Annotated in this window: 49 protein-coding genes and 1 pseudogene (2 of these 50 running past the window's edge); 17 read left to right on the forward strand and 33 right to left on the reverse strand. The window is 73.9% G+C overall.

What is annotated here, in order from left to right; translation table 11 throughout:
* Positions 1–283: the 3' portion of an Lrp/AsnC family transcriptional regulator gene (locus IF83_RS0112555; protein WP_030544210.1), read on the forward strand. Its footprint begins 218 nt before the window's first position; the window shows 283 of its 501 coding nt (coding positions 219–501); the start codon falls outside the window, past its left edge; the stop codon is at positions 281–283.
* A gap of 178 nt (positions 284–461) precedes the next feature.
* Here IF83_RS0112555 and IF83_RS0112560 read toward each other — a convergent pair whose 3' ends face one another.
* From IF83_RS0112560 to pgfA, 8 genes are all read right to left on the reverse strand, one after another.
* Positions 462–683: a Trm112 family protein gene (locus tag IF83_RS0112560; protein ID WP_030544211.1), complete on the reverse strand. Its 222-nt coding sequence runs from the start codon at positions 681–683 to the stop codon at positions 462–464.
* Complete coding sequence (locus IF83_RS30195) at positions 680–1,585, reverse strand: DMT family transporter (protein ID WP_051722703.1); 906 nt, start codon at positions 1,583–1,585, stop codon at positions 680–682. Before IF83_RS30195 ends, IF83_RS0112560 begins: the two co-directional genes overlap by 4 nt.
* Positions 1,586–1,588: 3 nt before the next feature.
* A complete protein-coding gene (locus IF83_RS0112570) occupies positions 1,589–2,380 on the reverse strand; it encodes a class I SAM-dependent methyltransferase (RefSeq protein ID WP_078843414.1) in 792 nt (263 codons plus the stop codon).
* The gene (locus IF83_RS0112575; protein ID WP_244177029.1) at positions 2,377–3,981 is read right to left on the reverse strand and encodes a condensation protein; all 1,605 of its coding nucleotides are present in this window, start codon (positions 3,979–3,981) and stop codon (positions 2,377–2,379) included. The genes IF83_RS0112570 and IF83_RS0112575 overlap by 4 nt, the downstream gene beginning before the upstream one ends.
* Complete coding sequence (locus IF83_RS0112580; RefSeq protein WP_030544214.1) at positions 3,978–8,249, reverse strand: alpha-(1->3)-arabinofuranosyltransferase domain-containing protein; 4,272 nt, start codon at positions 8,247–8,249, stop codon at positions 3,978–3,980. The genes IF83_RS0112575 and IF83_RS0112580 overlap by 4 nt, the downstream gene beginning before the upstream one ends.
* A gap of 22 nt (positions 8,250–8,271) precedes the next feature.
* The gene (locus tag IF83_RS0112585) at positions 8,272–9,021 is read right to left on the reverse strand and encodes a class I SAM-dependent methyltransferase (RefSeq protein ID WP_030544215.1); all 750 of its coding nucleotides are present in this window, start codon (positions 9,019–9,021) and stop codon (positions 8,272–8,274) included.
* A 6-nt stretch (positions 9,022–9,027) separates the two neighbouring features.
* Positions 9,028–10,239, reverse strand: coding sequence for a glycosyltransferase family 4 protein (locus tag IF83_RS0112590; protein WP_030544216.1), 1,212 nt, complete (start codon positions 10,237–10,239; stop codon positions 9,028–9,030).
* A gap of 233 nt (positions 10,240–10,472) precedes the next feature.
* Positions 10,473–11,504, reverse strand: coding sequence for a cell envelope lipid trafficking protein PgfA (gene pgfA / locus IF83_RS0112595; protein ID WP_051722704.1), 1,032 nt, complete (start codon positions 11,502–11,504; stop codon positions 10,473–10,475).
* Positions 11,505–11,748: 244 nt separating this feature from the next.
* On the opposite strand from pgfA, the gene IF83_RS0112600 reads away from it, so the two are divergent.
* Both IF83_RS0112600 and IF83_RS0112605 read left to right on the forward strand, forming a co-directional pair.
* On the forward strand, positions 11,749–11,928 hold the full coding sequence (locus IF83_RS0112600; RefSeq protein ID WP_030544218.1) for a hypothetical protein: 180 nt from the start codon (positions 11,749–11,751) through the stop codon (positions 11,926–11,928).
* A gap of 61 nt (positions 11,929–11,989) precedes the next feature.
* Positions 11,990–13,204: a helix-turn-helix domain-containing protein gene (locus IF83_RS0112605; protein WP_030544219.1), complete on the forward strand. Its 1,215-nt coding sequence runs from the start codon at positions 11,990–11,992 to the stop codon at positions 13,202–13,204.
* A 101-nt stretch (positions 13,205–13,305) separates the two neighbouring features.
* Here IF83_RS0112605 and IF83_RS0112610 read toward each other — a convergent pair whose 3' ends face one another.
* The 3 genes from IF83_RS0112610 to IF83_RS0112620 all read right to left on the reverse strand — a co-directional run bounded on the left by IF83_RS0112610 (position 13,306) and on the right by IF83_RS0112620 (position 16,716).
* The gene (locus IF83_RS0112610) at positions 13,306–13,728 is read right to left on the reverse strand and encodes a secondary thiamine-phosphate synthase enzyme YjbQ (protein WP_030544220.1); all 423 of its coding nucleotides are present in this window, start codon (positions 13,726–13,728) and stop codon (positions 13,306–13,308) included.
* 150 nt (positions 13,729–13,878) lie between these two features.
* Positions 13,879–15,846, reverse strand: coding sequence for an ABC transporter ATP-binding protein (locus IF83_RS0112615; RefSeq protein ID WP_078843417.1), 1,968 nt, complete (start codon positions 15,844–15,846; stop codon positions 13,879–13,881).
* A 147-nt stretch (positions 15,847–15,993) separates the two neighbouring features.
* On the reverse strand, positions 15,994–16,716 hold the full coding sequence (locus IF83_RS0112620; protein ID WP_030544222.1) for a L,D-transpeptidase family protein: 723 nt from the start codon (positions 16,714–16,716) through the stop codon (positions 15,994–15,996).
* 106 nt (positions 16,717–16,822) lie between these two features.
* Here IF83_RS0112620 and IF83_RS0112625 point away from each other — a divergent pair, with 106 nt between their 5' ends.
* Both IF83_RS0112625 and IF83_RS0112630 read left to right on the forward strand, forming a co-directional pair.
* Positions 16,823–18,694: an ABC transporter transmembrane domain-containing protein gene (locus IF83_RS0112625; RefSeq protein WP_030544223.1), complete on the forward strand. Its 1,872-nt coding sequence runs from the start codon at positions 16,823–16,825 to the stop codon at positions 18,692–18,694.
* Complete coding sequence (locus tag IF83_RS0112630) at positions 18,691–20,472, forward strand: ABC transporter ATP-binding protein (RefSeq protein ID WP_030544224.1); 1,782 nt, start codon at positions 18,691–18,693, stop codon at positions 20,470–20,472. The genes IF83_RS0112625 and IF83_RS0112630 overlap by 4 nt, the downstream gene beginning before the upstream one ends.
* 72 nt (positions 20,473–20,544) lie before the next feature.
* On the opposite strand, the gene IF83_RS0112635 is transcribed toward IF83_RS0112630, so the two are convergent.
* Positions 20,545–21,336: a metal-dependent hydrolase gene (locus IF83_RS0112635; protein ID WP_030544225.1), complete on the reverse strand. Its 792-nt coding sequence runs from the start codon at positions 21,334–21,336 to the stop codon at positions 20,545–20,547.
* Positions 21,337–21,468: 132 nt separating this feature from the next.
* Here IF83_RS0112635 and IF83_RS0112640 point away from each other — a divergent pair, with 132 nt between their 5' ends.
* Entirely contained in the window at positions 21,469–23,994 is a 2,526-nt protein-coding gene (locus tag IF83_RS0112640; RefSeq protein WP_030544226.1) for a DEAD/DEAH box helicase, read from the forward strand.
* A gap of 20 nt (positions 23,995–24,014) precedes the next feature.
* Here the strand turns inward: IF83_RS0112640 and IF83_RS0112645 are convergent, their stop codons facing one another.
* The 4 genes from IF83_RS0112645 to IF83_RS0112660 form a co-directional block, all read right to left on the reverse strand.
* Positions 24,015–25,070 (reverse strand): DUF6397 family protein, encoded by a 1,056-nt coding sequence (locus IF83_RS0112645; protein ID WP_158711039.1) that lies wholly within the window; start codon positions 25,068–25,070, stop codon positions 24,015–24,017.
* A gap of 155 nt (positions 25,071–25,225) precedes the next feature.
* Positions 25,226–25,630, reverse strand: a complete 405-nt coding sequence (locus tag IF83_RS0112650; RefSeq protein WP_030544228.1) for a roadblock/LC7 domain-containing protein — start codon at positions 25,628–25,630, stop codon at positions 25,226–25,228.
* 223 nt (positions 25,631–25,853) lie between these two features.
* On the reverse strand, positions 25,854–26,294 hold the full coding sequence (locus tag IF83_RS0112655) for a roadblock/LC7 domain-containing protein (protein WP_051722706.1): 441 nt from the start codon (positions 26,292–26,294) through the stop codon (positions 25,854–25,856).
* Between the two features lie 272 nt (positions 26,295–26,566).
* Positions 26,567–27,460: an oxygenase MpaB family protein gene (locus IF83_RS0112660; RefSeq protein ID WP_030544230.1), complete on the reverse strand. Its 894-nt coding sequence runs from the start codon at positions 27,458–27,460 to the stop codon at positions 26,567–26,569.
* 156 nt (positions 27,461–27,616) lie between these two features.
* Between IF83_RS0112660 and IF83_RS0112665 the strand changes: the two genes are divergently transcribed.
* Together IF83_RS0112665 and IF83_RS0112670 are read left to right on the forward strand one after the other, a co-directional pair.
* A complete protein-coding gene (locus tag IF83_RS0112665; RefSeq protein ID WP_030544231.1) occupies positions 27,617–27,901 on the forward strand; it encodes a hypothetical protein in 285 nt (94 codons plus the stop codon).
* Between the two features lie 101 nt (positions 27,902–28,002).
* Entirely contained in the window at positions 28,003–28,839 is an 837-nt protein-coding gene (locus IF83_RS0112670) for a hypothetical protein (RefSeq protein ID WP_030544232.1), read from the forward strand.
* A gap of 351 nt (positions 28,840–29,190) precedes the next feature.
* Here the strand turns inward: IF83_RS0112670 and IF83_RS0112675 are convergent, their stop codons facing one another.
* From IF83_RS0112675 to xylA, 3 genes are all read right to left on the reverse strand, one after another.
* Positions 29,191–29,736, reverse strand: coding sequence for an MOSC domain-containing protein (locus tag IF83_RS0112675; RefSeq protein WP_030544233.1), 546 nt, complete (start codon positions 29,734–29,736; stop codon positions 29,191–29,193).
* A gap of 87 nt (positions 29,737–29,823) precedes the next feature.
* Entirely contained in the window at positions 29,824–30,006 is a 183-nt protein-coding gene (locus tag IF83_RS0112680) for a hypothetical protein (RefSeq protein ID WP_030544234.1), read from the reverse strand.
* Positions 30,007–30,299: 293 nt separating this feature from the next.
* The gene (xylA, locus tag IF83_RS0112685; protein ID WP_030544235.1) at positions 30,300–31,472 is read right to left on the reverse strand and encodes a xylose isomerase; all 1,173 of its coding nucleotides are present in this window, start codon (positions 31,470–31,472) and stop codon (positions 30,300–30,302) included.
* Between the two features lie 180 nt (positions 31,473–31,652).
* On the opposite strand from xylA, the gene xylB reads away from it, so the two are divergent.
* Both xylB and IF83_RS0112695 read left to right on the forward strand, forming a co-directional pair.
* Entirely contained in the window at positions 31,653–33,116 is a 1,464-nt protein-coding gene (xylB, locus tag IF83_RS0112690) for a xylulokinase (RefSeq protein ID WP_030544236.1), read from the forward strand.
* Between the two features lie 32 nt (positions 33,117–33,148).
* Complete coding sequence (locus tag IF83_RS0112695; protein WP_394297320.1) at positions 33,149–34,429, forward strand: ROK family transcriptional regulator; 1,281 nt, start codon at positions 33,149–33,151, stop codon at positions 34,427–34,429.
* Positions 34,430–34,475: 46 nt separating this feature from the next.
* On the opposite strand, the gene IF83_RS0112700 is transcribed toward IF83_RS0112695, so the two are convergent.
* From IF83_RS0112700 to IF83_RS0112730, 7 genes are all read right to left on the reverse strand, one after another.
* On the reverse strand, positions 34,476–35,651 hold the full coding sequence (locus tag IF83_RS0112700) for a 4-hydroxybenzoate 3-monooxygenase (RefSeq protein WP_030544237.1): 1,176 nt from the start codon (positions 35,649–35,651) through the stop codon (positions 34,476–34,478).
* Positions 35,651–36,538 carry an alpha/beta fold hydrolase gene (locus IF83_RS0112705; protein WP_078843419.1) on the reverse strand — a complete coding sequence of 296 codons (888 nt, stop codon included), beginning with the start codon at positions 36,536–36,538 and terminating at the stop codon, positions 35,651–35,653. Before IF83_RS0112705 ends, IF83_RS0112700 begins: the two co-directional genes overlap by 1 nt.
* Positions 36,535–38,085, reverse strand: coding sequence for a 3-carboxy-cis,cis-muconate cycloisomerase (gene pcaB / locus IF83_RS0112710; RefSeq protein ID WP_078843420.1), 1,551 nt, complete (start codon positions 38,083–38,085; stop codon positions 36,535–36,537). The genes IF83_RS0112705 and pcaB overlap by 4 nt, the downstream gene beginning before the upstream one ends.
* Positions 38,072–38,650: a protocatechuate 3,4-dioxygenase subunit alpha gene (gene pcaG / locus IF83_RS0112715; RefSeq protein WP_030544240.1), complete on the reverse strand. Its 579-nt coding sequence runs from the start codon at positions 38,648–38,650 to the stop codon at positions 38,072–38,074. Before pcaG ends, pcaB begins: the two co-directional genes overlap by 14 nt.
* The gene (gene pcaH / locus IF83_RS0112720; protein ID WP_078843421.1) at positions 38,650–39,495 is read right to left on the reverse strand and encodes a protocatechuate 3,4-dioxygenase subunit beta; all 846 of its coding nucleotides are present in this window, start codon (positions 39,493–39,495) and stop codon (positions 38,650–38,652) included. Before pcaH ends, pcaG begins: the two co-directional genes overlap by 1 nt.
* Before the next feature lie 139 nt (positions 39,496–39,634).
* Positions 39,635–40,444, reverse strand: coding sequence for a CoA-transferase subunit beta (locus IF83_RS0112725; RefSeq protein ID WP_030544242.1), 810 nt, complete (start codon positions 40,442–40,444; stop codon positions 39,635–39,637).
* Positions 40,441–41,259, reverse strand: coding sequence for a CoA transferase subunit A (locus IF83_RS0112730; protein ID WP_030544243.1), 819 nt, complete (start codon positions 41,257–41,259; stop codon positions 40,441–40,443). The genes IF83_RS0112725 and IF83_RS0112730 overlap by 4 nt, the downstream gene beginning before the upstream one ends.
* A 141-nt stretch (positions 41,260–41,400) precedes the next feature.
* Here IF83_RS0112730 and IF83_RS0112735 point away from each other — a divergent pair, with 141 nt between their 5' ends.
* Complete coding sequence (locus IF83_RS0112735) at positions 41,401–42,930, forward strand: IclR family transcriptional regulator domain-containing protein (RefSeq protein WP_030544244.1); 1,530 nt, start codon at positions 41,401–41,403, stop codon at positions 42,928–42,930.
* Positions 42,931–43,019: 89 nt separating this feature from the next.
* The gene (locus tag IF83_RS0112740; RefSeq protein WP_037679841.1) at positions 43,020–43,919 is read left to right on the forward strand and encodes a DUF3626 domain-containing protein; all 900 of its coding nucleotides are present in this window, start codon (positions 43,020–43,022) and stop codon (positions 43,917–43,919) included.
* A 63-nt stretch (positions 43,920–43,982) separates the two neighbouring features.
* On the opposite strand, the gene IF83_RS0112745 is transcribed toward IF83_RS0112740, so the two are convergent.
* Positions 43,983–44,735: a PIG-L deacetylase family protein gene (locus tag IF83_RS0112745; protein WP_030544246.1), complete on the reverse strand. Its 753-nt coding sequence runs from the start codon at positions 44,733–44,735 to the stop codon at positions 43,983–43,985.
* An 86-nt stretch (positions 44,736–44,821) separates the two neighbouring features.
* Here IF83_RS0112745 and IF83_RS0112750 point away from each other — a divergent pair, with 86 nt between their 5' ends.
* On the forward strand, positions 44,822–46,153 hold the full coding sequence (locus IF83_RS0112750; RefSeq protein WP_030544247.1) for a helix-turn-helix domain-containing protein: 1,332 nt from the start codon (positions 44,822–44,824) through the stop codon (positions 46,151–46,153).
* Positions 46,154–46,190: 37 nt separating this feature from the next.
* Here IF83_RS0112750 and IF83_RS0112755 read toward each other — a convergent pair whose 3' ends face one another.
* The gene (locus tag IF83_RS0112755; RefSeq protein ID WP_107046751.1) at positions 46,191–47,201 is read right to left on the reverse strand and encodes a winged helix-turn-helix domain-containing protein; all 1,011 of its coding nucleotides are present in this window, start codon (positions 47,199–47,201) and stop codon (positions 46,191–46,193) included.
* Between the two features lie 361 nt (positions 47,202–47,562).
* Between IF83_RS0112755 and exaC the strand changes: the two genes are divergently transcribed.
* Positions 47,563–49,086 (forward strand): acetaldehyde dehydrogenase ExaC, encoded by a 1,524-nt coding sequence (gene exaC / locus IF83_RS0112760; RefSeq protein ID WP_030544249.1) that lies wholly within the window; start codon positions 47,563–47,565, stop codon positions 49,084–49,086.
* A 35-nt stretch (positions 49,087–49,121) separates the two neighbouring features.
* On the opposite strand, the pseudogene IF83_RS32015 reads toward exaC, so the two are convergent.
* Positions 49,122–49,561, reverse strand: a pseudogene (locus IF83_RS32015) (VOC family protein).
* A gap of 450 nt (positions 49,562–50,011) precedes the next feature.
* Here IF83_RS32015 and IF83_RS0112770 point away from each other — a divergent pair.
* On the forward strand, positions 50,012–50,950 hold the full coding sequence (locus IF83_RS0112770) for a helix-turn-helix transcriptional regulator (protein WP_030544250.1): 939 nt from the start codon (positions 50,012–50,014) through the stop codon (positions 50,948–50,950).
* 31 nt (positions 50,951–50,981) lie between these two features.
* Positions 50,982–51,836 carry a dioxygenase family protein gene (locus IF83_RS0112775; RefSeq protein WP_078843422.1) on the forward strand — a complete coding sequence of 285 codons (855 nt, stop codon included), beginning with the start codon at positions 50,982–50,984 and terminating at the stop codon, positions 51,834–51,836.
* Here IF83_RS0112775 and IF83_RS33115 read toward each other — a convergent pair.
* Positions 51,739–52,113 carry a winged helix-turn-helix transcriptional regulator gene (locus IF83_RS33115; protein WP_279617218.1) on the reverse strand — a complete coding sequence of 125 codons (375 nt, stop codon included), beginning with the start codon at positions 52,111–52,113 and terminating at the stop codon, positions 51,739–51,741. The genes IF83_RS0112775 and IF83_RS33115 overlap by 98 nt on opposite strands.
* Positions 52,114–52,821: 708 nt before the next feature.
* On the opposite strand from IF83_RS33115, the gene IF83_RS0112780 reads away from it, so the two are divergent.
* Positions 52,822–53,652 (forward strand): PaaX family transcriptional regulator, encoded by an 831-nt coding sequence (locus tag IF83_RS0112780; protein ID WP_030544252.1) that lies wholly within the window; start codon positions 52,822–52,824, stop codon positions 53,650–53,652.
* Here IF83_RS0112780 and IF83_RS0112785 read toward each other — a convergent pair.
* From IF83_RS0112785 to IF83_RS0112795, 3 genes are all read right to left on the reverse strand, one after another.
* On the reverse strand, positions 53,643–54,107 hold the full coding sequence (locus IF83_RS0112785) for a MaoC family dehydratase (RefSeq protein ID WP_030544253.1): 465 nt from the start codon (positions 54,105–54,107) through the stop codon (positions 53,643–53,645). The genes IF83_RS0112780 and IF83_RS0112785 overlap by 10 nt on opposite strands.
* Positions 54,104–55,633 (reverse strand): acyl-CoA synthetase, encoded by a 1,530-nt coding sequence (locus tag IF83_RS0112790; RefSeq protein ID WP_030544254.1) that lies wholly within the window; start codon positions 55,631–55,633, stop codon positions 54,104–54,106. The genes IF83_RS0112785 and IF83_RS0112790 overlap by 4 nt, the downstream gene beginning before the upstream one ends.
* An 87-nt stretch (positions 55,634–55,720) precedes the next feature.
* Positions 55,721–56,159, reverse strand: partial view of an amidohydrolase family protein gene (locus IF83_RS0112795; RefSeq protein WP_030544255.1) — the 3' portion only. It continues 437 nt past the right edge of the window; 439 of the gene's 876 nt are visible here — the last part of the coding sequence; the start codon falls outside the window, past its right edge — the gene reads right to left on this strand; its stop codon occupies positions 55,721–55,723.

Here is a 56,159-nt window from a genome sequence, read left to right on the forward strand (position 1 = left end):
CTTCGTGCACATCGAGGTCACGCAGGGGCACCTGGTGGACGTCGGCGACGCCCTGGCCGAGATTCCGGAGATCATCGAGGCGTTCTCCGTCACCGGCGGCGGGGACCTGCTGACCCGGGTGGTCGCCCGCGACAACGGCCATCTGGAGGACGTCATCCAGCGGCTGATCCGGCTCCCGGGCGTGGTGCGGACCCGCACGGACGTCGCGCTGCGCGAGCGGGTGCCGTACCGGGCGCGCCCGCTGGTGGAGTCGCTGCGCCCGTCCGCGGACGGCACCGGCTGAGCCCGGTCCCCCGCCCCGCGGCCCGGCCGCGGCCGGGCGTACGGCCACGGCGGCGGCGCACCGGGGTGCCCGGCCGCCTCCGCCCTCGACCGCCGCGACGGGCCGGCCCGCTCGTCGCACCACCACCCGGCACGCGTACGCCGGCACCGGAATCGTCGGGGCGTCGGGCTCTTACGGGTTACGAACCGCCGGAGTCGCGCAGTTCGGCGGCCACTGCCCCCGGTTCCTGCTCGACGAGGGGCTCGCCGGAGGAGGGGAGCAGGCGCGGGATGCCGTCGACGATCGGATAGCGGCGGCGCAGGCGCGGATTGCAGAGCGCGCCCCCGTCCTCGTCGAGGATCAGCGGCCCCTTGTCGAGCGGGCAGGCGAGGATCTTCAGCAGCGGGTTGTCGGGCTTCATGGCCGGGCTCCTCCGGAGGTGGTGGCGTCCGCGTCGTGTCGCGGCAGGGTGAGCAGGACCGTCAGGGCCAGCACGGTGCCGCCGAGACGCAGCAGCAGCCGCAACGGGTCGTCGGGCAGCGGCTCGTCGAAGGCGATCGTGCCGCTCACGATGGTGAACACGCAGGTCACCGTCGAGCACACCGGGACGATCAGTGACGCCCGGCAGCGCTGCAGGGCGGTCTGCGACAGCACCAGTCCGCTGAACCCCGTGAACAGCAGAAGGTACGGGTAGGGGGAGGCGAGCAGGGCGGGGACGGAGCCGAGGAGGTCCGAGGTGTCCAGGCGCCCGGAGACGCCCTTGATGGCGAGCGAGCTGACCCCGTAGAGCAGACCGACGGCCACCGCGTAGGCCACTCCCGTGGTCGGCTGCCGGTGGCGCCGGCGGGAGCGTCGTTCCGCGGCCCCGTACAGCAGCATCCCGGCCGCGAGTGTCGGCACGCACAGTGCCAGCAGGATGCCCGCGGGCGCGCTGCGGCTGATCTCCTCGCTGGTCCCGTACAGGGAGGCCACCACCATCACCAGCGCCAGACCGATGACTGTCACCGCACGCCGCTCACGGCCTGAGGGGCGCTCACCGAGCACCACCGACGAGAGCACCAGCAGGAGGACCAGTCCGGACAGGAACAGGCCCTGGGCGGCGGCGATCGGCAGGGTGCGGTAGACGGCCAACTGGGCGGCGAAACCCAGGGCCAGCGCCATGGCCCCGCAGATCCACAGGGGCCTGCCGGCCAGCAGGAGCAGGGCCCGGCCCGGCTGTGCGGCGCTCAGCGGCGGCATGCCGGCCAGCGCCCGCTTCTCCAGGACGAAGCCGGTGCTGTACAGGACGTTCGCCACCAGCGCGGCGGCCACACCCCACACCACGGGCTACACCTTTCTCGCATGCACGAGGAGGATGGAGGCGAGGGACGGCAGCCCGCAGGCCAGGCGGTCCAGCGGGCGGAGCAGGCGCGGCACGCCGTGGAACGGTGCACCGGCGACCTTCACCACCTCGAACCCCGACGCCGCCACGAACTCGCGCAGCGCGCGCGCCGTGTACAGCCGCAGATGGCCCACCACCTCGCTGCCCGGCCTGCCGTGGATGCGGCGCAGGCTCACCTCCGAGAACACCGGCTGGACTCCGGCGAGCAGCAGCCCGCGGTTGTACCAGGCGGCGAGGTTCGGGGTGGAGAGCATCAGATGGCCCCCGGGGCGCAGCACCCGGCGCAGTTCGTCGAGGGCGCTGTCGGGGTCGACGAGATGCTCGACGACCTCGCTGAACAGCACGGCGTCGGCGCTTCCGGAGGCGAAGGGCAGCCCGCTGCCGGTCAGCTCGCCGCGGACGACGTGGCTCAAGCGCGGCGCCGCCCGGCGCAGCGCGTCCTGCGACCAGTCGACCCCCACGATGCGGTGCCCGTCCAGTACGCGGGCGGCGATCGCGCCCGCCGAGCCGTCCCCGCAGCCCACGTCGAGCACGGTCGCGGCCGGGCGGCCGGGCCCCGCGGGCCCGAGCGCACCGGCCAGCATCCGGGCCTGGCGCAGTGTCCGGGCTTCCCCGGAGGCGACGGGAACGGCGGGGTTCTCGTAGAAGTCCCGCAGCCCCGGGGCGGGCGTCGGCGGTGAGGACACCGGCGTTCCGGGCGAGGTCGTGGCGGCGGAGCCGGTGGGTGAGGGAGTCATGACGGCCTCTTGTGGTTCTCCCGGGCGGAGCAGGCTCCGCCCGGTGTCGGATCCGGACGCGGTGCGCCGCGGCCGTACGGCTCGCCGCGCGCCCCGGCGTCCGGAGCGGTGGCACTCGAAGCGGTGGCACCCGGTTCCGGAGCGTCGGCTTCCGGCCCGGACTCCTCAGCGTCCGAACGGGACTGGGCGGCCTCTGACACCACCGAGAGAGACCGCACGAACAAGTCGGCCAGGTGCGCGCCCGCCGCGTCGTCGAGCAGCGCCCGCGACCAGCGCAGCGTCACGTGCAGCCGCCCGCCGGTGGAAGCCGCCGCAACACTCAGGCCGCGCGGCATGCGCGCCGGTGCGGAGAACCACACGGCTGTCGCCCGGCCCGCGTCGCCGAAGTCCAGGGCGTACGGCACGCGGCCGATGTTGGTGACCAGCACCGTCGACGTCCAGGGCGCCGCCGCGCGCCGCGCGCCGCGGGTGAGCACGCCCCGGATCCCGACCGGCAGCACCCGTGCGGTCAACAGGCTCGCCCCGGGCCCCAGTGGCGCACCGTGGGAGGACGTGAGCGCGCGGGTGCGCCCGGCGGTGGCACGCAGCAACCGGACCACGGCGGCGGGGTCCGGCCGCTCCCCGAGCAGCAGGTCCGTGTCGCGCGGGTCCTCGGGGGTCATGGCCACTTCGACGAGCCGGGTTCCATTCCCCATCGGCATCTCCCTGCCGCGCGGGCGGTCGTCGACGGGCATGCTGATCCGCACCGGACCGGCAGGCCGCCCCCGCGCGACGTTCCAGCGGCCCACCATCAGGGACGCGGCGACCAGCAGGTGGTCGTTGACGGTCCAGGGAGGGAGACCTCCGGCCGGCGCCGCACGCCGCGGAACGGGCAATTCCGCTTGCAGCATGCCGTTGCCGACGGCGCCGGCGCGCACCGGCTCCGGGCGGGAGTCCGGCGCTACCCGTACGGGCCGCGCGCATGCCGAGCGGCCCGTACCGCCGGCCGCGCCCGGTGCCGGACCGGAGCGGCCCGGCCGGAGCCGACCGGGGACCGGAGGAGCGGCCACGCCGCCGTACTGTTCGGCGATCGTGGCGAGCACCCTCAGCCCCGAGGGGCCGTCGAGAGCCGTGTGATGCAACGTCAGCAGCAACACGGTCCGGGTCCGCGCGGACCCGCCGCCCGCCGACGGCTCACCGGCGGCCGATTCCCCGTCCATCTCGACGACTTCCAGGCGCATGGGCGGCGACAGGGTGAGCGGCGGGCATTCCTTCAGGGCCCGGGCCCGGGCCTGCGCCAACGCGTCGGGTCCCCGTCCCGCGAAGCTCACTTGGTCGCGGTCCGGTTCGCCGGTCAGCTCCCACGCGAAGGTCCGCCGGTGCCGGCGCCCGGGCACTTCCCGCATCAGCACCCTCGGGTGCGTCAGCAGCGCCTGCCGGAACGCGGTCCGCAGCCGTTCCGGGTCCAGCCGCCCGGGCAGGTGGATCTCGATGTGCACGGTCTCCGGTTCGTCGTCGCTGAGGCAGTGCCGCGAGACCTCATCGGCGGTCGGAAAGGGGATCCGGACCCCGCCGGGAGGGGTCGTGGCCCCCCTCCCGGCGGTGGTCCATGGCGAGATCACGCGGGGCCACCGCCTCCCGGCTGCCAACGGGGCGGCTCCGGCCGGTCCCCGCCACCGGGGCCTCCCAGCCGGGCCGTGACCACCGGTCCGGCTTCCGGCGCGTCGCGGCCGTCGTCCTCCCTTTCACTTCCGGCAGCCGCGGACGCCGGGCTGCCCGCCGTCACCAGGGCGGCGGACAGCGCCACCAGCGCCAGCACCTGCGCGAGGCCGCTGAACGCGCCCTGCCCGGAGGCGATCGGCTCTCCGGCGCCGAGGGCCGCGACCAGGCCGGCTCCGGCCATCGCCGCCGCCGCGGTCGGCACCAGAACGGCCGGCCGGAACCGCGCCGCCACGGCGAGCACGGGCACCACCAGGGCCAGCGGACCCGCCGCCACCGCGACGACCGCGGTCAGCGCCAGCGTCCCGAGCACCATCCCGGGAGCCGCCGGCTCGGGCAGCCGCTCGTCGGTCCCGCCGGCGTTGCGCCTGCGGCCCACGAAGGCCAGGGCGACGAGCGCGAGGAGCGCGATCGCACCGCCGGCCAGGGCCGCCCGGTACGTGCCCGTGGGCTCGTACTCCAGGTTCACCGTGCCGGACGCCCCGGCCGGGACCACCCAGGCCTGCTGCCAGCCGTCGAGACGCACCGACTCCAGCTCCGTGCCGTCCAGGGTGGCCTTCCAGCCGTCGTTGGCGTTCTCGTAGGTCTGCAGGTACGCGGCCTCGCCGGAACCGGCCGACACGGAGACGGTCCGGCTGTCGTCAGTCCAGTCGGTGACGGTGGCCTCGCGGCCCGCCGCTCCCGTCATCTTCTGCGGAGTGCCCCGGGTCAGCGTGACGTCGGTGATCGCCAGCGGACCGGCGTCACCCGCCTCCACCGCGTGTTCGCCGGGCGGAAGCTCCAGGGTGCCGTCCTTCTCCTCCCCCGCGCAGAGTTCGACGGTGACGGGACGCCGCTCGGTGAGGTCCCGGACGGCTCCGGAGGCCTTCGTCTTGTGCAGGACACCGCCCACCGCGAGGTCCGGGCCCTCACCGCACGCCAGCGAGAAGCGCGCGGACGGCTTCGGACGCGGCACCCGCAGATCGGCCAGTGCGGGAACGTGCACCTCGCTCAGCCCGACCGGCAGCTGCAACTGCGCGTCCGCCACCGGATTGTGGACGGTGAGCGGGGCGACCCGGTTGATGGCGATGTCGAGCCGGTCCGTCTCGATCTCCGGGAAGCGGACCCGCCCGTTCTCGTCCACGTCGGCCGTCGCGGCGCCGTCCGGGGAGCTGATCATCACCTGCTCCGGCCGGGTGGACACCCCGCCCGCCGGTGCGAGGATGATCTCGTCGATCTTCTCCTTCCCGGGCCAGCTCAGGTGGACGACCGGCCGGTCACCCGCGATCCAGGCGGTCGTCAGATCACCGTCGACCAGGTTGCGGGCACCGAGTGACATGCCGTTGCGGCTGGTGGAGTCCACGGAGGCCGTCACCCGCTTCTTCGGTCCCGGAGCCGAGCGGTCGAGCAGTTCGTCCAACGGGCCCCCGGGTACGGCGACGGCTCGCGCAGACACCGCGTACTCGCCCGTTTCCTTGGTGCTGAACTGCCGGTGCAGTCCCACCTCGGCCGACGCCGGCGACAAGCCGCCCGCGTCCGTGCCGCGGTGCAGGGAGTACACGCTCGCCGCCGCGTCCGTGCGTTCCGCGTCGGCGGGCAGCACCAGCATGCGCGTCACCTGCACATCCGGGATCGACACCTCGGAGAAGCCGGCCCCGGACAGGCCCGGCCGCGCCTGTTGCGCGGCGACGATGCTGATCTTCATCCACGAGGCCTCGCCGGCGGGCGCCTTGACGGTCTGCGGTGCGCCGTTCGTCTGCAGCGGGCTCTCGGCCGCACCGCGGTCGGTCTCGATCCGCACCCGCGTGGGCGCCGCGCGCATGCCGTCGCCCGGCAGGGGCGTCAGCTGGATGGAGGCGGGGATGTCGGTCGGCCGGGAGAAGTCCACCTTGAGCCACTGTCCGGCCGGCTCACCCGGGCTGCCCTCGGCCCACGCGGTGTCCGGGTTGCCGTCGAAGGCGTTCACCGGGTCGTACTGCGGCAGGTGGAACAGCCAGTTGCCACTGCTGGACGCCGTCACGGACTCGGCGCCGCGCAGCTCCGCGGTCGTCTGGTGCCCGGTGCCCTCCGACGGCAGGATCTGCTTGGGCTTCTCGCCCGGGTTCTGCAGGCTGCCGGAGTGATTGCGCTCGTCCGCGGTGTACGTGTACGAGGTGTTGTTGTTGACCAGGCCGAACCGGGTGTCGGCCCGGCGCAGCCCGTCCGCTACCGCCTTCACCGGTGCGGTGACGTCCTGGGGAAGACCGTCCCCGGCCAGAACGGCCGGCCGGTCGGTCATCGAGGGATCGGCGGACAGCTGGAGCAGCGCCTCGGGTCCGCCGCTGACCACGGCCGTGTCGGCCACGGCCGACACACCGACCCTGCCGGGCCGCTGGTCGCGGTCCTGCGGCTGATAGATCTCCACGGCCCGGAGCCGCGGATAGAGCCCCTGCACCTGGAGCGGGGTGTCGGCGGCGATGCGCCCGCCGGTCACCAGCGGGCCGAACGCGGCGACCTTGCGGTAGCCGGACGACTCCAGGGTCCGCTTCACCGTCTGCGGCGGGACGTAACCGATCTGGTCGGGGTCGAGGTCGTTGCGGACGACCACCTCGTGCATGCCGGCCCGTGCCAGGTACGCCTGAAGGCCCGGAACCTCGGTGCCGGACAGCAGCGCCTGCTCGACGGCGTCCGTCATGCGACGCGCGCCGGGCGTACCGAAGGGGACGAAGTCCCGCTGCGCCCACGGGGTTTCGGCCAGTACGTCGAACGGCTGGTCGATGGGGGATCCCCAGGTGTAGATGCCGTGCGCCGTCGCCGGTACGACCAGCGCCCGGCTCCTCGAGGCGTTCTCCTCGAGCCAGCCGGCGGCCTTCTCCCAGTGGGTGGGCAGCTTGGTGAACGCCCCGGGCTGCAAGATCGAGCCATTGACGTACGGCAGGGCCAGACCGGGCAGGACCAGCACCGCCGCGACCGCGGGCGCCCAGCGGCGGCCGGGACGTGTGCGGGGGCTTCCGCTCGCGGACAGTACGGCCGTCAGGTGGGCCAGTCCGAGGGCGAGCGCGAGGGCCAGTCCCGGCTGGAACTTGTAGATGTTGCGGAACGGCTTCAGCGCCCCGTTCAACCAGTCCTGGACGACACCGTGGAACGGACCGCCGAAGGCGCCGCCGTAGCCGGCGAGCGTGATCAGGGCGACGGCCAGGACGGTCAGCAGCAGCCAGCGGCGCTCCGGCAGGTCCCGGCGGGCCAGGCCCGCCAGCCCCAGCGCCGCGGCGAACGCCGAACCGAGGATGGTGACGACGGAGGCCGCGACGGTCCAGCCGGCCGGCAGCCATGCCTCACCGAAGTGCAGATAGGCCACCCAGTTGCCGGCGCCGCGCAGCAGTTCGGTCGCGGACATGGTGGCGGTGGTGGTGTCCGCCTGCTCGACGTACGGCATGAAGTTCTCGCCGTGGACGGCGAACAGGAGCAGCGGCACCACCCACCACACGGTGGCCAGCACGACGCCCGGTATCCACCAGCCCAGCAGCGCGCGCCGGCGCCGGCCGGCCGGGCGGCTGAGCAGGTACAGGCCCACGGGCAGCAGCGCGGCCAGCGTCGAGGCGGCGTTCACCCCGCCCATGAAGGGGATCAGCAGGGCCGAACGTGCCGCGGCGATCCGGGGGCTCAGCGTCGCGGAGGTCAGCGGCAGCAGCACCCAGGGCAGCAGGGCACCGGGCAGCGCGGCGGCGGAGGTCGATCCGATGACGATCGTGAAGGTGGGCCACAGCGCGTACACCACCGCCCCGAGGAGCCGGGTCGCGGGGGTGCCCACGCGCAGCCGTTCGGCGAGCCTGAGGGCGCCCCAGAAGGCGGCGGTCACGATGACCGACAGCCAGAGCCGCTCGGCCAGCCACACCGGCACCTGCAGGAGGTCCATGAAGGCGTAGTAGGGGAGCGCCGGGAAGGCGTAGCCGATGTACTGGTTGGCTATTCCGCCGAGGCCCACATTGCCGTTCCACAGCGAACCGAGGTCGCCGATGAAGCGCTGGGGATCGAGGGCGACGCCGAGTTTGGTCTCGAACGTCATCTTCCCCGGGGACACCGCGAGGAAGCACACCAGCACAACGGCCCAGAAGCCGAACAGCAGGCGTCGTCCGCGCGGGGCCTCCGACGCCCCGGACGGCGTCGGGCCGGGCTGCGGCGCCCGGGTGGGCGCCTGGACCGTAGTGGTCATGACCATTCCTCGCTTCGCTTGCTCATGGGCTTCGCCGGAGAATCAGCAGCAGATTCCAGGTGGCAATCTCGCGGAGTCCCGGAACCCGGGTGATCGTGCTCGCGAGGAACGGCCAGTAGCGGGACCGCGCCGTCATGATCTGCACGTCGTCGCGGCCGCGGATGTGCCGCAGGGTGGGACCGATGTGGACGGGGAACAGGTTCTCGCCGACGGTGTGTTTGGCCTTCCGGCCGGTGCGCCGTTCGTAGCGGGCCCGGGCCCGGTCGGCCCCGAGGTAGTGCCACGGCGCGCTCTCGTGACCTCCCCAGGGGGAGAGCCAGTTGGTGAACGACAGGTAGATCAGTCCGCCGGGACGGGTGACCCGCGCCATCTCGCTGATGAACGTCTGCGGGTCCGACACGTGCTCCAGCACATTGGACGAGAAGCACACGTCGGCCGCACCGTCGGCGAGCGGCAGCAGATAGCCGTCGGCGAGCACCGCGTCCTCGGTGACCCGGCCCCGGGCGCTCAGCTCCCGCAGGTCGGGCTCGAAGAGGTAGCTCTGGGCGCCGCGGCGGCGGAACTCCTCGGTGAAGTGGCCGCTGCTGCCGCCGATGTCGACGACGATCTTGCCGGGCAGGTCGATGTGACGCGCCACCTGTGCGACCGAGTCACGGGCCAGCAGGGTGTAGCACCGTTCGGGATCGCTCTGTTCGCGCAGGAACGCCCGGAAGAGGGCCGCCGATCGCTTCAGCGACGGATCCTTGAAGGGACGTTCGGTGATCTCGGACATGGCCACTCATCTGCCCCGTCCCGGGGCGGCGGCCGCCACCGCCTCGGCGGCGACCGCCTGGAACTGACGGACCGTCGCGCTCCAGCGGAAGCGCTTGGCGCGATGCGCGGCGGCACGTCCCATGGCCGCGCGCCGGTCGGCGCTGAGGGACAGGGCGCACCACGCGGCGGCGAACGAACTCTCGCCCCGGGCCAGCACCCCGGTCTCCCCGTCCTCGACGGAGTCGCACAGGCCGGGTATGTCGAAACCGATCGCGGGGGTGCCCCGCGCGGCCGCCTCGGTCACGACCAGCCCCCACCCCTCGACGAGGGAGGGGTGCAGCAGCAGCCACGCCTCGCACATCAGCCGGTGCTTCTCGGTCTCCGACACCCGCCCGGCGAACGTCACGCCGGGGCCGGCCATGGCCTCCAGCCGCTCCCGTTCGGGGCCGTCGCCCACGATGACGAGCCGGCCGCCGGTGACGGGGCGGACCCGCTCCCACAGCCGGAGGAGCAGGTCGATGCGCTTGTACTCCACCAGCCGGCCCACGGCCAGGAACAGCGGTTCCTTCGCCTCGGGCAGCAGCGGACCGGGGTCCTCGACGCCGTTGTTGACGATCCGGATGCGGTCCGCGGCCACGCCGATGCCGCGCAGCTCGGAGGCGGTCGACTCGGAGACGGCCACCATCAGGTTGCCGCGGTGGGTGCCGGCCAGCGCCCAGTGCTCCAGCCTGCGGCCGAGCCGGGCCGCCGGCCCCGGATAGCGCATCTGCCACAGATCGGTGTGCACATGATTGACCAGGCACAACGTCGGTCCGCGGTGCCACAGCGGCGCCAGGTACGGCATGCCGTTGCACACCTCGACCAGCAGGTCGCAGTCGCCGACCTCGCGGGCGAAGGTCGTCCTGGCGCGCAGGAAGTGGCCCGCGTCGCCACCCGCGGAGACCACCCGGTAGTCGCGTTCGGCGGCCGGGCCGCCGCACACGAGCGTGACCTCGTGGCCGCCGGCGGTCAGACCGCCGGCGATCCGGTCGATGAGCAGTTCCGAGCCGCCGGCGGACCGGTTGCCCAGGTCACGGCGGGCGAGGAAGGTGATCCGGCGCGGCAGTGGCGCCGTGGCGGACGCGATGTGCGGGCCGGCGGCGTGCGAGTCGGTGACTCGGCTGCCGGTGGGGGCTTGGGCGGGGACGGAAACGGTGTTTTTCCGACCTGGGTCCAGAGCGGACGTGCGCTGGGGCATAGGGGTGCTCCAACTCGGCGGCTGCGGGGGCAGACGGGTGAGGGATGGCCGGGCTTCCGGGGGTGAAGCGCTGGGCTGGCTCGGTGTGCGGATACTGCGGCTGGTGCGGGTACTGCGGCACTGCGGGCACTGCGGTGCCGGACCCGGTGGTGCGGTTGATCCGCCCGCACCGGGCGGTGGCGTCTCCTGGGGTGGGACTCAGACGGCAGACACTGGATTACTCGGGGGTAACGTCAGTGTTGGTTCAAGCCACTCGTTCCGGCTACGTTCGCCGGTGACAAATTCGAGCTGTTCGACAACCCGTTTTCATCACTTTCCGAGTGTTCCGGCCGCCGGCGGCCGCGGATCACCAGCACAGCGCCGACGGCGGTGAGCAGACCGCCCGCGATCCCGCCCCCGAGCGGCGCGGTCTCGCCGAGCAGCTTCAGCCGGCCGCTGTCCTCGGAGGCGAGCTTCACCTGCTCGCGCCGGGTCGCCTCGGTGAACTCCAGCCGCTTGCTGGCGAGCAGGGTGACCACGTCCTTCTCCGAATCCGGGGCCCGCAGCGTCTTCGTCGGCGCGATCGCCGCGTTCATGATCCGGCCCGTGCGCGGTTCCACGATCAGCTCGATCCCCGCGTTGGAGTACCACTCCTCGGCCAGCACCTGACCCGACTTCGGCCGGTCCACCAGCACGCCGGGCACCTGCCGGGTGCCGGTCTTGACGGCCTCGACGGTGCCGGTGAAGCGGTAGCCCTCGTGCCCGTCGATCTCGGTGCTCTCCTCGAACTTCAGCGGCACGGTGGCACCCAGGGTGCTGTCCCACCAGATGTAGGTGCGCTTCTCGACGTCGAACGGGAACTTCAGGTACGCCTCGCCCTCGAACGTGGGCTTCTCCTCGCAGCAGTGCACGGGCAGGTTCGTCCGGCGGTCGGTCACCCAGCGTTCGGTGGTCCACTGCAGGGATTTCCGCGGGTCGTCCAGCGGCAGCGTCTTCGGCGTGTCGATCTGCGTCGACACGTCCCAGACCGCGTTGCCGCTGCGCTCGCCGGCGGCTACGTCTCCCAGCACCCGGCGGGTGATCGTTATCGTCTGGTCGTCGACCGTGGTGACGGACCCGGTGTCGAAGTAGCTGCCCTTGCCCTGGAAGACCGTCGTGGTGTTCACATCGGTCGGCGTGCGCTTGGCACGCGGCTCCACGTACCAGGCGAGCAGGGGGGAGAGCACCAGCAGGAAAACTCCGGTGCCCAGCAGAATCAGGGACGGAAGTGAGGTTGAACGGCGCATGCGGATACTCCGATACGGGCGCGATATGCGGGAGGGCTCATGGGCTGTGCGAAAAGGAATCGCACACGCACGGATGTCGGCCCACCCGACGGCGAGAGTTACCTACCCCGGAGTAACAGTGCCTGTGAACGGCGAAATTATGCGGAGCTTGACCGCCTGTCAATGCGCTGCGCATACTGACCGCGCCGGACCGGGCCGGCGCGCTGGGTGACAGACCTCATCGACTGAGAGGCCGATCATCCTCATGTCCAGACTGCTCTCCGCCTTCCTGACCTGCGTCGTCGCCGCCCTTCTGGCCACAGGCGCCGCCTTCGGAATCGTCGCCGCCCTCGACGCCACACCCGAGCAGCAGAATGTGCCGCTCGTCACGTTCCCCGACCCGCCCGCCGACGGGACGTCCAGCACGGGCCCCGGTGCGGACTAGGTTGGAAAGCTGCAGGCCGGCCGACCGAGCGGCATGTGGACCGGACATCCAGGAGCGGACCGTGGAAGCGTCGTCAGCGTGGCACGACGTGCCGCGAGAGCGGATCCAGCGGTTCGCCGAGCGCGCCCTGGAGGAGATCCCCGAGCTGGCCCAGGACATTCTGGCCGCGATCCAACGGGAGTACCCGGGTCTGGTCTTCGTCCCCGACGAGTCCGGAGAGCCGAAAGCCCTGGTGGCGATCCGGCACGCACTGGAGCTCTTCGTGGAGCAGATGGCCTCGGGCTCGGACCGGCCGCGCGCCCTGCTGGAAATGTTCCAGGGCTTCGGGCGCGGCGAGGTCGCGCACGGGCGCAGTCTGGACTCCTTGCAGGGCATCTACCGGCTGGGCGTGCGCCTCTCCTGGCGGCGTATGGCGGAGATCGGCCAGCAGGTCGACATACCGCCCTCGGCCATGTACGAACTCGCCGAGTCCGCGTTCGAGTACCTTGACGTCATGGTGGCCCAGTCGGTACGCGGCTACGCCGAGGCCGTCGCCCGCCACGCCGGGGAGCGGCTGCGCCTGCAACGGCTTCTCGTCGATCTGCTGCTCACCGAGCACCGCACGGATCCGTCCGCCTTCCTCGCCGCCCGCGCGGCCGACGCGGGCTGGCACCTGCCGGAAAAGGTGGCGGTGGCCGTGCTGCTGCGCCCCGCCCTGGAGGCTGTCGCCCCAGCCGTGGGCGAGGAGGTGCTGCTCGACATGGAGGGTGAGCAGCCGCGCCTGGTCGTGCCGGATCCGGACGCCCCCGGACGCGCGGAGTTGCTGCACCGGGCGGTGGCCGGTTGGTCCGGCGCGATCGGCCCGTCGGTTCCCGTGGCGGAGGCCGTCACGTCGCTGCGCTGGGCGGAGACCGCCGTCGGGATGATCGAGCAGGGCCTGCTGCCGCGAGGGCGGCTCCTGCACTGCGGCGAGCACGTCGAAGCCCTGGTACTGCTCCCTGCCGGGGAGCTGATCGACGACCTGGCGCGGCGGCGGCTGGCGAAGCTGGACCGGTCCGTCGGCCCGGCGCACGCCCAGCGTCTCGCCGAGACCCTGCTGGCCTGGCTGGAAACGCGAGGAGGCGCCCCGGAGGTGGCCGCCCGGCTCGGAGTCCATCCGCAGACCGTGCGCTACCGGCTGAAGCAGCTCCGTGAGCTGTGGGGCGAGGATCTGGACGACCCGGACCGCCGCTTCGAACTGGAGCTGGTGCTCCGTGCCCGGCGGCTGCGCGGAGATCTCGTCCCCCCGCCCGACTGACCCCGGGGCGGCGCCGGCGGACCGCCCGGCGTCTCCCGCCCGGCCGCGGCAGGGCGCCGCGGCGTGAGGCGGGAGAACGGCCGGGCCCGGGGCGGTGCCGGTCAGCCCAGGAAACTCAACCGGACCTGACGCTCCGGGTTGTCCCTGTTGGTGTCGACCAGGCAGACCGACTGCCAGGTGCCCAGCTCCAGCCGCCCGCCGACCACCGGCAGCGTGGCGTGCGGCGGTACGAGAGCGGGGAGGACGTGGTCCCGGCCGTGCCCCGGGCTGCCGTGCCGGTGCCGCCAGCGGTCGTCCGCCGGCAGCAGGTCGTGCAGCGTGGCGAGCAGGTCGTCGTCGCTGCCCGCGCCGGTTTCCAGGATCGCGATCCCGGCGGTGGCGTGCGGCACGAAGATGTTGAGCAGACCGTCGCGCCCGGAGGCCGAGGTGCGCAGGAATTCCACGCAGGCCCCCGTCAGGTCGTGGACCGTCTCCGCGGAGCCGGTGGCGATGTCGATCGTGCGGGTCGTGAAGGCATCGGACATGCCACCATCCTGGCGGACCGGGCCCGGAGGGGCGGACTCCGGGGCCCCATGGCGTTGCCCGGGCCATGGTTCGAGCCATGGCGCGCCGGGGCACGGAGCGTGGAGGTGGCCGTCGCCGGCGCCGGACAGGCCGCAGGCTGTCCGCCGCGCTCAGGGGCCGGCGGCCACCGGCGCGGCCGCGGTGTCCGGGCCGCTCCGGGTCACGGGAGCCGGGGCGCCGGCCGGGCGGTCGGCTCGGGCGCCGGCAGCGGCACCGTCCTCCGCACTGTTTTCGGTGCCGGTTCCGTGTGCCTCCCCGGAGTCGGGGGCCGTCTCGGCGTCCCTTCGGACGAGGGCCGCGTAGCGTCCGCCCAGGGCCATGAGTTCCGCGTGGGTGCCGCGTTCCGCGATCCGCCCGCCGTCGAGGACCACGATCTGGTCCGCCTCGCGGATGGTGGAGAGCCGGTGCGCGATGGTGATCGTCGTGCGCCGCGCGGAGAGCTCGTCGATCGCGCGCTGCACGGCCTGTTCGGTGTGGATGTCGAGCGCGCTGGTGGCCTCGTCGAGGATGAGGACCGGCGGGTCGCGCAGAATCGTCCGGGCGATGGCCAGCCGCTGCTTCTCACCGCCGGAGAACCGGTAGCCCCGTTCGCCGACGAGGGTGTCGTAGCCGTCCGGGAGACTCTCGATGTGGTCGTGGATCTGGGCGGCCCGGGCGGCCTCCCGGATCTCCTCCTCGGTGGCCTCCGGCTTGGCGAAGCGGAGGTTGTCGGCGACCGAGGCGTGGAAGAGGTACGTCTCCTGGGAGACGACGCCCACGGCCCGCGCGAGGGTGTCGAAGGAGAGGTCGCGCACGTCGGTCCCGTCCAGCAGGACCCGGCCGCCCGTGACGTCGTACAGCCGCGGGACCAGATAGCCGAGCGTGCTCTTGCCCGCGCCGGTGGGGCCGACCACGGCGAGGCTGCCCCCGGCCGGGACGGCCAGGTCGAGACCGAAGAGGGTCGGCGGGCCGCCGCCGGCCCGGTCGTAGTGGAAGTCGACGCCGTCGAAACGCACGTCGCCCCGCACCCGCTCCAGGCGCACCGGGCGCTCCGGTTCGGTGATGTCCACCCGGAGGTCGAGGTACTCGAAGATGCGCTGGAAGAGGGCGAGCGACGCCTGCAGCTGAACCCCGGTGGACAGCAGGCTGACCGTGGGCCGGAACAGGCCCTGCTGGAGGGAGACGAAGGCCACGAGCGTGCCGATGGAGATCTGCGGTCCCCCGGCCCGCAGCGCCATCCCGGCGGCCCAGTAGATGACCGCGGGCATGGCGGCCATGACCACGCCGATGACGGCCATGCGCCAGCGGCCCGCCATGCTGGAGCGGATCTCCAGCCGCGCCAGCCGTTCGGACTCGCCCGCGAACTGCTCCGCCAGGGAGTCCGCCCGCCCCATGGTCCGGCCGAGCAGGATGCCGCTGACGGAGAGGGATTCGGTGACCATGGCGGACATGGCCGCCATCTGCTTCTGCCGCTGCGCCGTGATCTTCTTCCGCTCCCGTCCCACCCGGCGGCTGATCCAGACGAACAGCGGCAGCAGGAGCAGGGACACCACGGTCAGCCGCCAGTCCAGGGCCAGCATGGCCACGACGGTGGCGACGACGCTGGTGAGGTTGGAGACCAGCGAGGTCGCGGTGGAGGTGACGGTGGCCTGCATCCCGCCGATGTCGTTGGCGATCCGGGACTGGACCTCTCCGGTGCGGGTGCGGGTGAAGAAGGCGAGCGGCATCCGCTGCAGCCGGTCGTAGACGGCGGTGCGCAGGTCGTGCATCACCCGCTGGCCCACGGTCGTCGAGATCAGCGTCTGCAGCACGCCGAAGACGCCCCCGGCCACGGCCGCGGCCAGCATGCCGAGCGCCAGCAGGCTCAGCAGACCCGTCCGGCCCTCGGGAATCGCGGTGTCGAGGATTTCGCGCAGCATGAACGGCGTGGCCACGGAGACCAGCGAGGAGGCGCCGACGAGCAGCCCGACGAGCGCCAGCCGGCCCCGGTACGGGCGGAACAGCCGCAGCACGCGCCGGAGTTCGACCGGGCCTTCCGCGTCGGGCACCGGCGGGGTCCACCGGCCGTCGGGTCCGGTGCTCAGGTCGTGGTGGCGCATGGATTCCTTCGCGATGCTGGTGTTCCGGCCGGCGGGGCCTCCGCGGATGGTCGGGCGACGGGCCCGGGACGGGCCCGCCGGCGGCCTTCGGAGCGTAACCCGCCCGCCGCGGCCGCCTCCCCGGCCGGCGGCCGGGGCCGTGGTCCGTCAGCCCTTCAGCATGTTCTTCTCCCCCATCACCACCACCGGATCCGCCTCGGGGTCGAGCGTGCGCAGCAGGTACTCCATCCCGGTCTTCGGGATGCTGACGCAGCCGGAGGTGCCGCTGCCGTGGTCCAGATGCAGCCAGATGTAGCCGCCCTTGTCCTCGCCCTCGGGGCGGTTCGGGTCGTTCGGCGGGGTGCCCTTCACCCGGTTGTAGTCGATGGCGATGACGTAGTCGAAGTCGTGCCAGTGCGTCTCCGGCCAGGAGCGGGGGGCGGCGAAGGCCGCGGAGCGGGTGTACGGCAGTCGCGCGCCGGGGTCGGCCAGCACGCCGCCGGCGTCGGAGAGCGTGAACACCCCGGACGGGCTGCGCTTGTCGCCCGCGCGGTGGTCCGTCGTCCAGCCCCGCTTGCCGTTGTGGGCGGGCCAGGCGCGGGCGCGGTCCCAGGTGTCCCCCGTCCGGGTGTAGAGCACGGCTTCGGCGTCGGCGGAGTCCCGGCCCTCGCCGTACACGACGACGGCCTGCCGGGAGCTCTCCGGGATCCGCGCCTGAAGCCGGTCGCCGACCCCGGGAAGCCGGGTCGGGTCGGCGGGGGGCGAGGCGTCGCGGGCCGGTCGCTCCCCGTCCGCGCGCTGGGCACCGCCGCCCGCCGCGCCGCAGCCGGTGAGGAGGGCGGCGGCCGTCAGGGCCGCGGCCGTTGTCCGCTGGATACCGGTGATGCGCATGGCTCCATCGTCCCACCCGCCGGAAAACCGGTTGATGCGGAGCGGGGGCGAACGCGAGTCTGGCCACGCTTCCCGACCGCCCGCCGAGACCGACCCCTGGGACGTCATGCAGATCAACGATCTTCCGTACACCGACCCGGGCTCCCCGGACGTACGGTCCGGCGGGCGTTTCCTGCTGTGGCTGGGCAGGCGGCAACTGGGCGGCCAGCTCAAGGCCCTGGGGTGGGGCACGCTCCACATGGCCTCTCTGGCGGCGGTGCCGCTGGTGGTGGGCATCGCCGTGCAGGCCGTGGTCGACCGTTCCGGCGGACGGCTCGCGCTGGCCGGTGGTCTGATCGCGCTGCTCGGCACGGTGATCGCGGTGGCCGACACCATGCTCCACCGCGCCGCGGTCACCAACTGGATCACCGCCGCCGCACGGGTGCAGCAGTTGCTGGCCCGCAAGACCGCCGAGATGGGCTCCACCCTGACCCGGAGGGTCGCGGCGGGCGAGATCACCGCGGTGTCGACGGGTGACGTGGAGAAGATCGGCTGGTTCGTGGAGGCCCTCTCCCGTTTCACCGCGGCCGCCGTCACGACGGCCGGCGTCTGCGCGGTCCTGCTCGTGGCCCAGCCGTCCCTGGGGATGGTCGTGGCCGTGGGCGTACCGCTGCTGGTGCTGGCGGTGCTGCCGCTGCTGCCGCCCGCCACCCGCCGGGCCGACGAGCAGCGGGCCAAGGCGGGCCGTGCCACGGAGCTGGCCTCGGACACGGTGGCCGGGCTGCGGGTGCTGCGCGGCATCGGCGGCGAGGAATTGTTCCTGGACCGCTACCGGCGGGCCTCCCAGGAGGTCCGGAGCGCCGCCGTGCGCAGCGCCCGCATGTGGGCGCTGATCAGCGCGGTGCAGGTGCTCCTGCCGGGGCTGCTGCTGACCGGGGTGGTCTGGTACGGCGTCACGCTGGCCCGGGCAGGGCGGATCTCCCTCGGCGAACTGGTCGCCGTCTACGGCGCGGTGACCTTCCTGCTGTTCCCGCTGCGGCACTTCGAGGAGATCGCGATGGCGTACTCCTTCTCCAAGCCGTCGGCGAAGCGCGCCGCGCGCGTGCTGGCGCTGCGCCGGACCCGTCCGGCCGGGCCGGGCACCGGATCCGGGAGTGCCGGTGGCACGGGCGGTACCGGAAGCCCGCTGACGGGAGATCTGTACGACCCGGTGAGCGGGCTGCACGCGCCGGCCGGGCTGCTGACCGTCGCCGTCTGCGGTGACCCGGACGCGGCCGGACGGCTCGCCGACCGGCTCGGCGGGCACGCCCCGCAGCGGGAGGAGGAACCGGACCGGCCGTCCGTCCTGCTGGGCGGTGCGCCGCTCGACGAGCTCCCGCTGGAGGAGGCCAGGACGGCCGTCCTCGTCCAGGACAAGGACCCGGTGCTGCTGTCCGGCACCCTCCGGGAGCTCCTCGACGTTCCCTCACGGGGCACGGTCACGGCGGCGGACGCGCTGGAGGCCGCCCAGTGCGGTGACGTGCTGACCGCACTCGCCCAGGGCACCGGCGGCGGTTCGGGTGATCCGCGGGAGGCGCGGATCACCGAGCGCGGGCGTTCACTGTCCGGCGGGCAGCGGCAGCGGCTGGCGCTGGCGCGCTCGCTGGTGACGGACCCGGAGGTGCTGGTGCTGGACGAGCCGACGAGTGCCGTCGACTCGCACACCGAGGCGCGGATCGCCGACGGGCTGCGGAAGCTGCGCGAGGGCCGGACGACGGTGGTCCTCTCCTCCAGCCCTCTGCTGCTGGACCGGGCCGACCGGGTGGTGTTCCTGCCCGACGGGGAGACCGCCGCGGTCGGCACCCACCGCGAACTGCTGCGCACCCACCCCGGGTACCGGGCCGTGGTCACCCGCGGCGCGGAGGACTCGGAGGATGAGCCGCCCCGCACGGCCGCGGCGCACCACCGGAACGGCCCGGCGGCACAGGCCGTCCGGGCGGAGATCGAGGAGACGGCATGATCGGCGTGGCACCCCCGGCGTACGACCCGGCGGCACCGGAGTCGGCGACCACGCTGCCGGTCGGCTCCCCCACGACCGTCCGCGCTTACGTCCGGGAGCTGCTGCGGCGGCACCGGCGGGCGTTCGCCCTGCTGGTGGCGGTCAACGCCGTGGCCGTGACCGCCTCCATGGTGGGGCCGTACCTGCTGGGCGGTCTCGTCGAGGGCCTCGCCGCCGGAGACGGTGGCGCCGATCTGCCGCGCGTCGTCGCGCTGTTCATGGTGGCCCTCGCCGTGCAGACCGTGTTCGTGCGGCTGGTGCGGCTGCGCGGCGCGGTCCTCGGGGAGCGGATGCTGGCCGATCTGCGCGAGGACTTCCTCGTCCGCTCCGTGGCGCTGCCCCCGGGCGTGCTGGAACGGGCCGGGACCGGTGATCTGCTCTCCCGCATCAGCACCGACATCGACCGGCTGGCCGAGGCCATGCGCGAGGCCGTGCCGCAGCTGTGCATCGGCGTCGTCTGGGCCGGGCTGCTGCTGACCGGCATGGCCGTGACCGCGCCCCCGCTCGCCCTGGCCGTCGTCGTGGCGCTGCCCGTTCTGCTCGCCGGCTGCCGCTGGTACTACCGCCGGGCGCCCGCCGCGTACCGCTCGGAGGCCGCAGGATACGCGGCGGTGGCCGCCGTGCTCGCCGAGACCGTGGACGCGGGCCGGACCATCGAGGCGCACCGGCTGGGCGCCCGCCGGATCGCGCTCTCGGACCGCCGGGTCCGGGAATGGACGGCGTGGGAGCGCTACACGCTCTGGCTGCGATCCGTGCTCTTCCCCGTGATCAACGCCTCGCACATGACGATCCTCGGGGCCGCGCTGATGATCGGCGGTGTCTGCGTGCTGAACGGCTGGATGACGGTCGGGGCCCTGACGACCGGCGCGCTGCTCGCCCAGATGCTCACCGAACCGGTGGGGCTGATCCTCCGCTGGTACGACGAACTGCAGGTGGCGCAGGTGTCCCTGGCCCGGCTCGTCGGCGTCCGGGAGATCGAGGAGGGCACCGGGAACGACCGCCTCGCTCCGGACGGGAGGGAAGTCCGCGCGGACGAGGTCCGGTTCGGCTACCACGAGAACGGCGATGTGCTGCACGGGGTGTCCCTCGGCATCCGCCCGGGCACGCGGCTGGCCCTCGTGGGCCCGTCCGGGGCGGGCAAGTCCACGCTCGGCCGGCTGCTCGCGGGGATCTACGCGCCCCGGGCCGGCGAGGTGACGCTCGGCGGCGCCGAGCTGGCGCGGATGCCCGCCGAGCGGGTGCGCGCGCATGTGGCCCTGGTGAACCAGGAGCACCATGTGTTCGTGGGCTCGCTACGGGACAACCTGCTGCTGGCCCGGACCGGTGCCGGCGACGCGGAGCTGTGGGCGGCGCTCGGCGCGGTGGACGCGGCGGACTGGGCGCGGGCCCTCGACGAGGGTCTGGACACCGAGGTCGGCTCGGGCGGGCTGACGCTGACCCCGGCGCAGGCACAGCAGATCGCCCTGGCACGGCTGGTGCTGGCCGATCCGCACACCCTGGTGTTGGACGAGGCCACCTCGCTGCTGGACCCGCGGGCGGCGCGGCACCTGGAGCGTTCGCTGGCGCGGGTCCTGGAGGGCCGCACGGTCGTGGCCATCGCGCACCGGCTGCACACAGCCCACGACGCGGATGTGATCGCCGTCGTGGAGGACGGCCGGATCACCGAACTGGGCAGCCACGACGAGCTGGTGGCGGCCGGCGGGCCGTACGCGGCCCTCTGGCGCTCCTGGCACGGCTGACGCCTCCCGCCCCGTGGCACCCCGGCCGGGTCGCGGGGCGGTCGGCCCGTCCGCGCGGGCCGTCGGGCGGCGTCAGATGACGCCGAGGGCGCCCAGCCCGCCGATGCCGCCGAGCAGCATGAAGACGGGCATCAGCACCTTCAGCTCGACCCAGCTCCCGGCGCGGAAGCGCATCGCCTTCGGCGGGCCGATCGGGTACCAGCGCTTGTTGCCCACCGGTATCGGCCACAGCACGGGGCAGCCGGAGACGGTGATGGCGTCGCCCGCGCAGTGCACCAGCGAGCCCAGGACGATCGGCAGGCCGAGCCACAGATACTCCTGGCCGGGTGCGCTGAACAGCCAGTCGGCGCCGTTGCCCGGCTTGTTCAGCACGTCCGCCAGGATCCAGGCACTGGTCGCTCCCAGGAGCCAGACGAGCACGTCGCTGGAGACCCGGGCGGCCCGCCACAGCAGCCCCTCGACGGCGAGCACGAGGTGGACGAAGAGGATCGCCAGGACCGCCCAGCGCCCGCCGGTCATCGCCAGGACGGAGACCCCCGTCCCGACGAGTACGGCCCACAACCAGGTGTGGGTGAGCGTGCGGTGGCCACCGGTGCGCCGCGGGTCGCCCTGCTTCTTCGTCGCCTTGTACACGGCGGCCGACAGCTTGTCGATGACCTCGCAGAGGGTGCGCGAGACCGGGCCGAAGGCACGGGAGATGGTCGCCGACTTGTGGTCCAGGTCCGGGGCGAGGGCCGCGCCCGCGCAGATCAGCGCGCCGACGACCAGCACCGGCCACGGCATGGGCCGGTCCGCGGCCGCCGCCGCGGCGCCCACCCCCAGCCAGGCCGCGGCTCCGGACAGTGAGTGCGCCGGTCCCATCATCTGATTGCCCGCCCCCGTTTTCTCTTGTGGTCGCCTGTGGCCCCGCGTTGGTGCTCCGTCGGCACACCAGCCTAGCCGCAATGATCTTCGAGTCTCCGGCCGGTTCCCCGATCCGGTGCCGGAGCAGGCAGTATGGAGGGCGTGACCACCCTTATCGATCATCTGCCGAGCAACGCCGATCCCGATGCCCTGTTCGAGTCCTTCTCGGCCTGGTCCGAAGAGAGGGGGATCTCCCTCTATCCCGCCCAGGAAGAGGCGCTGATCGAGGTGGTCTCCGGCGCGAACGTCATCCTCTCCACACCGACCGGCTCCGGGAAGAGCCTGGTCGCCGCCGGGGCGCACTTCACCGCGCTCGCCCGGGACGAGGTCACCTTCTACACCGCCCCGATCAAGGCGCTGGTGTCGGAGAAGTTCTTCGACCTGTGCAAGCTGTTCGGCACCGAGAACGTGGGCATGCTGACCGGCGACGCCTCGGTCAACGCCGACGCCCCCGTCATCTGCTGCACCGCCGAGGTGCTGGCCTCCATCGCGCTCCGCGACGGCAAGGACGCCGACATCGGCCAGGTCGTGATGGACGAGTTCCACTTCTACGCCGAACCCGACCGCGGCTGGGCCTGGCAGATCCCGCTGCTGGAACTGCCGCAGGCGCAGTTCGTCCTGATGTCCGCGACCCTCGGCGACGTCTCGCGCTTCGAGGAGGACCTGACCCGGCGCACGGGCCGGACCACCGCCGTCGTCCGGTCCGCCACCCGGCCCGTGCCGCTGTCGTACGAGTACCGCACGACTCCGCTGACGGAGACGCTGACCGAACTGCTGGAGACCCATCAGGCGCCGGTGTACATCGTGCACTTCACCCAGGCGGCGGCCGTGGAGCGGGCCCAGGCGCTGATGAGCATCAACATGTGCTCGCGCGCCGAGAAGGACGAGATCGCCAAGCTGATCGGCAACTTCCGGTTCACCACCCGTTTCGGCCGCAATCTCTCGCGCTATGTCCGGCACGGCATCGGGGTGCACCACGCGGGGATGCTGCCCAAGTACCGGCGCCTGGTGGAGCGGCTGGCCCAGGCCGGTCTGCTCAAGGTCATCTGCGGCACGGACACGCTCGGCGTGGGCGTCAACGTGCCGATCCGGACGGTGCTGTTCACGGCCCTGACCAAGTACGACGGCCAGCGGGTGCGGACGCTGCGGGCGCGGGAGTTCCACCAGATCGCCGGCCGGGCGGGCCGGGCCGGTTTCGACACCGCCGGCTTCGTGGTCGCCCAGGCCCCCGAGCACGTCATCGAGAACGAGAAGGCGCTCGCCAAGGCGGGTGACGATCCCAAGAAGCGCCGGAAGGTGGTCCGGAAGAAGGCTCCCGAGGGCTTCGTCTCCTGGGGGCAGAACACCTTCGAGAAGCTGATCGCCTCCGAGCCGGAGCCGCTGACCTCGCGTTTCCGGGTCACCCACACCATGCTGCTGTCGGTGATCGCCCGACCGGGCAACGCCTTCGAGGCCATGCGCCGGCTGCTGGAGGACAATCACGAACCGCGGAAGAACCAGCTGCGGCACATCCGCCGCGCCATCGCCATCTACCGCTCGCTGCTGGACGGCGGCGTCGTCGAGCGGCTCGACGAGCCCGACGAGCAGGGGCGGATCGTCCGGCTGACCGTCGACCTCCAGCAGGACTTCGCCCTCAGCCAGCCGCTCTCCACCTTCGCGCTGGCCGCCTTCGACCTGCTCGACCCGGAATCCCCCTCCTATGCCCTGGACATGGTGTCGGTCGTGGAGTCCACGCTCGACGATCCGCGGCAGATCCTCGCCGCCCAGCAGAACAAGGCCCGCGGCGAGGCCGTCCAGCAGATGAAGGCCGACGGGGTGGAGTACGAGGAGCGGATGGAGCGCCTCCAGGACATCGGCTACCCCAAGCCGCTGGAAGAGGTGCTCTTCCACGCCTACAACGTCTACCGCAGGAGCCACCCCTGGGTGGGCGACCACCCGCTCTCGCCGAAATCCGTCATCCGGGACATGTACGAACGGGCGATGACCTTCACGGAGTTCACCGCCTTCTACGAGCTGGCCCGGACCGAGGGCATCGTGCTGCGCTACCTCGCGAGCGCGTACAAGGCGCTGGAGCACACCGTGCCGGACGACCTCAAGTCCGACGACTTCCAGGACCTCACCGCCTGGCTGGGCGAGATGGTCCGGCAGGTGGACTCCAGCCTCCTCGACGAGTGGGAGCAGCTGGCCAACCCGGAGGTGGAGACGGCGGAGGAGGCCCAGGAACGGGCCGACCAGGTCAAGCCGGTCACGACCAACGCGCGCGCCTTCCGGGTGCTGGTCCGCAACGCGATGTTCCGCCGGGTGGAGCTCGCCGCGATCGAGAAGTACGCCGAACTGGGCGAGCTGGACGCCGAGTCCGGCTGGGACGCGGACGCCTGGGCCGACGCCATGGAGGCGTACTGGGAGGAGTACGACGACCTGGGTACCGGCCCGGACGCGCGCGGCCCGAAGCTGCTGCGCATCGAGGAGGACACCGAGCACGGGCTGTGGAAGGTACGGCAGACCTTCGCCGACCCGAACGGCGACCACGACTGGGGCATCAGCGCGGAGGTGGACCTCGCGGCATCCGACGAGGAGGGCCGCGCGGTGGTCCGGCTCACGGACGTCGGCCAGTTGTAGCCCCCTCCCGGACCCGGTGGTCAGCATGACGGCGAGCGGTGCAGCCAGCGCCGGAGGCCGCGCGGGGCCGGCTTCCCGGACGGCCCGGTCCGCTCCGTCCGCCCGGTGGGCCGCCCCGAGCCGGAGGGGCGGGTCCGCCGGCGCACGGCGGCTCCGTCGGCGGACTCCGTACGGGGCCGCATCCGACCGGTCACGGCCGCCGGCTCCGGAGCGGGCCGCACCGGGCCGGGCCGCCCGGCCTCTCCCGGGCGGGGCGCGGGGCGCTCCGCCCGCGCCTCGTCCAGGCAGAGCGCCAGGCCGATCCGGTGCCAGAGGATCTCGTCCGGGTCGTCCGCGGTGAGCAGCGGCTCCACCAGCGGCCGGGAGGACGGCGGCTCGTCCTTCGCCGGCAGGAGCGAGGCTCTCAGCCGGCGCAGATATGCCCGTTCGTAGGGATCGTCGACGACCTCCGGCAACTGCTCGGCTCCGAGTACGGCCGCGGCGACCGCCGCCCGCTCCCAGGCGTCCTCGGCTTCCCCGGCCAGCTGGGCCACGCGCCTGCTCCGCCAGTTACGGGCTCGCCAGTCCTCACCGGCGTCCAGCAGCTTCCGGAGATTGCGGGGGGTGCTCCCGGTGAGCAGTGCCGGCTCCCGCTCGGCGAACTTCCGCAGTTCCACCACCGGGTAGAGCCAGACCAGGGTCCGGTAGCGATTCACGTAGAACGTCACGGGGCTGAAGCAGCCCACCTTGGCCAGCCGTGTGAAGCGGGCCGGTCCGATGCCCAGCAGGGCGGCGCCCTCGGTCGCCGTCACGGACCGTACGCGCTCGCGCAGAGCGTCCGGAAACCCCTCGGCCGACCGGAGGCGCTCCACCTCTGCCGCCGGGACCCTGCGCCGCCCTTCCGGACCGGCGACCGTCCGCACCACTCCGAGACGCACGCCGAGCTCCAGCTCGCCGGGTTTCAGCCCGAGCCGCGCCGCCGCGCCGCGAAGGGCGAGCGCTCCTTCCGCGCCGCTCCGCCGTACCGGCCGTCGTCCGTTCCCCACCTGCGCCGCCATGGTCTCCCCGCCTCGATCCGCAATCGGTCCATCACTCACGGTGACGACCGTAGCGCGGAGCGCGGAGTTGCCGCTCGGCCTGTGGATAACTCCGTGCGGGACCGGGTCGGAGGCCCGGGCCGGCGGCCGGGCCCCGGGACCGGCGGGGAGGGGAGAACAGCCCCGGCCCCGCGGACTCACCGGCGGCCGCCGGTTCAGCGGTCCGGCGGTCTGCGCTCGCGCGGCGCGACCCCCAGGTGCTCGCCCACCCGGTTGACCAGCAACGTCATCTCATAAGCGACCTGGCCGACATCGGCCCCGGCCGCGGTGAGCACGCACAGACAGCTTCCGTCGCCCGCCGCCGTCACGAACAGCACGCCGTCGTCGAACTCGACCATGGTCTGGCGGACTCCGCCGGCCGCGAAGTGGTGGGCGGACCCCTTGGCGAGGCTGTGGAGCCCGGAGCAGACGGCGGCCAAGTGCTCGGCGTCCTCGCGCCCCAACTCCTCGCTCGCCGCCGTCACCAGACCGTCATTGGACAGGATCAACCCGTGCCGGACGTAGGCCAATCGCTTCGTCAGGTCGTTCAGCAGCCAGTCGAGCCCCTTGCTGAGCGCCATTCCTGCCTCCCCGTCGGCGATTCGCCTCAACTGCCGCCAGCCTGTCCCACCGCGGCCACCGGGGCAAGACAGCCCCCGGCCACCAACCGCACGATGTGTGCCATTCACGGCGGAACCGGGAGAGATTACGGGTGAAACCGCCGAGATCACCGCGGTATCCGCGGCATGGACACCCATGCGGCCCCCGGGCGGTGGGCGGCGGCCGGAAGCCGGCGCGGCGCGCTCAGCCCGCCGGGCCCGGCGGCGCGGGAGAGGGTACGGCCCGGCCGGCGCCGCCCACGCGGTCCGCCAGCCGGTCCATCTCGGCGGCCACGACGCCCGGATCGGCCTCACCGGTGCCCAGTACGGCGAGACAGCCGTCCTTGCCCGCCGCAGCGACGAACAACCAGCCTCCGGCGTCCAGTTCGACCATGGTGCGGCGCCCGCTGCCCGCGCCCAGACGGCGCCCCGCATCAGTGGCGACGCGGTGGAACCCGGCGGCCACGGTGGCGAGATGGCGGGCGTCCGCCCGGCTGAGCCCCCGCGAGGATCCGGTGACGAGCCCCACCGTGGACAGCAGGACGGCGTGCCGCACTCCGCGCACGCGGCCGACCAGTTCGTCCAGCAGCCCGTCGAGGCCGTCACCGGGGCGGAAGCCGGCACCGTTCCAGTCGACGTCTCCCATGCCCGTTCTCCTCACTCCCCCGGCAGCACGGACGGTGCGGCAGGAGTGTGCGCGCGGGCCGGCTGCTCATGTTCCATGAGTCCGGCACGCTACTGCGGGCAGCCGGCGGAACTCCGGACAAAATCCGGAACTCGGCACTATCTGACCGGTCTGCGTTCAGAAGCGATCGGGACGCACCGATACCTGCCAATCGATCCGCTATCCCTCCCAGAGGGCACGAGTCGGTGGAATATGACCGGACGGCGTCGCGGAGGGATGTGCCGGCGTCCGTCTCAGGAGAGGGCGCCGCCGCCGCGCCGGACGGGGCAGCCGCCGGTCCCGGGCACCGGGAAGGTGCCCAGCTCGGCCACGCGGTAGCCGTCCCGGTAGCCCTTGATCTGCGGATTCCGACGCGCGTAGCGGGGTGTGCCGCGCGGCGGCAGCAACCGCACGGCGCGGCCGCGGAGCCGGAGCGCGCCGCGCACGGCGGCCCGTACGGCCGGTTTCGGCGGGGCGTACCGGAAGGCCCGCAGCAGGGAGTCGTCCATCAGGGCCGTGCTCGCGCCGCGCACCAGCGGGGCGAGGGGGGCCGGATACCAGGAGGCCATCAGGGCGAGTGTCGCGTCGGAGACGCGCCGCGCGCCCTCGTCCCAGGAGAAGTGCGCCGCCTCGTAGGAGTCGAGACAGTGCTCGAACCCGGCGTAGGTCTCCGGGAGGTCCCGGATGCCCATGTGGCGGCCGAGCGTGCGGTAGTAGTTGACGAGGGCACGGGTCTCGTGCCCGGTGAGCCGCCGCCAGCCGTAGGCGTCGATCCAGCGCTTCGGCACCACGACGAAGGTGCTCAGCACATAGCGCATCTCGTCGTTGCCGATGTCGTAGCTGCGGTGCATGCGGTTGATGCGGCGGATGGCCGTCCGGCCGTCCTCGCTGTCGAAACCGTGTTCCAGCACCGCGTCCAGCAGCAGCGCGGTGTCGTCGTACCGCTTCTGCGGGCGGCCGGTGAACTCCCCGGTCCGCGCGAGCAGTCCGCCGATGGCCGGCACCGCGTAGGTGCGGTGGAGGGCCAGTTCCAGGGCGCGGGTGAGGTCCCAGGGGAACTCGTACGCGGCCGTCAGCCGGTAGATCCGCAGAAAGTCCCGCTCCGGATCCAGTCGCAGGATCTCCTTCAGCCGGTCATAGCGCTTCACGCCGTCCGTCCCCCTCCGCTCGGCCGGGTTGCTCCGCCGGACCTCACCCACTCTACGGATCACGGGCACGCTGGGTAGGGGACGCGGGAACGTGCGGCACCGTCCGCCCGGTCCGGCGCCGGACCGGGAACGGGGAAAAGGGAAGGGGTGGTCGGCATGTGGCGCAGGTTCCGCGGGATGGTGGTGCGGTGGAGCCGCCGGGAGGCCCCGGCGGCCGCCGCCCGGCCGCACAATCTGTTCGAGGCCGCCGCGCTCCATGTGGCGGCGGGTGCCGAGAACGACGACGAGCGCGCGGCCGAAGCGGCCGACTGGGTATCGCCCGAGGCGCTGTGCTTCGGCGTGACGGAACTGGCGAGCAGGGCGGTCATCGTCCTCGCCCGGGAACGGGGGGAGTCGCCGCATGCGGTGGCCCGTGCCCTGCTCGGTCTTCCCGCGGACTGACTCCGGCGTGGCGAGCTGCCCGGGACGTGCTCCAGATCTCTCGACGCCGGGGTTACCCACTGGTTAAGGTTCGCGCACCGACGACCTGGTGGGAGGCTGCCGTGACCGCGACGGAGGAGTCCGCGACGGATGAGGACGCGCTGTTCGTCCTGACCGCCGTGCTGCTCACGCCCGCCCGTTTCCCCGGCGTGCTCGGCGACGACTTCCCGGAGGTCTGCGCGGCGCTCGGCCTGGAGCCCTACGAGCAGGGGTACGGGCTGGTGCTCGGGCAGGACGGCGGCGGTGCCCGCTGGACCGTGGTCATCGACGACGTGTCGCTCGTCGCCTGCGCCCTCGCCGCCTGGGACTGCGGCATGGAGTACGACCTCTCGCCGGACGAGCGCAGTGTCGTCAGCGTGCTGCCCGGCTGGCCGCTGGCGGTGGCCGTCTCCGCGCCCGGAGTCCCCGCGCCTCACGACCCGCCGCCGGACCCGGAGAGCGGACGGCCGCCGCTGGCCCCGCCGGACGCGGCGACGTGGGGCCCGGCGCAGCGCAGGCTGGGGGCGGACGAGATCGCCCTGCGGTGGGCGGTCTGGCGGGAGCAGTACGAGGGGGCGGAGGAGCCCGCGGGGGGCGGCGGGGACGAGGCCGCGGACGGCCCCGCCGGAGCCGCCGAGCCCGCCGGGCCGTCGCACGAGGGCGTACGGCGCGTGCTGCGGGAAGCGCACGCCTATCTGGAGACGCCCCCGCCGCCCGGCCGGGTCCGCTCCGAGTTCGCCTCGGACGGGGCCAGGACACTGCGGGCCGACGGTCCGGGCTGGAGCTTGGTGGCGCGGACCGACGACATGGCGTTCGTGCTGCTCGACGACATGCCGGGGGACGTGATCCCGGTGGGACGCGGGCCGAAGCTGCCCGCGCTGCTCCGGGCACTGGACGAGATGGCGGCCAAGCCCGCTTGAGCGGTGCGCCGGGCGCCCGGTCGTAACGGCGCGCGGGCGTGCGCGCCGGAGCGGCACCCGGATTCCCGGCCGGCTCGCGGCCGCCCATGGCCGGACCACCGGCCACGGGCCCCGGCGGAGCCGGGTGGTCCGCCGCTTCCCGCCGCGGTGTCCCGCGCGGCTCCGACCGCGCTCACCGGCCGGGTGCAGCGAGGTGCGGCGCCGTCGGCGGGCCGGGTGCTCCCCCGCCCTGCGAGCTGCGGCCCGTCAACAGCTGTTCGCTGCGGTTGGCAGGGGCCCGGCCCCCAGCGCGCCCCCCGCCCTCGCCCCGCGCCTGCTCCCGGATCGCCCGGCGGGCGGCGCGGGACGGCGTCAGACCGGTGCCAGCGGGCGGTGCGGCCCCGCGGGCGCCTCGGCCTCGATCCGGTCACCGGGTCGTACCGCTCCGCCCACCAGGACGATGCCCATGATCCCGGCCCGGCGGATCACCCGTCCGTGCTCGTCGCGGCCGAGGACCTCCTTCAGCAGCCCGGCGCGGAGGCCGTCGATCTGCGCGCAGGGATTGCGGAGACCGGTCACCTCGACCACCGCTTCGGCGCCGAGCCGCAACCGGGTGCCGGTGGACAGCCCGAGCAGATCGATCCCGGCGGTCGTGATGTTCTCTCCCAACTGCCCGGGGAGCACCTGGAATCCCGCCTTCGCCACGTCCGCGAACAGCTCCTGGTGCAGGAGGTGGACCTGCCGGAGATTGGGCTGCGCCGGGTCCCGGGCCATGCGCGACCGGTGCCGCACCGTCACCCCCTGGTGCGCGTCGCCCTCGACGCCGAGCCCGGCCAGCAGCCGGATGGCGTCCCGCCCCCGCTTGCTGAAGCGGTACTCCTCCTCGCGGCTCACCGCGGCGACCGTGCCGTCGTTCATCCCCGATCCCCCGTCCCCCGGGTCCCGGCCCGCTTCCACGGGCTGCTTCAACGGGCCGCCTCAACGGGACGGTACCGGCGGCGGGGGTCAGCGGCCCAGTTCTTTGCGGGTCACCCTCTTCAGCCGGCGGCGCTGCGAGGGGTCCAGCAGCAGATAGGCGCCCACCGGCACTCCGACGAGTACCAGCAGCGCCGCCCAGAAGGGCAGCAGCCACAGCAGGAACACCCCTGCCACCGCGCCACCGACCACGATCTTCGTCCTCTTCGACATCTCTGCGCCTCCCTTGAGCGGCGGATGCCGCTGTACTCGGTGAAACGGCCGGACCCGGCCCCGCGGTTCCGCCCGGAACCCTGAGCCGACCCTGACTTCCACCGCGCGGCCCCGGCCGCGTCCACCACCGCGTCCACCGTCCCGCGCGCGACGGCCCGGCCCGGACGGTCGTCCGGGCCGGGCCGCCCGCGGAGCCGGGTCCCGTACAGGGGAGGCCGGGGCCCGGCCGCGGGGCGGGCGCGGGCAGAGCGCGCACGCCCCGGGCGCCGGGGTGCGGGACGCGGGATGCGGGGTCAGCCGCGGGCGCCCAGCAGGTGGTCCATGGCGAGCTGGTCCAGCCGCTCGAAGGCCATCCCGCGCTGCGCCGCCGCGTCGACGTCGAAGGACTCGAAGGCGTTCCGGTCGGCCAGCAGGCCGGCGAGCGTCTCGCCCTCGCCGAGGGTCGGCCGCGCCAGCTCGTCCAGCCGGGAGGCGCGCAGGGCCTCCTGGACCTCCGGGTCGGCGCGGAAGGCCGCCGCCCGCTCCTTGAGGAGCAGGTAGTTGCGCATGCAGCCGGCCGCCGACTCCCACACGCCGTCGTAGTCCTCGGTGCGCGGCGGCTTGAAGTCGAAGTGCCGCGGGCCGTCGTAGCCGGCCGTCTCCAGCAGGTCGACCAGCCAGAAGGCGGAGCGCAGGTCACCGGCGCCGAAGCGCAGGTCCTGGTCGTACTTGATGCCGGACTGGCCGTTCAGGTCGATGTGGAAGAGCTTGCCCGCCCACAGGGCCTGCGCGATGCCGTGCGCGAAGTTGAGCCCGGCCATCTGCTCGTGGCCGACCTCCGGGTTGACGCCGTAGAGCTCCGGGCGCTCCAGGCGCTCGATGAACGCCAGCGCGTGCCCGACGGTGGGCAGCAGGATGTCGCCGCGCGGCTCATTGGGCTTGGGCTCCAGGGCGAACCGCAGGTCGTAGCCCTTCTCGGTGACGTACTCGCCGAGCACGTCGAAGGCCTCCTTGAGCCGGTCCAGGGCGACGCGCACGTCCTTGGCCGCGCCGGACTCGGCGCCCTCGCGCCCGCCCCAGGCGACGTACGTGCGGGCCCCCAGCTCGGCGGCCAGGTCGATGTTGCGGATCGTCTTGCGGAGCGCGTAGCGGCGGACGTCGCGGTCGTTCGAGGTGAACCCGCCGTCCTTGAAGACGGGGTGGGTGAACAGGTTGGTGGTGGCCATCGGGACGATCAGGCCGGTGGCGTCGAGCGCCTCGCGGAAGCGCTTGATGTGGGCCTCGCGCTCGGTGTCCGAGGAGCCGAAGGGGATGAGGTCGTCGTCGTGGAAGGTCACGCCGTACGCGCCGAGGTCGGCGAGCCGCCGTACGGACTCGGCCGGGTCGATGGCGGCCCGGGTGGCGTCACCGAAGGGGTCGCGTCCCTGCCACCCCACGGTCCACAGGCCGAAGCTGAATTTGTCGTCCGGTGTCGGCTGGTAGCTCATTGCGGGCTCCTCGCTATTTCGTCATGGCGCTTTACAAATTAGTATGCACGAGCGCGGCTGGGAAGCCCGGAGGCCCTCCCGGCCGGAGAAATCACCGGAGAGGGCGGCACGGGCATCGCGCCGGCACGCCACAGGCACACCAGGGACAGGGCACGGGACGGCCCGGGAAGGGATCGCGCGATGACAGCAACGGGAGGGCAGCGCTCCGGTGACGGGCCGCTCGTCGTGGGCGTGGACAGCTCCACCCAGTCCACGAAGGCACTGGTCGTCGACGCCGCCACCGGCGAGGTCGTCGCCCGCGGGCAGGCGCCGCACCGGGTCAGCGGCGGCGCGGGACGGGAGAGCGATCCCGGGCAGTGGTGGGAGGCGCTGGGCGAGGCCCTCCGCCAGTGCGGCGCGGCGGCGGAGCGGGCGGAGGCCGTCTCGGTCGGCGGGCAGCAGCACGGGCTGGTGACCCTGGACGCCGGCGGGCGGCCCGTGCGGCCCGCGATGCTCTGGAACGACGTGCGCTCCGCCCCGCAGCGCGACCGGCTCGTCGAGGAGCTCGGCGGCCCGGAGGCGTGGGCGGAGCGGATCGGCTCGGTGCCCGCCCCGGCCTTCACGGTCACCAAGTGGGCGTGGCTGCGGGAGAACGAGCCGGAGGCCGCCGCGCGCACGGCGGCCGTCCGCCTGCCGCACGACTACCTCACCGAACGGCTCACCGGGCGCGGCACCACGGACCGGGGAGACGCCTCCGGCACCGGCTGGTGGCGCGGCGAGGACGGCTCGCCGTCCGGCCGCTACGACGAGGATCTCCTGGGCCGCGTCGCCCTCGACCCGGCGCTGCTGCCGGAGGTCGTCGCGCCGGGCTCGGCCGCGGGCACGGTCCGCGGCGGCCTGGACGGCCTGCCGCTGAAGCCCGGCACCGTGGTGGGCGCGGGCACCGGCGACAACATGGCCGCCGCGCTGGGCCTCGGGCTGCGGCCGGGGCGGCCCGTGCTGAGCCTCGGCACCTCCGGCACGGTCTACGCGGTCTCGGCACGCCGTCCCGCCGACCCGACCGGCACCGTCGCCGGGTTCGCCGACGCCCGCGGCGACTGGCTGCCCCTGGCCTGCACGCTCAACTGCACTCTGGCCGTGGACCGGTTCGCGGCGCTGCTCGGCCGGGACCGCGAGGCCGTGGAACCGGGCGGCTCCGCCGTCGTCCTGCCCTTCCTCGACGGCGAGCGGACCCCCAACCTGCCGTACGCGTCCGGGCTGCTGTACGGACTGCGGCACGACACCACGCCGGGGCAGATCCTCCAGGCCGCCTACGACGGCGCGGTGTACGCGCTGCTGTCGGCGCTGGACCTGGTGCTCGACGCGGACGCCGACCCGGCCGCGCCGATCCTGCTCATCGGCGGCGGCGCCCGCGGCACGGCCTGGCGGGAGACGGTGCGCCGGCTCTCCGGCCGCCCGGTGCTGGTGCCCGAGGCGTCCGAGCTGGTGGCGCTGGGCGCGGCCGCGCAGGCGGCCGGGCTGCTGACCGGGGAGGACCCGGCCGCGGTGGCCCGGCGCTGGGGAACCGACCGGGGGCTGTCCCTGGACGCGGTGGAGCGGGACGAGGCAGCCCTGGAACGGCTCGCGCGGACTCTCCGGGGCGCGGGCCCGCTGCTGGAGAGCTGAGACCCGGACGCCGCCCGCGCCGGCCGGACCCGGTGCGGGCGGCACCGCATACGCGCCGGCCCCGGCGTCCCCGTAGGGTCGGAGCGTTCACGAGGAAAGGAGCCGGGGCCGTGGCCGTACCGGCGCCGAACACACAGCACGGCATGCGGCAGCGCAATCTCTCCCTGGTGCTGCACACGGTGGCCGCCCACGGGCCGATCTCGCGGGCCGGTGTCGCCTCCCGGGTCGGGCTGACCCGCGCCGCCGTGTCGACGCTCGTCGACGAACTGGCGCGCGCCGGGCTGCTGGTGGAGCTCGGCCGGAGCCGGCCGGGCACGGTCGGGCGCCCCGGCAGCGATCTCGCGCTGAGCGAGCGCGGTCCGGCCGGGCTGGGCGCGGAGATCGGGGTGGACCGGCTGGCCGTCTGCGCCGTCGATCTGCGGGGACGGGTCCGGGTGCGGGCGGAGGAGGCGGGCGGGCACCGCGACAGCGAGCCCGGCCCGGTGCTGCGGCGGCTCGCCGGGCTCTGTGCCCGGGTGGCGGCGGACGCGGAGCGCGAGGGGCTGCGTCCCGTCGGCGTCGCGGTCGCCGTGCCGGGTCTGGTCGCGCGGGACGCGGCGACGGTGGTGCGCGCCCCGAACCTCGGCTGGCAGGACCTGGACGCCGGCGCCGTCCTCGCCGACGCCCTCGCCCTGCCCGTCACGATCGCCAACGAGGCCAACATCGGCGCGCTGGCGGAGCTCTGGCGCGGCGGCCGCACCCCGGCCCCGCGCGACTTCGTCTATGTCTCGGCCGAGATCGGCATCGGCGCGGCGGTGGTCGTGGACGGTGCCCTGCTGCGCGGGGCGCACGGATTCGCGGGCGAACTGGGGCACGTGCCGGTACGCCCCGCGGGGCGCCCCTGCGCCTGCGGCGGACGGGGGTGCCTGGAGCAGTACGCGGGCGAGGAGGCCGTGCTCCGTGCCGCCGGGATCGAGGAGCGGGGAGCGGCGGGGGTGGCCGTCCTGCGGGCGCGCGCCGACGCGGGGGACGCCGAAGCGCGCCGGGCGCTGCGGGGCGCGGGAACGGCGCTCGGCACCGCGCTCGCCGGGGTGGTGAACCTGCTGGACCCGGAGACCATCGTGCTCGGGGGCGCGCTGACCGAGCTCTCGCCCTGGCTGCTGCCCGCGGCGGAGCGGGAGTTGCGCCGGCACGTGGCCGATCCGACCCGCGCGGCGCACGGCGAGGTCGTGGTGTCCGGGCTGGGCCGGGACGCCGCGCTGCTGGGCGCCGCCCAGTCGGTCGTCCAGGACGTCCTGGACGACCCGATGGGCGCCCTGGCCGCCGCCGGCTGACCGGCGCCCCTCGACGCGGGCCGCCGGCCGCGCGGGCTTCGAACGGTCAGCCGATCGGCAGTCCCGTGTAGTTCTCGGCGAGTTCGGTGGCGGCGGCGGTGGAGTCGGCTATCCGGTGCAGCTGGGATAGCTGGAGCTTGCCGTCGAACGGGCTCTGGTCCGGGTCGGTGTGCAGGGCGGTCGTCATGAAGTACGAGAAGTGCTCGGCCCGCCACACCCGCCGCAGACAGGTGTCGGAGTAGGCGTCGAGCAGGTCCTCGGACCCGGTGGCCCGCCAGTGCTCCAGCGCCTTCGCGAGCACCACCACGTCCGACACCGCCAGGTTGAGCCCCTTCGCGCCGGTCGGCGGGACGATGTGCGCGGCGTCGCCGGCCAGGAACAGCCGGCCGTGGCGCATCGGCTCGGTGACCCAGCTGCGCATCGGGGTGACGGACTTCTGGGTGATCGGGCCCCGTTCGAGCCTCCAGTCGCCGTCGACTGCGAACCGGGCGTCCAGTTCGTCCCAGATCCGCTCGTCGGACCAGTCGTCCGGGTCGGTGCCGTTCGGCACCTGGAGGTAGAGCCTGCTGACGGTGGGCGTGCGCATGCTGTGCAGGGCGAATCCGCGCGGCGAGTGCGCGTAGATCAACTCCTCGCAGGACGGCGGCACATCGGCCAGGATGCCCAGCCAGGAGTACGGATAGACCCGCTCGTACACGCGCCGCTCCGCCTCGGGGAGCGCCTCGCGCGCGACGCCGTGGAAGCCGTCGCAGCCGACCACGATGTCGCAGGAGAGCGTCCGCTCGCGTCCCTCGTGCGTGAACCGGATGACCGGGTTGTCCCCCTCGGCGCCCTCGACGGCCACCGCCTCCGCCTCGAACAGCAGAGGGCCGCCCTCCGCCAGCCGCAGCGCGATGAGGTCCTTCACGACCTCCGTCTGCGCGTACACCATGACGCTGCGTCCGCCGGTGAGCGAGGGGAAGTCGATCCGGTGGCCGCGGCGGTCGAAGCGGAGTTCGATGCCGTGGTGGACCAGGCCCTCGCGGTCCATGCGCTCGCCCGCACCGCAGGCGCGCAGCGCGTCGACGGTCCCCTGTTCGAGGATGCCGGCGCGCTGCCGCTCCTCGACGTAGGCGCGGTCACGGTGCTCCAGGACGACGGAGTCGATTCCGGCCCGGTCCAGCAGCCGGGCGAGCAGCAGACCGGCGGGTCCGCCGCCGATGATGCCGACGGTGGTACGCATCAGGGTTCCTCGGGGGTGTCGGAGCGGACGAGGCGGGGGGAACGGGGACGCGGACGGGCGGCGGCCGGGCCCGCGGGGTCGCGGTGGTGCGCCGCCCCGGCGCCGAAGTGCGCGCGGAGCGCCGCGCCGACGGCGGCGGGCCGGTCGATCCCCGCGAGGTGGGCGGCGTGGGCGAGTTCGAGCAGGTCGGCCCCGGGGATGCCGTCGGCGAGTTCCCGCGCGTGCGCGGGCGGGGTGGCGGGGTCGTCGCGGCCGGCGACGACAAGGGCCGGCGCGCCGATGCCGCCGAGCCGGGACCGCAGGTCGTAGCCGGCGAGCGCGTCGCAGCAGGCGGCGTAGCCGTTCCGGTCGGCGGCGGCGAGATCGGCGAGCACGGCGGCTCCGTGGCGGGAGGCGGCGGCCGCGGCCGGGTCGGCGAACCAGCGCCCGGGGGTGGCGTCCAGGACCGCTCCGGTGCCCTGCTCCCGGACCAGCCGCGCCCGTTCGCGCCAGGCATCGGGGTCGCCGAAGCGGGCCGAGGAGCAGACGAGGGCGAGCGCTTCGACGCGTTCGGGGTGGTGCGCCGCGAGATGGGCGCCGATCGCGCCGCCGAGGGATATGCCGGCATAGCCGAAGCGCGTCCAGCCGTGGTGGTCGGCGAGATCGAGCACCAGGCGGGCCAGATCGGCGACCGTGGTGGCGCCCGGCGTCTCCCAGGACGGCAGGAGATGTACCGGGGAGCCGCCGTGGCCGGGCAGATCCCAGCGGAGCACCCGGCGGGTGCGGGCCAGCTCCGCGGCCTGCGGTTCCCAGACGGCCGCGGAGGTGCCGAGGGACGGCCCCAGGATCAGCGGGGGCGCGGTCTCCGGCCCGTCGAGCCGGTGGTGTGCGAGCGGGCGGCCGGTCATGCCTGCTCCTCGGGGCGCGACGGGGACGGCGGGACGGACGGCGGCGGGGCGGACGGCCCGCCGGAACGGCGGCGGGGCGCGCGGCGCAGGGCCCGGACGGTGAGAGCGGCCGCCTCGCCGGTGTAGCCGGCGGGGTCGGTCAGCTCCCGCAGCCGCGCCTCCGACAGGGCGTCCCGCACGGCGGGTTCCTCGCGAAGCGCTTCCAGGAGGCCGGTCCCCGACTCGGCTGCGCGGCGGGCCGCCGCACCGAGCAGGCCGGCCGCTTCCGTGCGGCCGAGGAGCGGGGCGAGTTCGGCGGTCAGGCGTTCGGAGACGACGAGTCCGCCCGTGCGGTCGAGGTTCACCCGCATGCGTTCGGGCCGGACGTGCAGGCCCTCGGCCAGCCCGGCGGCCGCCTCGGCCGCGCCGCCGGTCAGGCGCAGGGCCTCCCGCAGCGGCTGCCATTCGGCGTGCCAGGCGCCGCCGGGCCGCTCGTCCTCGGCCGCGAGCGAGCCGAGCAGCACGGCGGCGAGGGCGGGGACCTGGCGGGCGGCGGACGCGATGAGCACGGAGCGGGCGGGGTTGGCCTTGTGCGGCATGGCGGACGAGCCGCCGCCGGTTCCCTCCGCGACCTCGCCGACCTCCGTGCGGGAGAGCACCAGGACGTCGGCGGCGAGCTTGCCCAGCGCCCCGGCGGTGAAGGAGAGCCCGGCGGCGAGATCGGCGACGGGGGTGCGCAGGGTGTGCCAGGGCAGCAAGGGCTCGGCGAGGCCGAGTTCCCGCGCGTACCGTGCGGCGATCCGCGAGCCCGCACCGGGCTGGTCCTCTCCCCCGCTGTCCGGGGCGGCCGTGCCGCCGTTACCCGCCTTGTCCTCGCCGCCGCCGGGCCGCGCGTACGCGCCGAAGGCCGCCAGCGTGCCCGCGGCGCCGCCCAGTTGGGCCGGGAGACCGCCGTCCAGGAGCGCGGCCAGCCGGTCGTGGGCGTCCAGGAGCAGGGCGCGCCAGCCCGCCGCCTTGAGGCCGAAGGTGGTGGGCACGGCGTGCTGGGTGAGGGTGCGGCCGGGCATGGGGGTGGCGCGGTGCCGGGCCGCCAGCCGGCCCAGGGCGCCGGCGGCGCGCTCGAGGTCGGCGAGGATCAGCGGGAGCGTCCGCGCGGCCACCAGCATGGTCGCGGTGTCGAGGATGTCCTGGCTGGTCGCGCCCCGGTGCACGTACGCGGCGGCGTCCGGGGCCGCTTTCCGTACAGCGGCGGTGAGGTCGTGGACGAGGGGGATGACGGGGTTGCCGCCGGAGCGGGCGCGCAGGGCGAGGTCCCGCACGTCGAACGCGCCCTCGCGCACAGCGCGGTCCACGGCGTCGGCCGCCTCCCGCGGTGCCAGGCCAAGCGCCGCCTGGGCGCGGGTCAGCGCGGCCTCGGCGTCGAGCAGGGCGGCCAGCCAGGCCCGGTCGCCGGTGGCCGCCTCGGCGGCGGTGCCGGCCCGGACGGGCGAGAGCAGCCCGGTGTCGTCCCCCGCCCCGGCCGCCGGCGGCGGGGCTCCGGCGGCGCCCGCGGGCTCAGGCGAACTCAAGGAAGACCGTCTCCCCCTCGCCCTGCAGGCGGATGTCGAACCGGTGGGTGCGGTGCCTGCCCTCCTCCGGCAGCGCCAGCAGGGTGGCCCTGCGCCCGGCCGGCAGCGTGGAGAGCAGTGTGTCCTCGGGGTCGTCGCGCAGATAGGCGCGGGTGAACAGGTGGTGCATGAGGCCGCGCGCGAAGACGCACACGGACAGGTAGGGCGCGCCGCCGGGCGGCAGGGTGCGCAGCGTGTAGTGCCCGTCGGCGTCGGTGGGGACGCGGGCGAAGCCGGTGAAGTCGACGCCGTCCCGGCCGAGGACCGCCCCGGTGACGGGGTCGCGCCGCAGGGAGCCGGGGGCGCCGGCCACGGAGCCGTCGGGTCCGGCCTGCCAGAACTCCAGCAGGGCGTCGGGGACGCCCGCACCGGCCCCGTCGAGCACCCGGCCGTGGACGGTGATGGTGTCGGGGTGGCCGGGGAGTGCCACCTCGCCGCCGCCGGTGAAGGGCAGCGCGTAGCCGTAGAAGGGGCCGACGGTCTGGGACGGTGTGGGCGGCAGGGCGCGGGGTGGTGTGGTGCTCATCAGCGGCCTTCCTCGATCCAGGTGGCGGAGGGTCCGTCGAGGACGATGTCCCAGCGGTAGCCCAGGGACCACTCGGGCCGCGACAGCTCGTGGTCGTAGGCGGCGACGAGCCGTTCGCGGGCGGCCGTGTCGGTGACCGAGGCCAGGATCGGGTCGTGGGGGAAGAGGGGGTCGCCCGGAAAGTACATCTGGGTGACCAGCCGCTGGGTGAAGGCGGCGCCGAAGAGCGAGAAGTGGATGTGCGCGGGGCGCCAGGCGTTGAGGTGGTTCCGCCAGGGGTAGGGGCCGGGCTTGATCGTGGTGAAGGTGTAGGCGCCGTGATTGTCGGTCAGGCAGCGGCCGACGCCGGTGAAGTGCGGGTCGAGGGGCGCCGGGTGCTGGTCGCGCTGGTGCGCGTAGCGGCCGGAGGCGTTGGCCTGCCAGATCTCGACGAGCTGGTTGCGCACGGGGCGGCCGCTGCTGTCGAGCACGCGTCCGGTGACGGTGATGCGCTCGCCCAGCGGCTCGCCGCGGTGCTGCCGGGTGAGGTCGGCGTCGAGTTCGGTGACGTCGGTGGGCCCGAAGACGGGCCCGTGCAGTTCGACGGTCTCCGGGTCGCCGTTCACGGCGACGAGCGGCTCCTTCGGGTGCCGCAGAACGCTGCTGCGGTAGGGGCGGAAGTCGCGCGGGGGGTGGTGCGCCGCGGGGGCGCCCCCGGCGCGGGCCTCGTCGTAGGCCGCGTGCAGTTCGGCGATCTCCCGGTCGATGTCGGCCTGGACCAGGGGCTGCCGGTCGGCGGGCGTGACCGTCTCGGGCGCCGGCGCCGGCGCGGGCGGCGGCACCGGCGCGGTGCGGGACTGCTTCATGCGGAGGCCTCCTGGGCGTGCGGGGCGGTTCGGGCACTGGAGGGTGCGGCAATCCGGGCCCGGAGGCGGAGGCCGGGCGTCCGGTGTGCGGCCGCGCGGAGCGGTCCGGCCACCGGCGGCGTACGGCGGACCGGGCGGTTCACGCGGCGCTCCTTCCGGCGGCCTTGAGGGCGCGCAGGGTGGCCAGTTCGGCCTCCGCCGGCGGCGCGGTGGTGACCGGGTCCGCGGCGACGCGCAGGTCCCAGCCGGTGGCGGCACGCACCTGTCCGACGGTGACGCCCGGGTGGAGGTCGGTGAGGACGAGCTCGGCCGTCTCCGGGTCGGGCCGCAGGATGCCGAGGTCGGTGATGACGGCGGTCGGTCCGGCGCCGCGGAGCCCGAGCCGTTCCCGGTCCCCGGGCCCGGTTCCGTGGCCGACGGTGGTGGTGAAGTCGAGCCGGCGCACGAAGTTGCGGGTGGAGTGGCGGAGCACCATCAGCACCCGCCCGCAGTTGGCGGCGATCTCGGGGGCGCCGCCGGCCCCGGGCAGCCGTCCCTCGGGGCGGCCGGGGCCCCGGTCCACGACGGTGGTGTTGATGTTGGCGAAGCGGTCGACCTGGGCGGCGCCGAGGAAGCCGACGTCGATGCGCCCGGCCTGGAGCCAGTAGTTGAAGATCTCCGGCACGGAGACCACCGCGTCGGCCGTGTCGGCGAGTTCGCCGTCGCCGATGGAGAGCGGCAGCCGGGTCGGTTTGGAGCCCAGGGTGCCGGACTCGTAGATCAGGACGAGGCCCGGGTTGGCGGTGTGGCGGGCGAGGTTGGCGGCGGTGCTGGGGAGCCCGATGCCGACGAAGCAGGTGCGGGCGCCGGAGAGGGCGCGGGCGGCGTTGACCGTCATCAGCTCGTCGGAGGTCCAGCCGGCCTCCGGTGCGCCGGGGCTGCCGGCCGGGGCGGTGGCATCGGTGGTCATCGCGGTTCGCTCCCGTCGTACACGTGGTCCTTCAGCCAGGCCCGGAAGGCGTCGCGGTCCCGGGAGACCGCGTCCCAGGCCGCGTAGGCGTCGTTGTCGCGGACGGAGTAGCCGGCGGCGTACGAGGGGTGCGCGCCGCCGGGGACGTGCGCGACGGCCGTGACGACCCAGCCGGGCAGGACGATGCCGCGGGGCCGGGGCTCCAGGACGTCCACGATCTCCTCGACGGTCACCAGCACCCGCTTCGCGGCGAGCGCGGCCTCCTTCTGCACGCCGGTCAGACCCCAGAGCTGGACGTTGCCGTCGCGGTCGGCCTGCTGGGCGTGGATGACGGTGACGTCGGGGTTGAGGGCCCGTACGGCGGCCAGTTCCTCACCGGTGAAGGGGCAGGTGACGGTGGAGACGGTGTCCGTGCGGGTCGCGAGGTCGCTGCCCCGGTAGCCGCGCAGCACGGCGAACGGCAGTCCGGACGCGCCGGCGACGTAGCGGTTGGCCATGCCGGCGTGGCTGTGCTCGTCCAGTTCGAGAGTGCGCGGCCAGCCGTTCTCGACGGCGTCGCGGAAGCGGTGCAGGGAGCCGACGCCGGGGTTTCCGCCCCAGGAGAAGACGAGCTTCCTCACCAGCCCCGCGCCGATGAGACGGTCGTAGACGACGTCGGGGGTCATCCGGACCACGGTGAGGTCGGTGATGCCCTGCCGGATGACTTCGTGCGCGGCGGCGAACGGGATCAGGTGCGTGAATCCCTCCATCGCCACGGTGTCGCCGTCATGGATGAGCTCTGCGACGGCATCGTGCAGGGTGCGGATTTCTGCCATGCCCTCTCACTTGTTCGCCGAGTGAACTTTCGTTCATAATGCTGCCCGGGGTCGAGTCTCCGTCCCGCGGGCACCGCTGTCAACGGTCCGTCCCCATCTCGACCAGCGCCTTCCGCACCACCCCGACGGAGGAGACCGGCCATGACCGGCGACGACACCACCGCGGCGCTCGCCGGCACCGTGCCGGTGACCGGCCCGCTGGAGCGCGGCCTGGCCGTGCTGCGCGCGATGGCCGCGTCCGGCGGCCGGCGGCTGCGGCCCAGCGACCTCGTGCACGCCACCGGGCTGGCCCGCGCCACCGTCGACCGGGTCGTCGGCACCCTCCTCCACCTCGGCCTGCTCCGCGCGGCGGGCCGGGACCTCGAGCTCTCGCCCCTGCTCATGCGGTTCGGCAACGCTTATCTGCGGAGCTGCGGCGTGGCCGACGCGCTGGAGCCGTTCGCCGAGCTGATCGCGGACGAGCTGGACGAGTCGGTGTCCGTCGCGGTGCCGGACGGCGACGGCGTCCGCTTCGTCACCCAGGTGATCCGCCGCCGCGCCATGACCCCGGTCTTCCGCATCGGCGACCTCCTGCCCGCCGACCGCTGCGCGGCCGGCATGGTCACCGGCCCGGAGCACCCCGTATGGGCCGTGGACGACCAGCGGATGGAGCGGGGCCTGATCGCCGTGGCCGTGCCGGTACGGGACGCGGAGGGCCGGCGAGTCTGCGGCATCAGCGTGGTCAGCAACACCGGACGGCACACCGCCGCCTCCCTCACCGCCGTCGCGCTCCCCCGGCTGCGCACCCTGCTGCCCGCCATGGAGGCCGCCCTGGCCGAGGCCCGCGCCCGTCCCCCGCGCCCGGGCACGGCCCCGTACGCGCCCGTGGCCGACGCCAAACGGGAGCTGGGCGCGGGCTTCCTGCAGTCACTGGCCCGCGGCCTGGACGTCCTCGCCGCCCTCGGCGCCGGACCGCGCGGGCTCACCCTCTCCGAGACGGCGGAGGCGGTCGGCCAGCCCCGGGCCACCGCCCGCCGGGCTCTGCTCTCCCTCGAACAGCTCGGCTACGTACGCTCCGCCGACCGCCGCTTCCAGCTGCTCCCCCGCGTACTGGAGCTGGGCTACGCGCCGCTGTCCGGGCTGGGCTTCGCGGAGATCGTCCAGCCGCGCCTGGAGGAACTGGCCGCCCGCGCAGGGGAATCGGCCTCCGTGGCCGTCCTCGACGGTGACGACATCCGGTACATCGCCCGCGTCCCCACGTACCGGATCATGAGCGTCAACATCACCATCGGCACCCGCTTCCCCGCCACGCCCACCTCCATGGGCCGGGTCCTGCTGGCCGGCCTGCCCCCCGAGGAGCGCGCCGCGCGGCTCTCCGCCGGGGAGCTCCCGCGCTTCACCGCCCGGACGGTCACCGATCCCGCCGAGCTCGGCCGCGTCCTGGACGGGGTGGCCGCGGACGGCTACGCCCTGGTCGACGAGGAGCTGGAGGAGGGCCTCCGCTCCCTGGCCGTACCCGTACGGGGCCGCGACGGCCGCCCCGTGGCGGCGCTCAACGTCTCCACCCACACCGGCCGCGGTACGGCCGAGGAGTCCCGGGCGGCGCTGCTGCCCGCCCTGCGCGAGACGGCCGCCCGCATCGGCGAGGACCTGGCCACCGCCTTCGAACGCCGGCCCCTGCGGCTGCCCTGACCCCGCGCCCGCGTCGCGCACCCGCACCCGGCCGCCGCCCCGGCGGAAATCCAGTGCGGCGGCGGGCCGCGCCCGGGCAGACTGCGGTGATGCGCGACGACATCACGGGCCCGGCCGCAACACGGGCGCTCCGCCACGTGGCGTCCCTGGCCACGGGAGCACAGCTCGACCCGCGGCTGCGCCTGACGCTCAACTTCCACCCCGACCGCACGGCGGGCGACCGGCCGCTCCTGCAGGCCCTGACCGAGGACGGCGTCTACCGTTCGCAGTTCGTCACCGGCACCAGCAACGGCGGCCTGACCGCCCATCCCGGCGGCGACCGGTGGCGCTGGGAGAGCAGGATGTTCGGCGGGGCCTACGACCGGGCACCCGCGCACGAGCGCCCCGTCTACGGCGCGCTCAACTTCCGTCGGCGCCCCTTCGGCGCGGCCCACCGCTTCGGCTCCTCCCACTTCCGGCTGACAGCGGAGACGCTGGAACGCGCCACGTTCTGCTATCCGGACAGTGCCGCCGAGCCGTCGCATTTCGGCACCGCGGCCGCCATGTCTTTGATCGAACTGGCCGCGGCCGACGACCAGGATGTGCTCAACGACTACATCGAGGCCCAGGTGCACGGCCCGGTCGCGCTCGACCGCCATGTGGAGGCGCTGGTCCTGGACCCGAGTTACCGCGGTACGGAGGTGGAGGCAGCGGCCCGCCGGCTGCCCTGCCCCGTCGAATGGCACGCAGGATTCCGGCTCACCGTCGAGGAGTTGCGGCGCCACCCGGACTACCGGGGGCCGGAGTACACCGAACTCGGAGCCGCGATCGCCGAGGACGGCCGTCTCGACCCCCGGGTCATCGGCGACGCCGCCCGCTCCGGCCACCACGACCATCAGGCCCTGAAGATGGTCTGGCACTGCCTGGCCCGGTACGGCGCGCCTCCCTCTGCTGACGCGGACGCGGGCACGGGCTCGCCGGGCGCCGCCGCGTCCGCCCGCGCGGCGTGAGCAGCGGCGCACCGCTGACGGGGCTGCCCGCCACCGCGCGCCGCCCCCTCCGGCTCACCGCGCTCAGCGGGGGAAGACCTCGAAGACCGCGGCCGGGCGGCCGCCGAAGCGGGTGGACGCGGCTTCGGCGTTGCCGGTGAGGAAGGCGCGGGCGTAGCTTTCCGGGTCCTCGTCCGTCAGGCCCTCGATGTAGGCGCGGTGCGCCAGCAGGGACAGGACGCCCTTCTCCAGCCCGTCCGTCACGTCGACCGCGTGCGTCGGCTGCGGGGAGGCGGCGACGGCCACCCAGCGCACCCCGTCCCACGGCTGGAGCCCCTGCTCGGTCAGTTCGGGGAAGATCCACCGGTTGCCGGCGTCGCCCACCGCGTCCAGCGTGGCCAGGCCGACCGCCCGGTGGTCCGGGGTGTTCCAGAAGGTGCCGCCGAAGGTCTCGCGGTGGTTGAGGGTGAGCACCAGCTCCGGCCGGTGCCGGCGGATCGCGGCCGCGATGTCCCGGCGCAGTCCGGTGCCGTACTCGATCACCCCGTCCGGGTAGCCGTCGAGGAACTCCACCGAGGACACGCCGACCACGGCCGCGCTCTCCCGCTGCTCCCGTTCCCGCAGCGGCGCGCAGTCCGCGGGCGCCATGCCGTCGATGCCCGCCTCGCCCCGGCTGACCAGGAGGTAGGAGACCTCCGCTCCCCGGTCCACCCAGCCGGCGATGGCCGCGGCGGCCCCGTATTCGAGATCGTCCGGGTGGGCGACGACCGCCAGACAGCGTTCCCAGGACTCCGGGAAGGCCGCGAGCTGCTCCGCCGTCTCCGGTTCTTCCGTCATCGACGTCTCCCCATCTGTTGTCGAACCCTCGATGCACCGCCACGATGGTGACACTCCGCTCCGCTCATCCATTCCGGGAAGCCGTCGTGGTCAATCCTTGGGTCGCTCTCGAACCGGGCGCCGATCCCGCCGAGCGGGCCGGCGCGATCCGCCGCGCGCACGACGCCTTCACCACGGGGCGGGCCGGGGGGCAGGCCGGGGCGCCCGCCGGCGGCCGCCGCCCGGGCCCGCCCGGGCCGTCCGTCCGCCCGGTGGTCGCCGACTCCTGGCGGCGCTCCGCGCGGGCCCGTGTCAGCCCGGACGGCACCGCGCCCGTCGAGCTGTCCGACGACGACCTCGACGCCTACCGCGCGGAGCATCCGCTGGCCCGGGTCATGCCGCTGTTCCGCGATCTGATGGGCACCTTCGCCATGGACGGGGAACATCTGCTGGCCGTCTGCGACGCGCAGGGCAGGCTCCTGTGGGTCGAGGGCCACACGGCCGCCCGCCGCCGCGCGGACCGGATGAACTTCGTGCCCGGCGCGGCCTGGTCCGAGTCGGCCGTGGGAACCAACGCGCCCGGCACGGCCGTCGCCGTCGACCGCCCCGTGCAGGTGTTCGCGGCCGAGCACTTCAACCGCACCGTGCACACCTGGACGTGCGCCGCCGCCCCGGTGCACGACCCGCACAGCGGCCGGCTGCTCGGCGCCGTCGACATCACCGGCGGCGACCGGCTCGCCCACCCGCACAGCCTCGCCTTCGTCCAGGCCGTCGCCCGGGCCGCCGAGTCGCAGCTCGCCCTGCTCGGCCCGGCGCCCGGCGCGTCACGGACCGCCTCCCCCGCCGTGGAACTCCGCGCCCTCGGCCTGGACGAGGCCCAGCTCACCGCCGGCGGCCGCACCCTCCGGCTCAGCCGCCGCCACAGCGAACTGATGGTCCTGCTCGCCTGCCACCCCGAGGGCATGACCGGGGACGAACTGCTCGTCGCCCTGTACGAGGACGAGCACACGACCCCGGTCACCCTGCGCGCCGAGCTGTCGCGGCTGCGCCGGGCACTCGGCGACGGGCTGCTCCGCTCCCGCCCGTACCGGCTGACGGCGCCGGTCACGGCGGACTTCGACACGGTGCTGCGCCACCTCGCGGCCGGAACGCCGGCGGCGGCCGTCGCCGCCTACCGCGGCCCGCTGCTGCCCTCCTCCCGGGCCCCGGCCGTGCTCCGGCTGCGCGACCGCGTCGACGGCCAGCTGCGCGCGGCCCTGCTGGCCCGCCGCGACCCGGAGCTGCTGGGCGCCTGGACGGGCAGCCCGTGGGGCGCGGAGGACCTGGAGGCGTGGGCGGCGCTGGCGGCCGTCCTCCCCCAGGGGTCACCGCGCGCCCCGCTCGTCCTGCAGCGCGTCCGCGAACTGGACGCCGAGCAGAGCGGGTTCCCCGTGCGCTGAGAGCACCGCCGGGGCCGGCGCCGCGCCCCCGCGCGCCCTACCCGCCGGCCGGGGCGTTGAGCACCGTGACGCCCGCGGGCGTCACGGTGTGCAGCGCGGTGTTGCGATGGCGGGCGGTCGTGGTGAGCCCGGCGGTCCGCAGCACGGTGGCGTGCTCACTGGCACTGGCCGGTGAGATGCGCGCGTACCGCGCGAGTTCCGTGGTCGTGCACCCGGGATGCTCGGCGATGGAGCGCAGCACCGTGGCGCGGGTGGCGCCCAGGAGCGCCGACAGTGCCGGGGAGGGCGCCGTCAGCGCGGAGGCCGTCCGCACGGCCGGCAGGGCGGCCCCGGTCTCCGCGCCGCTGACGGGGTAGGTGATCCAGGGCTGCGGTTCGGCGGTGTCGTCGAGCAGCGGGAACTCGACGCCGAACACACTGGGGACCAACAGCAGTCCGCGGCCCCCGAGATGGACGTCGGCATCGCGGCCCGAGGCCATCCTCACGGCCAGCACCGGCGGTTCCCAGCGCATCCGGCGCGGATTGAGGGAGTTCAGCAGGGTTCCCGGGCCGCCCCGGATCACGTGACGCATGCGCATCGCCTGGTCTGCCGCGACCAGTGCGTCGATCCGCTCCCGGTGCGGCTCGACGGCCTCCCGGTGGACGTGCTCCATGAGATCCACCAGCCGCCCCAGCACGGCCGCGTCCTCCCCGAGGCCCCGGGTCCAGGCGGGAACCGTCCGCCGCTGCGCAGCCCACGCCTCCGTCTCCTTGCGGACGTGCCCGCGGGGCAGGGACCGCATCTCGTCGAACAGTTCACCCGGTTCGCGGGCCGCGGCGGCATCGAGCAGGTTCAGGGAGACCCCCACCGAAGGGGTCACCTCGAAGAGCATCCGCACCTGCGGTGACAGCTGCCGCAACACCTGCCGGCGCCAGGCGCCGAACCGCACCGGGTAGCTGCGCTCCTGCAGCAGCCGCAGCGCGATGTCCACCTCCAGCAGCGGGCGCGGCGCCTCGGCCACGCGGGTACGGGCCAAGTCTTCGGCGGTGAAGTGAAAACGCAGGGGCACTTGCCCCATCGTTCCGTCGCGCCCTTCTTCGGGCAACGCCGAAACAGGTCGCCGCCGGACCGGTGGCCGGACATCCTCGGGGCAGCGGGAGGGGAGGAAGGCCGGGCGCGCTCCGGCCGCGGGCCCGCCGGCCGGCGCCGCACGGGGGTGGGCGCCGGCCGGCGGGCCGGGAGAGCGCCCCGGCCCGCTGTCATCCGTGCGGCGTACGACCGTGCGGGCCCTGCACCTCCCCCGCGGGCGACGGCCCGGTCACCGGGCGGCTCACGCAACGTGGTTGCAACCTTCCGGTCACTAGCCTCCGCCGGACCGGCCGATGACGAGCCGGTGCGAGCCCGTACGCGCACCCCAGGAGGCCACCGAGATGACCCGCTACTCCGCGCCCGGAACCGACGGCGCGATCGTCTCCTACCAGCCCCGTTACGACCACTGGATCGGCGGGGAGTACGTCCGGCCGAAGCTCGGCCGGTACTTCGAGAACCCCAGCCCGGTGAACGGCCGTCCCTTCACCGAGGTGGCGCGGGGCACCGCCGAGGACGTCGAGGCGGCCCTCGACGCGGCCCACGCGGCCGCCCCGGCCTGGGGCCGCACCCCGGCGGCCGAGCGCGCCACCGTCCTCAACAAGGTCGCCGACCGGATGGAGGCCCACCTGGAGGAGCTGGCGGTCGCGGAGAGCTGGGAGAACGGCAAGCCGGTCCGCGAGACGCTCGCCGCCGACATCCCGCTCGCCATCGACCACTTCCGCTACTTCGCCGGCGCGCTGCGCGCCCAGGAGGGCAGCCTCAGCGAACTGGACGACGACACCGTCGCCTACCACTTCCACGAGCCGCTGGGCGTGGTCGGCCAGATCATCCCGTGGAACTTCCCCATCCTGATGGCCGTCTGGAAGCTGGCGCCGGCGCTGGCCGCGGGCAACGCGGTCGTCCTGAAGCCGGCCGAGCAGACACCGGCGTCGATCCACGTCCTGATGGGCCTGATCGCCGACCTGCTGCCACCGGGCGTGGTCAACATCGTCAACGGCTTCGGCGTGGAGGCGGGCAAGCCGCTGGCCTCCAGCGCGCGCGTGGCGAAGATCGCCTTCACCGGCGAGACCACGACGGGGCGGCTGATCATGCAGTACGCCAGCGAGAACATCAAGCCGGTCACGCTCGAACTCGGCGGCAAGAGCCCGAACATCTTCTTCGACGACGTGTCGTCCGCGGATGACGACTTCTTCGACAAGGCCCTGGAGGGCTTCACGATGTTCGCCCTCAACCAGGGCGAGGTCTGCACCTGCCCGTCGCGGGCCCTCATCCAGCACGGTCACTACCGGGAGTTCCTGGACGCGGCGGTGGCCCGCACGGAAAAGATCGTCCCCGGGCACCCCCTGGACACGGACACGATGATCGGCGCCCAGGCGTCCAACGACCAGCTCCAGAAGATCCTCTCCTACCTCGACATCGGTCGGCAGGAGGGCGCCAAGGTCCTCACCGGGGGCGAACAGATCACCGCCGGCGGGGACATGGAGGGCGGCTACTACGTGCAGCCCACCATCTTCGAGGGCGGCAACCACATGCGGATCTTCCAGGAGGAGATCTTCGGCCCGGTCGTCTCGGTCACCTCCTTCAGCGACTTCGACGACGCCATGAAGACCGCCAACGACACCCTCTACGGACTGGGCGCGGGCGTCTGGACCCGCGACATGAACACCGCCTACCGCGCGGGCCGCACCATCCAGGCGGGCCGCGTCTGGACGAACTGCTACCACGCCTACCCGGCACACGCGGCCTTCGGCGGCTACAAGCAGTCGGGCATCGGCCGGGAGAACCACCGGATGATGCTGGAGCACTACCAGCAGACCAAGAACCTGCTGGTCTCGTACTCGCCGAAGAAGCTGGGCTTCTTCTAGACGCCACGGAAGGGCGCCTGAACGGGAACGGCCCGTCAGGCGCCCTTCCCGGCGCGCGGCATCGCGGCGCGGTCCCGCTCGCTGCGGAGAACACAGAATTCGTTGCCCTCGGGGCGGCGAGGACAGCCCAGCCTGCTCCGCCGGGTTCCCGGCGGTCGGCGACGAAGGTGGCACCAAGGTTCAGCAAACGGTGGACCTCGTCCTCGCGCGAGGTCGCCGGGCGCAGGCACAGGTGGATCCGGTTCTTGGCCGTCTTCGGTTCCGGCACCTGGTTGAAGTGGAGCAGCGGACCCTCCGGCAGCATCACCCGAGCTTCCGGGTCGCCCGGTTCGTCCTCCGGGTTCAGCGGGCGACCGGTCACCTCGCACCAGAACCGGGCCAGTTGATAGGCATCAGCGCAGTCGATCGCCATGTTCTGAACCATCGGGACCGTACGCGTGAGCCTGCCCGAGCACCGCTCGGTCCGCCACCACATTGCCCCCGGGCTCCGGGTACGGCGCACCGGCCTCCGGCCTCGAGGGTTCCGGGAGGCGGCCTCCCTCACGCAAGGGCGTGACGAGTCGCGTCAGCGTCTCTGACCTGCATCGATGCGGATGTACCCGTCCCTGACCTGCGCGGATAAGTCTTTCAGTGTCTTTCGGGATCGTGCTGCGTTACGCGGTCGATTCTCCCCACGCGCTCCCCAGGACCGTCGATCCTCCCCAGATTCTCCCCGGGGAGTGCCGTTGCGGCGGGCCTGGTGGCACGGGACCGCCCTGGTCGGGCTGCCCGCGTCGGCGATGGCCCGGATGGTCTTCCGATGCCGCAACTCCAGCTCCATGAAGGGAGCTTGCGGTGCCGGAGGGCGACGGGCAAGGGGTTGGTACAGACCTCAACGGGAACGGATGTGCCCGACCCGGTCGTGTCCGCGAGAGGAGTACGAGTGATGCGCAGCACCACCGTCCTGCCGGGAGTTCCCACCCTGCCGACCGGCCCGGGGGACGTGCCGCTGCACCGGCTGGAGGTGTCCCCGCCCACCGCCCTGCCCTTCGCGGTGGGCTCCTTCGAGGAGGTGGGCCCGCTATCGCGGTGGGACCGGCCGCACCGGCACACCTTCTACGAGATCGTCCACCTCCGCGCCGGTTCGGGAACCCATGTCGTCGATATCGCCCGGTGGCCGGTCAAGCCCCCGCAGCTGGCCGTGATTCGGCCCGGCCAGGTGCACCACTGGGAGGGCGGGCAGGGGCCCGAGGGCTCGCTCGTGCTGTTCACCGACGACTTTCTGGTGGACCACCCCGGCGACCGTGAGCTGCTGCGGGAGCTGGGAGCGCACTGCCGGTACGGGCTGGACGCCGGGCAGGACCGGTCGATCGGGGGCCTGATCGCCGAACTGGCCGCCGAGTACCGGCAGCGCGCCCCGGGGCACGAGAGCGTCCTGCGGTCCCTGCTCCACGTCCTGATCGTGCGCGCCGCCCGGCTCCCCTGCCGCACGGGACAGGGCCGCGAGCCGCGCGCCCACGGCCGTACGGCCGCCGTGGCGGAGGCCTTCGCGGAGCTGGTCACGCGGCCCGAGGCGGCGGGCTGGACGGTGCGGGAGTGCGCCGATCGGTTGGGGGTCTCACCCGGCTACCTCACCCAGGCGGTCCGGGCGGCCACCGGCCGGCCGCCCGGACGGCTCCTCATCGAGGCCCGCGTGTACCAGGCTCAACAGCTGCTCGCTCACACCGAGTTGACCGTACGGCAGGTTGCCGCCCGCACCGGCTTCGACGACCCGGCCTACTTCGGGCGGTTCTTCCGACGCGAGACCGGCAGCAGTCCCGGCGCCTTCCGAAAACACCACAGCCGCCACCACCAGTCCCTCGAAGCGCCGTCGGTACCCGCCTAGTTTCGGTGTCCACCCCCCACGAGGAGGAGACATGGACGAGGCAGGCACGTACAGCGCGGGCCCGGACGACCCCGGCACCGGCCGCGAGCCGGCATCTCCCCGGCTCGTCGGCCGCAAGACGGTGCTGCGGGCCGCGCTCGCGGCCACCGCCGCGGTTCCCGTCGCACTGGCCGCCGGACCGGCCCTCGCCCGCACCGCGGCGGCGAGCGGCACCACGCCGCAGCTCACGCCGTCCTGCGACGACGGCGACGACCCCACCCCGGAGCAGATGGAGGGCCCCTACTTCAAGCCGAACTCACCGCAGCGCACCAGCCTGCTGGAGCCAGGCATGCCGGGCACCTCGCTGACCGTGACGGGTTATGTCTTCGGCCGCGCCTGCCTGCCCCTGTCCGGGGTGCTGCTGGACTTCTGGCAGGCTGATGCCAACGGCGCCTACGACAACACGGGTTTCCGGCTGCGCGGGCACCAATACACCGATTCCCGCGGCTCCTTCACGCTCACCACGATCGTGCCGGGCCTGTACCCGGGGCGCACCCGCCACCTCCACGTCAAGCTGCAGGCGCCCGGCCGTCCGGTCCTGACCACGCAGCTGTACTTCCCGAACGAGCCGCGCAACAACACCGACACGATCTTCGATCCGCGGCTGCTGATGACCGTGCGCGACGGGGGCGGCGGCCGGGAGGCGGCGTTCGACTTCGTCCTCGACGTCCCGCAGGACCCGGGCCCCGGTCCCACCCCGCCGGGCGGGACCTGGACGGTGGGCGTCTCCTATCGGGCGGACGACCGGGTCACGTACGCCGGACACGCCTACGTCTGCCTCCAGGCGCACACCGCACAGCCGGGCTGGGAGCCGCCGGCGGTGCCGGCCCTGTGGCGGGCGGCGTGAGCCGGCGGCGCCGTGCGAGGGGACGGCGCCGCCGGCTGCCCGGCCACTTCTCCAGCGGCCCGACGTTCTCCGTGTCGCAGCGCTCCCGGACCGCGTGGACCGCGTGGTGGTGAGTCTCCGCCCGGTCCCTCACCACGGCCGGCAGCAGGGCGAGGTACTCGCCGAGCGGGGTGAGGGCCCGGTCGACGCGGACCGGGACGGACATGGTGACGGACCGGGAGAGGATGCTGTCCCGTTGCAGCGTGCTCAGGGCGTGGGTCGGCACCTTCGGGCTCACACCTGTGTCTTGCGGCCAGTGGGTGCCTGTGATGCGGAGGACGAGGGGGCTGTCGGGCAGCAGACGCTGCTCGTCCCTCGGAGGCGGTGATCGCTTCGCCGAGTATGGGGCGAGCGGACGAGTGCCTCGGCGGCCTCGTTGACGTATCGCTGAGCAGGGTGGCAATCATGAGGCTTCTTGGTCCGGGTGGCAGGTGGCACTGCCGTAAGGGAAGGGAGCTTCGTGCTCGTCGGCCCCCATACGGCGGCCGCCACCCCACGCGGGCGCGTCGGAAGGGCTCATTGGTGTGACGCGAGGTGGGCTCGTCGGGGGCCTCGCCGCCGCCACTGGGCCAGCTGGTGCCGCAGGGGTTGCCGCCGGCAGCGAAGAGCGGGGGGTCCGTATAGCCGGGCGACACAATCAGGCACCCCCAGTGGTAGACGATCGGCGTTTCGGTGCACGGGTTCCCCCGCACCGCCGCCCTCACGTTTCCGGCCCCGGGCCCACCGATTGGACCCGCTCGCGGCGAAGCGTCCGCACGGCGCACCGGTCACCGCCCGGGCGTACGAACTCCACAGCAGACCCGGCCGGTACGCCGCAGCCGGCCAGGACGGCGAGGCGGAGCCCGGTGATTCCCGGCCGCCGCTCCGGTCCCGTGGACGGCCACCGCGCACGCGTTTCGCCGACCGGGCCTGACGTGCTGATCGGCGCAGGCGTACGGTGGGACGTGTGACCGGAGAAGAGTCGCTGCGACCGCAGTCCCTGATGCTGACGTTCCTCGGCGACCAGGTCCTCGGGCGGGACGTGTGCGTGTACTCCGGCAGCGTCATCGATGTCTTCGCCCGGGCCGGCGTCAGCGAACAGGCCACGCGCTCCACCCTGACCCGCATGGTGAACCGCGGCCTGCTGCGCCGCCAGCGCGAGGGCCGCAGGATGTACTTCGGGCTGACCGAGCACTCGGCCACCGTGCTGCGCGACGGCGAGCGGCGCATTTGGCAGACCGGCGCGGTCAACCGGCAGTGGGACGGCACCTGGACGCTGCTCGGTTTCTCCCTGCCGGACTCCTGGCAGCGCCAACGGCACGACCTGCGCTCGAAACTGACCTGGAGCGGCTTCGGTCCGCTGTTCAACGGACTGTGGATCGCCCCCGGCGAGGTGGATGTGTCGGACCTGGTCGACGAGTTGGGCCTCGCCGCCCACGTGAAGGTCTTCCACGCGCACGCCGTCGCCGGCACGGACGTCGGCATGATGATCGAGGAGACCTGGGAGCTGTCCGGACTGGCGGCACGCTATGAGGCGTTCGCCCGGCGCTGGGAGAAGTGGCAGGCCGAGCTGCCCGAGGCCGACGACGCGCTCGCCCTGCGGCTGGTCCTGCAGACGGAGTGGCTGCGGATCATCCGCCGGGACCCGCGGCTGCCGGTCGTGCACCTGCCGGACGACTGGCCCGCCGACGCGGCCGAGAAGACGTTCCGGACCGTGCACGACCGGCTCGCCCCGCTCGCGAACACCGCCGCGGAACGTCTGCTCGACCTCGTCCCCGTACGGCCCGCTCAGGCGTAGAACCGCGACAGGCTCTGCAGCACCGCGGCCGGCTTCGCGCCTCCCTCGATCTCGATCGTGCCCTCGACGGTGATCTGCACCCCGCCCGTCACGTCCGTCACGTCCGTCACGTCCGCCAGGCGGCCGGCCAGGCGGATGCGCGAACCGGCCCGCACCGGGGAGGGGAAGCGCACCTTGTCGAGGCCGTAGTTGACCTTCGTCGTCACGCCTTGGACGTCGAGCAGTTCGGTGAAGAGCGGGATGAAGAGGGAGAGGGTCAGATAGCCGTGTGCGATGGGCGCGCCGAAGGGGCCGTCCTTGGCCTTCTCCGGGTCGACGTGGATCCACTGGTGGTCGCCGGTGGCGTCGGCGAAGGTGTCGATCCGCTCCTGGGTGACCTCGATCCACTCACTGGTGCCCAGGTCGCTGCCGGCCAGCTTCTTCAGTTCGCCGAGACCGTTGACGGTGATGCTCATGGGGTGTCCTTGACGTCGGGGGCGGGTTGGTCGCCGAAACGGGAGCGCACCTGCGGTTTGAGGAGCTTTCCGGAGGCGGTGCGCGGGAGTTCGTCCGCGATCACCACGGACTTGGGGATCTTGTACCGGGCGAGCCGCCCGGCCAGGGAGCCGAGCACCTCCCCGGGGTCGAGGACGGCTCCTTCGCGCGGGACGACCACCGCCCGCGGCACCTCGCCCCACTTCTCGTCGGCCACGCCGATCACGGCGCATTCGGCGATGCCGGGGTGGGCGAGCAGCAGGTTCTCGATCTCGGCGGGGTAGACGTTCTCCCCGCCCGAGATGATCATGTCCTTGAGGCGGTCGACGACGTAGACGTAGCCGTCCTCGTCGACGCGGGCCGCGTCCCCGCTGCGGAACCAGCCGTCCGTGAAGACCGCGGCGGTCTCCTCGGGCAGTCCCCAGTACCCGGGCATGACGTGGGGTCCCCGGACGACGATCTCCCCGGTCTCGCCCGCGTCGACGGGGGCGAGGTCCGTCCGGACGACCCGCACGTCGCTGAAGAAGTGCGGTACGCCGGCCGATCCGGCCTTGCTCACGGCGTGTTCGGCGTCCAGGAACAGGGTTCCGGGGGCGGCCTCGGTCATCCCGTAGCCCTGGAGGAAGGTGAGCCCCCGCTCCTGGTACGCGGTGATCAGCGGGATCGGCACGGGAGAGCCGCCGCAGGTGAGGAGGCGCAGGCTGGAGAGGTCGGCGCCGGCCCACCCCGGGTGCCGGGCCATCTGGTCGAACATGGCCGGTACGCCGAACATGAAGGTGATCGCGTGCCGTTCGACGAGGTCCAGCGCGGCACCCGGGTCGAACCCGTCGGTGAGGACACAGGTGCCGCCCTTGAGCAGCACCGGGAGCGTCAGCATGTTCAGCCCCGCGGTGTGGAAGAGCGGGGCGGAGACGAGGGCGCGCTCGCCGGCGGTCAGGTCCTGGTCGACGAGGACGTTGACCGCGTTCCACGTCAGGTTGCCGTGGGTGAGCATCGCGCCCTTGGGGCGGCCCGTCGTTCCCGAGGTGTACATGATGATGCAGGTGTCGTCGAGGGTGACGGGCTCGTCGACGGCCTCGGTGGAGCCGGCGGCCAGGGTCCGCTCGTACTCCGGCCCGATCTCGACGTACGTCCGGACGCCGGTGTCCTCCGGCAGCCCCGCGACCAGCCCGGCGAGTGACGGGCTGTGGACGAGCGCCGCGGCGCCGGAGTCGGCGAGCTGGTAAGCGATCTCGGGGCCGGCCAGGCGGGCGTTGAGGGGGACGAAGACCGCGCCGAGGAGGCCGGCGGCGAACAGCGTCTCCAGGTAGGAGGGGTGGTTGGGGCCGAGGTAGGCGACGCGGTCGCCGCGCCGGACGCCCCGGGCGCGCAGGGCGTGGGCGAGGCGGGTGGTGCGGGAGTGCAGGTCCGCGTAGGTGAGGGTGGCGTCGTCGTGGACGAGTGCGGGGCGGTGCGGGGTCTTGCGGGCCCGGCGGGCCGGCCAGGACCCCAGTCCCTCATTGCGCATCGGTACGCCCCCGTCCGTCGTCGTGCGGGGCGGGGCGCGGGACACAGCGTCGGGGAGAGCACGGGGGAGAGCACATGGGGTGCCCCTTCACGGTGTGGTGAGCCCGAGCAGGCGGGCGGCGTTCTCCTTGAGGATCTTCGGCCTGACCTCGTCCTTGATCGCCAGCTTCGCGAAGTCGGCGAGCCAGCGGTCGGGGGTGAGGACGGGGAAGTCGGAGCCGAAGAGGACCTTGTCCCGGAGCAGGGTATTGGCGTACTGCACGAGCTGCGGCGGGAAGTACTTGGGCGACCAGCCGGACAGGTCGATGTGCACCCCCGGTTTGTGCGTGGCGACGGCGAGGGCCTCGTCCTGCCAGGGGAAGGACGGGTGCGCGAGGATGATCTTCAGATGCGGGAAGTCGGCGGCCACGTCGTCCACGTGCAGCGGGTTGGAGTACTTCAGACGGATGCCGCCCCCGCCGGGGACGCCGGCGCCGATGCCGGTCTGCCCGGTGTGGAACAGGGCGATCGTCCCCGTCTCCTCGATG

The organism is Streptomyces albus subsp. albus, assembly GCF_000719865.1.
Classification (GTDB): domain Bacteria; phylum Actinomycetota; class Actinomycetes; order Streptomycetales; family Streptomycetaceae; genus Streptomyces; species Streptomyces albus_E.

Excerpts from the sequence above, each read along its gene's own strand:
- IF83_RS0112560 (WP_030544211.1), bottom strand. The coding sequence starts at position 683 with ATGAAGCCCGACAACCCGCTGCTGAAGATCCTCGCCTGCCCGCTCGAC.
- IF83_RS0112570 (WP_078843414.1), bottom strand. The coding sequence starts at position 2,380 with ATGACTCCCTCACCCACCGGCTCCGCCGCCACGACCTCGCCCGGAACG.
- IF83_RS0112580 (WP_030544214.1), bottom strand. The coding sequence starts at position 8,249 with ATGACCACTACGGTCCAGGCGCCCACCCGGGCGCCGCAGCCCGGCCCG.
- IF83_RS0112585 (WP_030544215.1), bottom strand. The coding sequence starts at position 9,021 with ATGTCCGAGATCACCGAACGTCCCTTCAAGGATCCGTCGCTGAAGCGA.
- IF83_RS0112590 (WP_030544216.1), bottom strand. The coding sequence starts at position 10,239 with ATGCCCCAGCGCACGTCCGCTCTGGACCCAGGTCGGAAAAACACCGTT.
- pgfA (WP_051722704.1), bottom strand. The coding sequence starts at position 11,504 with ATGCGCCGTTCAACCTCACTTCCGTCCCTGATTCTGCTGGGCACCGGA.
- IF83_RS0112600 (WP_030544218.1), top strand. The coding sequence starts at position 11,749 with ATGTCCAGACTGCTCTCCGCCTTCCTGACCTGCGTCGTCGCCGCCCTT.
- IF83_RS0112610 (WP_030544220.1), bottom strand. The coding sequence starts at position 13,728 with ATGTCCGATGCCTTCACGACCCGCACGATCGACATCGCCACCGGCTCC.
- IF83_RS0112615 (WP_078843417.1), bottom strand. The coding sequence starts at position 15,846 with ATGCGCCACCACGACCTGAGCACCGGACCCGACGGCCGGTGGACCCCG.
- IF83_RS0112620 (WP_030544222.1), bottom strand. The coding sequence starts at position 16,716 with ATGCGCATCACCGGTATCCAGCGGACAACGGCCGCGGCCCTGACGGCC.
- IF83_RS0112625 (WP_030544223.1), top strand. The coding sequence starts at position 16,823 with ATGCAGATCAACGATCTTCCGTACACCGACCCGGGCTCCCCGGACGTA.
- IF83_RS0112630 (WP_030544224.1), top strand. The coding sequence starts at position 18,691 with ATGATCGGCGTGGCACCCCCGGCGTACGACCCGGCGGCACCGGAGTCG.
- IF83_RS0112635 (WP_030544225.1), bottom strand. The coding sequence starts at position 21,336 with ATGATGGGACCGGCGCACTCACTGTCCGGAGCCGCGGCCTGGCTGGGG.
- IF83_RS0112640 (WP_030544226.1), top strand. The coding sequence starts at position 21,469 with ATGGAGGGCGTGACCACCCTTATCGATCATCTGCCGAGCAACGCCGAT.
- IF83_RS0112650 (WP_030544228.1), bottom strand. The coding sequence starts at position 25,630 with ATGGCGCTCAGCAAGGGGCTCGACTGGCTGCTGAACGACCTGACGAAG.
- IF83_RS0112655 (WP_051722706.1), bottom strand. The coding sequence starts at position 26,294 with ATGGGAGACGTCGACTGGAACGGTGCCGGCTTCCGCCCCGGTGACGGC.
- IF83_RS0112665 (WP_030544231.1), top strand. The coding sequence starts at position 27,617 with ATGTGGCGCAGGTTCCGCGGGATGGTGGTGCGGTGGAGCCGCCGGGAG.
- IF83_RS0112675 (WP_030544233.1), bottom strand. The coding sequence starts at position 29,736 with ATGAACGACGGCACGGTCGCCGCGGTGAGCCGCGAGGAGGAGTACCGC.
- IF83_RS0112680 (WP_030544234.1), bottom strand. The coding sequence starts at position 30,006 with ATGTCGAAGAGGACGAAGATCGTGGTCGGTGGCGCGGTGGCAGGGGTG.
- xylA (WP_030544235.1), bottom strand. The coding sequence starts at position 31,472 with ATGAGCTACCAGCCGACACCGGACGACAAATTCAGCTTCGGCCTGTGG.
- xylB (WP_030544236.1), top strand. The coding sequence starts at position 31,653 with ATGACAGCAACGGGAGGGCAGCGCTCCGGTGACGGGCCGCTCGTCGTG.
- IF83_RS0112700 (WP_030544237.1), bottom strand. The coding sequence starts at position 35,651 with ATGCGTACCACCGTCGGCATCATCGGCGGCGGACCCGCCGGTCTGCTG.
- IF83_RS0112705 (WP_078843419.1), bottom strand. The coding sequence starts at position 36,538 with ATGACCGGCCGCCCGCTCGCACACCACCGGCTCGACGGGCCGGAGACC.
- pcaG (WP_030544240.1), bottom strand. The coding sequence starts at position 38,650 with ATGAGCACCACACCACCCCGCGCCCTGCCGCCCACACCGTCCCAGACC.
- pcaH (WP_078843421.1), bottom strand. The coding sequence starts at position 39,495 with ATGAAGCAGTCCCGCACCGCGCCGGTGCCGCCGCCCGCGCCGGCGCCG.
- IF83_RS0112725 (WP_030544242.1), bottom strand. The coding sequence starts at position 40,444 with ATGACCACCGATGCCACCGCCCCGGCCGGCAGCCCCGGCGCACCGGAG.
- IF83_RS0112730 (WP_030544243.1), bottom strand. The coding sequence starts at position 41,259 with ATGGCAGAAATCCGCACCCTGCACGATGCCGTCGCAGAGCTCATCCAT.
- IF83_RS0112735 (WP_030544244.1), top strand. The coding sequence starts at position 41,401 with ATGACCGGCGACGACACCACCGCGGCGCTCGCCGGCACCGTGCCGGTG.
- IF83_RS0112740 (WP_037679841.1), top strand. The coding sequence starts at position 43,020 with ATGCGCGACGACATCACGGGCCCGGCCGCAACACGGGCGCTCCGCCAC.
- IF83_RS0112745 (WP_030544246.1), bottom strand. The coding sequence starts at position 44,735 with ATGACGGAAGAACCGGAGACGGCGGAGCAGCTCGCGGCCTTCCCGGAG.
- exaC (WP_030544249.1), top strand. The coding sequence starts at position 47,563 with ATGACCCGCTACTCCGCGCCCGGAACCGACGGCGCGATCGTCTCCTAC.
- IF83_RS0112770 (WP_030544250.1), top strand. The coding sequence starts at position 50,012 with ATGCGCAGCACCACCGTCCTGCCGGGAGTTCCCACCCTGCCGACCGGC.
- IF83_RS0112775 (WP_078843422.1), top strand. The coding sequence starts at position 50,982 with ATGGACGAGGCAGGCACGTACAGCGCGGGCCCGGACGACCCCGGCACC.
- IF83_RS0112785 (WP_030544253.1), bottom strand. The coding sequence starts at position 54,107 with ATGAGCATCACCGTCAACGGTCTCGGCGAACTGAAGAAGCTGGCCGGC.
- IF83_RS0112790 (WP_030544254.1), bottom strand. The coding sequence starts at position 55,633 with ATGCGCAATGAGGGACTGGGGTCCTGGCCGGCCCGCCGGGCCCGCAAG.